This is a genomic window from Mammaliicoccus lentus (assembly GCF_002902755.1).
Lineage (GTDB): Bacteria > Bacillota > Bacilli > Staphylococcales > Staphylococcaceae > Mammaliicoccus > Mammaliicoccus lentus.
The window spans coordinates 57,672-115,342 of the sequence record NZ_PPRS01000037.1; the positions used below are offsets into that span (position 1 = coordinate 57,672).

Here is a 57,671-nt window from a genome sequence, read left to right on the forward strand (position 1 = left end):
ACTGGATTTATTAATTCCAAAGCTTCCTGTTTAGTATTTGAATTTGTTGTGATTCTTAGGGAAACTTCATGTGAACCAGCTAGTGGTGCAATTGTCGGATTAGTTTGGTTGTCAATTAAGTCCATACACTCTGTTTCAAGTCTTGATTCCCCGATACCAGCAAATTTTAATGATTCAGAATGAATAACACGTTCCTCATTTAAAAAATAAGGTACAAGATATTGTGTTACCATTGGCTTTAATTCTCTAGGTGGTCCAGGTAATAACACGATTTTTTTATCTTCATGTTCAACATACATACCTGGAGCCATACCAACATCATTTTTTAACACTTTGCTTCCTTCAATTACTAGCGCTTGCTGTTTATTATTTGGTGTCATCGGTCTATTTTCATTCTTAAAATATTGCTCAATAAATTCCATCGCTTCTTTGTTTGTTTCTAAACCTCTTCCTAACACATTAGCTACTGTTTGTTTCGTTAAGTCATCTTTAGTAGGACCTAAACCACCTGTTAAAATGACCACGTCATGTGCCGCCAATTCTTCTTGTATTGCACGCTCAAGCCTAGAAGGGTTATCTCCTACTGCTACGTGTCTCATTATACTAGCACCAAGTTCATTAAACGTTTTTGATATAAACTGAGCATTAGTATTTGCAATCTGACCTAATAAAATTTCTGTTCCTACACTAAGTATACTTACTTTCATTTTATTCCTCCTAAAGAAAGTGAAAGGGACATCAATTTCTTGTTCTCATAAGATTTCGTTGCCCCATCATAGCAAAGATAACAAGAATTAAATGAGTTTAGCATAAACAATCTTCAATTCAGTTAACTACTGCCAATATAACAAAAGAGCCTGAGACATTGAATATGTCCCGGACTCTTTACAAGATATAACTATTTTGAGCCTTTAAACACATCTCTACCATGGTAAAAGTATTCAATACCAGATAAGATTGTAAAGAATGTTCCTATGTACAATAACCATTGACCTAAATTAATTTGACATAACATAGAAAATGGTTCTTGTAATAAAATAAATACGAGTGCCACCATCGTAACGGCAGTTTTGATTTTACCTAATTGCCCAGCTGCACTTACAAATCCTTGTTCTATTTGTAAAAGTCTTAAACCAGTAACGGCAAATTCTCTTGCTATAATAATAATAGCTATAACTGAAGAAACTTTGTCTAATTCCACTAGCGCTATTAATGCACTTGCAACTAATAATTTGTCAGCTAATGGATCTAAAAATTTCCCCATATTAGTAACGAGTTGCCACTTTCTTGCCAAGTAACCATCAAACCAATCAGTAGCAGATGCTATTATAAAAATAATAGCGGCGATAAATTGTTCAATTCTCATTTCTTGTCCAAATAAGAAATCCATCTTACCCATATTAAAATCTACAAGTAAGAAAAGTACAAAAACAGGTATTAATATAACACGTAATACCGTTAATTGGTTAGGAATATTCATATGCTTTCTCCTTCTTTACTATCAATCCCATAATAATACTATTATAAATCAATCATACTGAGAATTAAACGATTATTATCAACAATATCCATAAGATAAGTAATAGGCCAAAAAATGTAACCATTTGAATGATTAATTTAGAAACCATATTATTTTCTGATATTTCTGATTGGCTTCTTTTTTCTTGTGTAAGCTGGCGAAATGCTTCTTTTGCAGATGGTGCTGATTTAGGTAATTCACTTTGATGTTTATCTATTAATTCTTTAGGACTCATATTAATAGATGAAGCATATTTTGTAATAAAGCCTCTCGTATAATCTGGATTTGGTAAATTTTCAAAATCATTTTTTTCTATCATGACTAGAAATTGACGTTGAATTTTGGTCTTTTCTTCTAATTCAACTAACGTCATACCAAGTTGCTCTCTTTTATTTCGTAAAATCTCGCCAATATTTTTCAAACTTTTTCCACCTCTACAAGATTATTCAAAGAATCCAAATCCATCACCAAATCCCATACTATCATTTGAAAATAAATCATTTTTATTTAATTGTTCATATGTAATTTCTTGATCTTCAGTTTCTCTCAACTCAATAATATAGTCAAAGTCTTCTAAACTATATTCAGAACGCTGTACAAATAGATCAGGGTGTTCTACGACTTTAATTGTCGGTAGACTCATCACTTCTCTCACGAGTTGTTTATGTTTTTCGTCGGTTTGTTTCGAAGTGACAGCACCATCAATAATATAAACGTTTTTATCGCTATATTCACCTTTAAGCAATGAACTTCTTACAGTTTGTTTGATTAAAGTAGAACTGATAAACAACCATTTTTTATGTGCACACACACTTGCTGCAACAACTGATTCTGTTTTACCAACACGTGGCATACCTCTTACACCAATTAATTTATGTCTATCTTCTTTAAATAACTCAGCCATAAAATCAACTAACAAACCTAAATCTTTTCTTTCAAAACGAAATGTTTTTTTATCATCTATATCACGTTTAATATATCGCCCATGCCTTACTGCTAATCTATCTCTTAAACCAGGAGTTCGTAATTTTTTTATTGTGATGTCATCAATTTCTTTTACGATGTTCTCAAAGCGTTTTACTTTATCCATATCATCTGTCTTTATAAGTAATCCACGCCTACCTTGATCTACACCATTAATAGTAATAATGTTAATGCCTAATATACCTAGTAAACTAGAAATATCACCTAACAACCCTGCTCTGTTTACTTGAATATCATATTCTAAATACCATTCTTTTTTAATGACTTCTCCCATAATATCCACCCCAATATCAAGTATACCATCCACCGTTAATACGAAGTACTTGTCCTGTCACACTTTGAGATAACGGGTCCAATAAATAAGCTACACATGAACTAATCTCTTTAGTAGTGATAAATCGATTTTGTGGTATATCTTCTTTTAATTGTATTTGTGTCATTTCATCTAGTTCATTTGTCATTTTACCATGAACGACACCTGGAGTTATAGCGTTAACTGTAATGGATGTTAAAGCTAATTCTTTTGCAAGAGATTTTACAAATCCAAGTTGCGCAGCTTTCATGGTAGAATAAATCGTTTCATAGCTAGCACCTGTTTCTCCCCAGATTGATGAGATGACTATGATGCGTCCATTATCACTTTGCCTTAAACGATCCACTAATGCTTGTACAACTTTTATTAAATTATAAACATTTATCAAATATTGTCCATCAATATCCTCGTCAGACATATCTTGAATGGCGCCAAATAATGATTGACCAGCAACATAAATTAAATGGTCAATATGATTAATTTCATCCAGTTCACGAAATGTTATTTTTTCTGTAAGATCTAATTTCAAAAATGAAACTGGTTGATGTTTATAGCGCGATTTTAATGTTTCTATATCTGCATTATTATAATGTAATATAACTTCATCGCCTCGTGCTAGGCATTCATCAACTATTGAAAGACCTATATCACCGCTTCCTCCAATAATTAATGATTTAGCCATTATCTTTCACCAAACGACTTTCTACGACATTATCAAAATTAATAAGCGATTTTAATGTATGGTGTACGCTATCAACTGTGATTGACTCTAAAATATCTATTAATCTAAAAAGTTCTACCCCTTCAAAATAAAATTTTGTATACTGATTAGCAATATATTCAGGTGAATTTAAACTCGATACAATTTCACCTAATGTTTGTTTTCTTAATCTATTTAATTCTGATACATCGAAACCATTTTCTATATAACTTTGTAATTCTTCAAATATTGCTGACTTAAATTGATCATGTTTGTCTGTAGAAACAGCTAATATCAAGTAACTATAAGTAGCTTCATTAGCAAATTGGTAACCGAAAGTATCATCAATCACATCTTGCTCAAGTAGTTTTTGATAAAAGTCTGTTTGTTCACCGAACATTAAATCTAAAGCGAGCATCATTTCAATATCATTTTTAACTCTTATTTCATCAGAAATACTGTTAGGTTTGAATTTAAATGCAACCATTGATTTTTCATGAACAATCTCCATTTTTGTTTCTACATACTCTTGGTGTACTGATTCTGGTTCGTTAAATGGTTGACGTTGTATAGGAGGCATTTCACTTAATTCTCTTGTTGCTTCATGTTCCCTTACTAATTCAATTGTTTCTTCAGGGTCTACATCACCCACAACAATTAATACCATATTAGCAGGATGGTAAAATGTTTCATAAGATAAATATAAATCATCTGCTGTTATTTTATATATACTTTCAACTGATCCAGCAATATCAATTTGAACCGGATGTTTATGGTACAAAGCGCCTAATGTTTGAAACATCAACTTATAATTTGGTTGTTCTTGGTACATTTTGATTTCTTCAGCAATAATACCTTTTTCTTTTTCTACAGTTTGTTCTGTAAAATATGGGCTTTCAATCATTTTTAGTAATCTAATAATATTGTCGTGAACATGGTCAGTAGCGCTAAATAAATAGCTTGTTCGATCAAATGTTGTAAATGCATTTACTTGTGCGTCGTTTTCAGCAAAACTTGTAAATACATCTCCTTCTTCCTTTTCAAATAATTTATGTTCTAGAAAATGGGCAACACCATCAGGAACCGTTGCATATTCTGTTTCTCCATGTGGTTTAAAAGTATGGTCTAACGAACCAAATTTAGTTGTATATGTAACAAAAGTTTTATAAAAACCTTTTTTAGGAATAACGACTACTTTTAATCCATTTTCTAAAGTTTCTTCAAATACTGTCTCATCTATTTGTTCATAGTATTTATTCGTCATCTTTTTCACCTTCAGTCAGTATATATATCGTATCTAATTGTCCTTGTTGTGAAATGTTCATAATAACTTTTTTAGTTATAGAATTTATTTCTTTAATCCATTCTTCATAATCATATACGGATTGATATCTTGCATGCATATGCAATAAATCAACCATTTGTCTTTGTTTATCGAACATTTCTTGTGCATTTGATATAAGAACTTTCTTGGCTAGTTCTAACTTGTTGTCTTCAAAGTGGCCTTCTTGTAAATCTTTATAAATATTTAATATCGTTTCTTTAGCCACTTGTACTTTATCTTTAGATATGCCACCAACTATATATAAGAAACCATTTCTCGCATCAATTTGTGAATGTATAGAATATGCTAAACTTTGTTTTTCTCTTACTTCACTAAACAATATAGAAGACGCATCGCCACCCAATAACATGTTTAATACTAAGAAAGAATAGTATTCTTTAGAATGGAATGTAATAGGGAAACGGTACCCCATGTTTAACTTCGCTTGATCAATTTCAGTATAATCAGTAATTTCTCTAACTTGATCAATATGTTTTATTGCAGATGTTTCAATTTCCATTTTATTATTATGTTCAAAAGTAAAATATTTTTTGCATAAAGATTTAACTTCTTCTAAGTCAACGTTCCCAATAATATAAGTTGAAATTGCGTTTTCTTCAAGCAAGTCTTGATATGTTTGTACTAAATTTTGTGCATTAATACTGTCTATATCTTCTAAATGGCCCGTTGCTAAAAATCTATATGGTTCATTTTCAAACATATGATTTAAAAATTGCAGGAATGCACGTTGAGATTTATTTTCTTCAATCGCAGTTAATTTTTTCTTTAGTAAAAATTTTTCTTGTTCTGTATATTTTTCATTAAATTGATTGCTTTCTATGTATGGATTAAATATAACTTCATGTAATAATTGTATAGCTTTTTCTAATAATGAAGACTCACTATTCAAATACTTTTCATTTACGATTTCTATACCTATCGTCATGATATGATTGTGCGCTTGTTTATTCACATAACTAAATAAATGTGCACCGTATAAATCTGCTAACAAGTTATTCATTTCTTTATCAGTTTGATATTTCTTCGTTACTCTAGTTAATAATTTACTTAATATAGACCTCGAAGTGATTGTTTCGCTATCTAGTGGCGCAACAAATTTAAAGACAATTGTTGTTGTTTTAAATTTCTTTGTTGGTATCACATAAACGTCGTTAGATGCTAATTGTATATGTTCAGTTGTTATCATTTTTGATACCTCTCTTTTTTTATGTATAGATATACAGAAACAAAGCAACAATTGTTACTTTGTTTCTGTGTAATATAATGATTATATCCTATTTCGTTTGATTCGAAACTTAACAAGACTACTTTTAAAGTAATTTAATGAATAAAGAACAGGTCTTTCTTGTTCATCGTAATGAATTTGAGTAAGTAACATCATAGCATCATCAGGATGAGAATTTAATATTTCGCTAATGTAAGGCTCATAGCTAATAGATTCTATCGATGTATCAGCACGAGTGATTTTATATTCTATTTTATTCTCTATTGCGGATAATAGAGATAAATTAGAATGATAGTCACTACATGGAAATAGAGCTGCAGAAATTTTATCTAAGCAATATACAACTGGTTCTCCATCAGCTGTCCTCAATCTTTCTATGACAGAAATGATAGCATTATCTTCTAAATTCAAAACTTCTTTTTCAGTTATAGTCGTTACTTCTTCATCAAGACTAATGAATTCTGTACCAGCTTTCTGGCCGTTTTTCTCTATCATATTGGTAATACTTACAAGTTCATCTAAAGGATAATAAAATGGTTGTCTTGGTTTTACTATCGTACCTTCTCCAGATTTTTGGGACAATATTTGCTCTGTTACAAGTTCATGAATAGCCTTTTCTATTTCTTCATATTCAATATCTAATGTTCTTTTTAACTCGAATTCCGTTGGTATAACTTCTCCCGGTTCTAGTTCACCTTTTTGAATTTTATCTAATAGCCAGTTTTTCACAAAATTAGTCGTTTCACTTGTAGACATAATATCCCCCTATTCATCTTGATAAATATCGACCAAAACTTGTCTAGGTTTACTACCTGATTGTGGCCCTATTACGCCATTTCCTTCTAAATCATCCATTAATCTAGATGCCCTATTGTAACCTATTCTAAATCGTCTTTGTAATAAACTAGCACTTGCTTTTTGTTCTTCAACAACAAATAAATAAGCTTCTTTATACAATTCATCTTCGCTTTCCATTTCCCCTGATTCACTAGGTTCGTCCGGTTCCATCTCTTTAACGTAGTTAGCTGTTTGCTCACCAATTACATGTTGAACAACATTTTCAACTTCTCCATCCGAGAGGAAAGCACCTTGAATTCTTGTCGGTTTAGAAGAATCTCTTGATAAGAATAGCATATCACCTTTACCAAGTAATTTTTCAGCACCACCACCATCTAAAATCGTTCTAGAATCTGTCGCTGAACTTACAGCAAATGCAATTCTAGATGGTATATTCGCCTTAATACTACCTGTTATTACATCAACAGAAGGTCTTTGTGTTGCAATAATTAAATGTATGCCTGCTGCCCTAGCAAGTTGTGCTAATCTCATGATTGATGACTCAACATCTTTACCTGCCACCATCATTAAGTCAGCTAATTCATCTACAATCACTACTATATAAGGTAGTTGTGCTTGTTTCTCTTCTAACTCCATGTTACTTCTTTCAATGTACTCGTTATAACCCTCTATATTTCTTGCTCCAACATGTTGGAATAAGTCATATCGTTTTTCCATTTCAGATACTACTTTTTGCAGAGCTTGGTTTGCCTTTTGAGGGTTGGTTACTACTGGCGTTAATAAATGAGGAGCACCATTATATACATTTAACTCAACCATCTTCGGATCAATTAGCATAAGTTTAACTTCATGTGGTTTAGCATTCATAAGAATACTCGTTATAATTCCGTTAATGCATACCGATTTACCACTACCTGTAGCACCTGCCACAAGTAAATGTGGAAGTTTATTAAGTTCAGCTGTAATAGGTTCACCAGAAATATCCCTACCCAATGCTACTTCTAATTTATTAGTTGTGGACTTCATCTCATTTAATACTTCTTTCAATGTAACCATAGAAATATGTTCATTTGGCACTTCTATTCCCACTGCTGATTTACCTGGAATAGGTGCTTCAATTCTAATATCTTTAGCTGCAAGATTAAGGGCAATATCATTGCTCAAGTTCACAATTTTATTTACTTTAACTCCTTGAGCAGGCTGCACTTCATATTGGGTAACAGCTGGACCAATTCTTATTTGTGTAACTTTAGCATCGACATTAAAGTTTCTTAATGTCGCTTCAAGTAATTTCCCTTTCTCTTGAACAGTTTTCTTAGACACTGTTTGAGATTTAGGTGGATCATTTAAAATACTAAGCGGAGGTAATTTATAATTTAAATTCTCTGTTTCGTCTATAGTAGATTCATTTGTTTCCTCAGCTGGTTCTTCTTGTTTAATTTCTGATTTAGGAACTGATTTTTTCTTAAGTTGCTGTTTTTCAGTTGATTCAAAAATTGGAATATCATCATAGGATGTTTCTTGATTTTTTGTTTCTTCTTTTGTTGTTTCTGGTGGATTATCCATTTTAATTTCTTTCATATCTGAAACATCTTTGATTTTTTCTTGTTTACGTTTTTCTTTTTCTTGTTTTTTAATTTGAGATTTTTCTTCTCTTTTACGTTCTAAGTTAACCATTTTTGATTTTGTTTTACTTTGTACATTTTCAAATAATGATTTTGTTATATCTCTATGTTTTTTGTTAAATATAAGAATCATACTTGATACTAAAATTAACAATGTAATTAAACCATAACCAAATACTGAAACGAGTTTACTTACCACATTAAATACGTGATAACCTATGAAACCACCACCATTAAAGTACATGGCATTACTTTCTAAAGCTGAGTATGTTTCACTTAATGACGTTTTAAATGAATCAAATGACTTATCTTTGAAATATAAAATCATTTGGAATAACAACAATAGTCCAATTTGAAATATGAATAAGCCAGTTAAACGTCTTGTAAACTTCACTTTATCATTTAATGTAACCAATAGTGAAACAATCACGATTAATATATATGTAAAATATTTGGAATAGCCGAATAAAAAGTGGAAGAAACTATCAACCATCAACCCGATAAAACCTAATTGAAAAGCGCCTAACACTATTAAAAACAGCACGAGTACTTCTATGACATACTTTAGCGTGTTATCTTTTTGCTTCTTTTTACCTCGCGTTGTTTTTCTTTTACGCGTTGTTGGCTTTTTCTTTTGTACCATTATACGAATAGCCTCCTTATCAATAATGCAAAAAATAAGCCCAATATTGGGCTTATTTGACTGTAAAATTCTTCAACAAAATATTAGATTTCAGAAATAATTGGAATAATCATCGGACGACGTTTCGTTTGTTCGTATAAATATTTGCCAAGTTTATCTCGCATATTTTGTTTCATTTCTGACCATTCAATTTTCTTTTGTTGTAAGCCTTCTTCTACAATTTCACGTACTTTATCTGAAGCCTCATTTAATAATTCTTCACTTTCTCTAACATAAACAAAACCTCTTGATTGGATTTCAGGTCCACCAACAATTTTTCTGTTTTTAGGGTCTAATGTTACAACAGCAATGAAAATACCATCTTCGGCTAATAAATGTCTGTCGCGTAAGACGATGTTACCTACATCACCTACACCAATACCATCAATTAATACGTTTCCAGCTGTTACTTTTTCATTAGCAATCATTTGCTTGCCATCAAAATTAACAACATCGCCTTTTTCTAGTAAGAAAATCTTCTCAGGATCCACACCAGTTTCAGCTGCTAATTTAGCGTGAGCAATTTGCATTTTAAATTCACCTTGAACTGGGACGAAATATTCTGGTTTCATCAAGTTCAGCATTAACTTTAATTCTTCCATGCAACCATGGCTTGATGCATGTGTCTTTTTGTTATTTGGCATAATGTTAGCGCCAGCTTTAACAAGTTCATTCATAGTTTGACCTATAATAACTTCCATATTAGCTGAAGCAGTTGTAGAGATATACACATTATCGCCTTCAAGTATGTTTAAAATAGGGTGTCTTTGTAAAGCCATTTGTCCTAATGCTTCGATTGGTTCACCTTGCATACCTGTTGCAATAATTATCATTTCATTTTTAGGATATTTACTTACATCATGAACTGGTACTAATAAGTTTTCTGGGATATTGAAATATCCTAATTTACGTGCAACATTAAAAGAACTTTCTAAAGAACGTCCTAAGAATGAAACTTTACGATTTAATTTGCTTGCTGCATTTAATACTTGTTGAATACGTATAAAGTTTGATGCATAACAAGACACAACAATTCTACCATTAGCTTTAGCAAATTCATCTACCATATGACTTTCGATTACATTTTCAGGAACATTATAACCGGGTTTTTCAGCTTCAGTTGAATCACTAATTAAAGCGAAAACACCGTTTTGACCAATTTCAGTCATTTTAGCGATATCAGGAGCGTAAGCACCTTGTAAACTTTGGTCGAATTTAAATTCACCTGTATAAACGATTGCACCATAAGAAGTATGTATACATACTCCTAGACTATCTGGAATAGAGTGCGTCGTATTAAAGAATGTAACGTTTACGTTTTTAAATCTCATGACTGAATCTCTATTTACTGTATAATAGCGTACTTTTTTGTTAATTCTTCTTGCTTTCATATGGTCTTTAACTAAAGCTATAGTCAATCTTGACCCATATACTGGCGCATCTAATTTTTCTAGGATATAGCTTACCGCACCAATTGAATCTTCATGGCCATGTGATAAGAAGATACCTTTTAATTTGTCTTTATTCTCTAATACATATTGTATATCGGGAATTACGACATCTACACCTAACATTTCATCTTCTGGAAACATTAAGCCAGCGTCTAACATAAACATTTCTTCGTCTACTTCAACGATATACATATTTTTTGCTATTTCTCCAACACCACCAAGTGGTATGATACGAATTTTATCATTTTTCTTTTTTATTAAACTCAAAATTGTTCCTCCTAAATGTAGTCCCGTCCATAATATATTTCTTTAATCATACCATTTATATTATCGTTTATACAAGCACCTATAATCGAGTTATAGATAAATAAAATATTGATTAAACGAATTCACAAACGATTGAGGAATCAATTTATAAATATGTTATTTCTCAGTTAAAATAAATTCTGAATAAGGTGACGCTAATAATGATTTAGTTGCCTCTTTTATATCTTCTATTTCAATCATATTAATGTTCTCTTCAAACTTTTCATTTGTTATCAATTCATTGTGGAACATTAACGATCTAGCATTTCTAGTCATTTTATTTTGATTGGATTCTGAAGCCATTAAAAAGCTCGTAATAATATGACTTTTAGCATCTTCTAATTCTTCTTGTGTAATGCTATCATCTAGCAGTTTTTTCAAAACATCTGTTATCAAATCGCTTGAAGCTTTCACATTTTCTTTATCTGTACCTGCATAAATCGTCAATATACCATTATCATGATAACTTTGGAAATCTGAGTAAACATTGTAACAGAGCCCATGCTCTTCTCTTAACACTTGGAACAACTTCGAACTCATTGTTTCTCCTAAAATAGTATTAAGAATGTTTGTCGCATAATAATACTTATTATTATAACTAGGGGCTTCATAACATCTCATGAAATGTGTTTGCTCTAACTCATTTTTATAGTATGTTTTCTTCTTTTCATAAAATTGAGTGTTTCTTTTTCCGTCTTTTATTTCTATTTGCTTATCATCTTTCAATGTATCAATTACAAGTTGTTTTAATTCTTCACTGAACGCTCCTGCAATAGATACAATTAATCGGTTACTTTGATAATATTTCTTATGAAAATCTTCTAAAATAGATTTGTTTATAGACTTAACACTATCAGGTTCACCTAAAATCATTCTTCCTAAAGATTGATTCTCAAAAACTTCTGATTCTAACGTGTCCATTAACCATTCTTCAGGAGTATCTTCTACCATTTTAATTTCTTCTAAAATAACTTTTTTCTCGCGCTCAATTTCCTCTTCAATAAATAAAGGATTTTTAACCATATCTAATAAAAGGTCTGTCGCTTTCCGTTCAAAACGTTTTAACGTTTTACAAAAATAACAGGTATATATTTTCGTAGTATAAGCGTTATTATATCCACCAATTTTATCAAATTCAGTCGATAGTTGTTGTCTTGTGTAATGTTTACTTCCCTTAAATAGCATATGTTCTACAAAGTGTGCGATACCTTCGGGATAATCTCCTTCATCTGCAGTCCCTGTCTTTATATATGCCCCAATACTCACAGTTTCACTGTTCGGTACCTCTTCAAAAATAATAACTGTTCCGTTATCTAAAGTTATTTGTTCTGTCATTTTTTCACCTCATAACAAAAACAGGGACAACGCATTGTCCCCATTCAATTACTTTGTATTTTATTTTTGCTCTTTATCTTCGTTCAATAATACTTTACGTGAAGCATTGACACGTCCTTGGCGGTCGATTTCAGTTACTTTTACTAAGAACTGATCTCCAATTTTAGCTACATCTTCAACTTTATTCACTCGATCATTTGAAAATTGAGAGATATGAACAAGCGCGTCTTTACCAGGGAATATTTCAACAAATGCGCCGAATTTTTCAATTCTCTTAACAGTTGCCATGTATATTGCGCCAACTTCTGCTTCTCTAGTAATATCTTCGATAATCTTGCGTGCTCTATCGATCATTTCTTGATCTTTAGAACCTATAAATACCGTTCCATCTTGCTCGATATCTAATTTAACACCCGTTTCATCGATGATTTCATTAATTTTCTTACCACCAGGTCCAATAACATCTCTTATTTTATCTGGTTTAATATGCATTATTTCAATCTTAGGTGCATACTCGCTTAAATCTTCACGAGGTTGACCTAATGTTTCTAACATATGATTTAAGATGTGTAATCTACCAATTCTAGCTTGTTCTAAAGCTTCTTTTAAGATTTGTTCACTTAATCCATCAATTTTAATGTCCATTTGTATCGCTGTAATACCTTTTTCAGTTCCAGCAACTTTAAAGTCCATATCGCCTAAAGCATCTTCCATACCTTGTATGTCAGAAAGAATAGTATAGTTATCATCTTTAGTGATTAATCCCATCGCTATACCAGCAACTGGCGCTTTAATTGGTACACCAGCATCCATAAGTGCAAGTGTAGAACCACAAATTGATGCTTGTGATGATGAACCATTAGATTCTAATACTTCAGATACAACTCTAATTGTATATGGGAATTCTTTTTCATCAGGAATCACTTGTAATAAAGCACGTTCACCTAGTGCACCATGACCAATTTCACGACGACCTGGCGCTCTTACTGGACCAGTTTCACCTACAGAGAAATTAGGGAAATTATAATGATGCATGTAACGTTTTTGATCTTCAGTACCTAATCCATCTATGATTTGATGTTCACCTAATGCACCTAATGTTGCTACAGAGAATGCTTGAGTTTGGCCACGTGTAAATAAACCTGAACCATGTGCTCTAGGTAATAAGCCAACTTCAGATGCTAACGGTCTAATCTCTTCAGGTTTACGTCCGTCTGGTCTTACTTTATCTTCAGTGATTAAACGACGTACTTCGTCTTTCACTAATGTATCAAGTATTTTACTAACATCTTTAAGAACTTCTTCGTTATCAGGCTCTTCTTCGTTAGTAAAGTGTACCAATACTTCATCTTTAACAGCAGTTATATTGATATCACGTTGTTGTTTTTCTTCTGTTCTAATTGCGCCGTTTAAATCTAATGCCTCGGCTTTTTGGATTACAGCTTCTTCAAGAGATTGCTCAACTTCAACAGGTTCAAATGGAGATTTCTCAGGTTGAATTTCATCAATTATAGCTTCTTGGAATTCTACTAATCTTTGAATTTCTTTATGACCAAATAAAATGCCTTCTAACATCGTTTCTTCAGATACTTCTTTCGCACCAGCTTCTACCATGTTAATAGCATCTTTATGACCTGCTACTTGTAAATCTAATAATGAAACTTCTTTAGCTTCTACGTCAGGGTTAATGACATATTCACCATCTACTAAACCAACATTAACACCTGCAATTGGTCTTTCAAATGGTATATCTGAAACAGATAATGCCATTGACGATCCGATCATTGCCGCCATTTCAGGTGAACAATTTGGGTCAACACTCATCACGATAGAAATAACTTGAACGTCATGTCTATAACCTTTTGGAAATAGTGGTCTAATTGGTCTATCAATTAAACGACTCGTTAAAGTTGCATCTTCCCCTGGTCTTCCTTCACGTTTGTTAAAACCGCCTGGTATTTTCCCAGCTGCATACATTTTTTCTTCATAATTCACCATTAATGGGAAGAAATCTACGTTTCTAGGCTCTCTAGAAGCTGTAGCAGTTGATAATACAACCGTATCCCCATATCTTACTAACACTGCACCGTTAGCTTGTTTCGCTAACTGACCTGTTTCTATTATTAATGGACTTCCTGCCCATTCTGTCTTAAAGACTTTTTTCTCTTGAGACATTTATGAATCTCCTCTCATTACAATTAATCAATTATATCATACCATTAATATGTACTCATTTTATAATTTTTTATAAAAAAATCGAAAGAAATCTGATCGATTCCCTTCGATTGGTGTTGCGATTAGCGACGTAATCCAAGTGATTTAATTAGATCACGGTAACGTTGAACGTCATTATCACGTAAGTATGTTAATAAGTGTTTACGACGACCAACCATTTTTAATAATCCACGACGTGAATGGTGATCCTTCGTGTGAGTACGTAAATGTTCGTTTAAAGCAGTGATTTCTGCTGTTAAAACTGCGATTTGTACTTCTGGAGAACCAGTATCAGTTTCATGTACGCGGTATTGTTCGATTAGTTCGTTTTTTCTTTCTTGTGAAATTGCCATTGTCAATTTCCCTCCTATTTTTGTATTCACCTTATACCTGAGCGAATCGTCGGAGTGTCGATCAGCCAAGGAATAGGCACTTTAACTATTATACATAAACCACTATTGTTTATCAAGTTCAAGTAATGATTTTGCTTTTTCTTTATCTTTAGATATTTGTTCTACAAGTGCATCAATGCCGTTAAATTTTTGTTCTGGTCTAATGAAATGATGCCAAAATACTTCCACTCTCTCCCCGTAAATACTTTCTTCAAAATCGAAAATATTTACTTCGATGCTAACTTGTGAAACAGATGGGTCATGAAAAGTTGGTTTAACCCCTACATTACAGACACCTTCATATACTTTGTTTCTAGACTTAATGAGTAATGTAACGGCATATACACCATTTCTTGGTAATACATATTCGTCACTTGGTTCGACATTAGCGGTTGGAAAGCCTATTGTTCTACCTCTTTTTTCTCCCTGAACAACCATGCCTTTTATAACATATGGACGACCTAAAGCTAAAGTACACGCTTCTACTTCACCTAATTCAAGTGAAGTTCTAATATTTGTAGTTGATATTTTAATATCTTCTTCTAAAGTTTGTTTAGAAACGACGTGTACACTAAAAGGATAATCATTCTCTTGTAAAGAAGCCATATTGCCTTTTCCGTATTTACCAAAGCTAAAATCATATCCCGCAATGACAGCTTTAACATGATTACGAATAAAATATTGTTCTACAAATTCATCTGCAGAAACATCTGCAAAGCTAGAAGAAAAGTTTACGACAAAACAATAATCCACTCCGAGCTTTTCTATTGCTTCGACTTTATCCGTTATCGGTGTTAAATATGTAGTTCTTTTCTTTTCTGGATTAAGTACTACAGAAGGATGAGGGTCAAAAGTCATAACAGCCTTTTTCAAATCGTTATGTTCTGCTACTTCAAGCATTTTTTTCAATACTTTTTGGTGGCCAATATGTATACCATCAAAAAAACCTATTGCTAATGCAATATTCTCATTTACAAATTGTGATGAATTAATTGGGTGTGAAATTTCTATAACTTCCATCAGAATACTCCTTTAAAGAAAAACTTTTTTTGGTTTATATAAATCATTATTTTTTTCATAAGGCTCCATAATCGCTATTGCATGTTCTTTATACCATAGGACAAATTCACCGTCTATATTAGTATTTAAATCGGTTTTCATAATCTTCTGTCCATTTTGTATCCTTTTAACAAGACCAGAATCTTCTACGATTATTTTTTGTAAGCCATTCAATCCATATTCTAATGGAAGAAGCACTTCCTGTAACCTATCTTGCTCAACTATTTCACGTAAGTTATCTAATGTAATAGACTGATTTAACGAAAATCCACCACTTTTCAATCTAACTAAATGAGACATATGTGCAGGATAACCAAGTAATTCTCCTATCTGAGTTGCTAATGTTCTTATATATGTCCCTTTTCCACACTCGACTTCTATTTCAAATTTACAAGTTTGGTTGTCATATGAAATGTCTGAAGTTAGCTCAATACTGTTAATGAAGACTTTACGAACAGGTCTTTCAACTTCAATATTTTGACGAGCGTATTCATATAATTTTTTTCCGTTTACTTTAACAGCTGAATACATCGGCGGAATTTGCTCAATTTCACCCACTAATTTATTTAAAGTTGAACGTATGTCATCAGTACACCAAATATTTTCAGTTACAGCTTTTTCTTCTACTATTTCTCCAGTTTGATCTTCAGTAGTCGTGCTCTTACCAATTGTTACTTCAGCAATATATGTCTTACCACTTTTCATAACATAATCACTGACACGAGTAGCTTTACCTACGCATATTGGTAAAACACCACTTACTTCTGGATCTAAAGTGCCAGTATGACCAACTTTTTTAGTTTTTAATATTTTTCGAAGTTTAAACACGACATCGTGACTCGTCATGCCTACTTCTTTATGAATTGCTAATATGCCATCCAAATTTACGACCTCCAAAACATGCTTCTATTCATTACAAGTTTACATTAAAACTCAAGTAAAAAGAAGAAATAACTAACAATCCATGTTAATCGTCATCGTATTCATCATCGTCGTAGTCATCGTCATCTTCATAGTAATATTGTTCTTTATTTTCATTACCCGCATTATAACTAGGTTGAGGTTGTTCAATATTAAACCATGATACTGAATTAACTTTTCCATTTAACGAATTAACTGAAACGACAGCACCTTCGTTATCATCAACATGTTGAGTAACAGTATATGTCATAGGCTTAGAGTCTTCATTTTTCTTAATATCTACAAAAGTACCTCCCACTTCATTCATAACTATTTGTTTTGCTCTTTTTTCAGTTATAAGCGTTTTTTTCTTGTCATCTTTTTTTGGTTTTTCTTTTGTCTTTGGTTTTTCTTTTTTAGTTTGTTTTTTAGGTGTTGTTTGTGACGTAACGTTTTTAATCGTTTCTTTTCTTCGATCAATTTCTAAACTGTATTTTTTATCTTTATCTTTGATTTTCACATAAAAAGTTCGATTATCTTTAGATTGAGTTAATTTAGTAATATCACCTTTATATCTTTCTGATATTAATGTTTTAGCTAAGTCTTTATCCATCAATTGTTCTGTTGACCTGATGTAAATAATGGAAATTAAAGCAATTAGAAGAATTGCCATAACCACTATAAGCAAAGGTTTAATCGCTTTTTTCATTTTTTCACACCTTTCTCACTTTCAATATAAATTCTGATCCAACACCTTCTTCACTTTTAACTTGTATGTCGATTTGATTTTTCGATGCAAGTTCTTTCGCAATTGATAAACCTAACCCAGATCCTCCAGACTGTCGAGATCTTGCTTTATCAACTCTATAAAACCTCGTAAATATTTTTTCAATATCCTCTTCAACAATCCCAGGTCCATAATCTTTAATTATGATTTCTATATATTGAACTTTATCTGTAAGCTCTAAATCAATTTCTGATTGACTATATTTATATGCATTATCAAGAAAAATAGTCATCAACTGATTAAAGCTATCTTTATTAATTTTTCCGACTAATGAATTTTCGGTTGTATATATATTGATTTTCCTTTGATAAACTTGTGAAAGTTTTTTAGTTAAACTCGAAACTTGTTCAATAATATCAACTTTTGACAATTCAATGTCATGAAAAGTACGTTCTATTTTAGCTAAGTCTAGCATTTGTTCAGTTAAATATTTTAATCTTTTAGCTTCTTCATTAATTGTATCAATACCTTCATCTAATAAATCAGGACGTGTTTTACCAAATCTTTTTAACATTTCACTGTATGAATTCATAACTGTTATCGGTGTTTTTAATTCATGTGATGCGTTGAGTATAAATGCTTGTTGTTTTTCATCATGATCTTTTAAATTGAGCATCATTTCATTAAATGTATTCGAAAGTTCTTTCAACTCTTTCGTATCGTTATCATTTATATCGATTTTACTGTAATGCTTTGTTTCTCTCGTTTTATTCATTTGTTCAATGAGCTCATTAATTGGCTTCAAAATAATTTGCGTAATGATTCTATTCAAAAGAAATATAACGATTAGAATAATGATAGTCGAAACAATTAATATCCATTTTAAAATAGAAAAAGTTTCATATTTAAAATCGATATTTTCAAATATTTGTAGATTGCTGACTTCACCATTTTTCCAAATAATCGGTAAGGATACCATAGCAAAATGATTGCCACTTTTTTCGACGACTTTTTTATATTGTTCATTTTTATATGATTCTGCTAAGTTTTTATACTTAACATCTGTTGAAATTTGAACGACACTTTTATTTTTTTGGTTAACTACTGTAATATATCCATCAGAAAGTAAATAAGATTGCAAAACAGCTTCGGTATTAACATCAGTATCTGAAGTATTTTGCAACTCTTTCATAATATTAATGCCTCGACTTTCTAGCTGAGTTACTTCCGAGTCGAGTGAAACTTTTTGATAAACAAAATAAACAAATAAATTTATACAAATAACAACAATGACAATCATTACCGTTGTATAGAGTTGAATTTTCGTCCCTAGTTTCATAGATTCATTCCTTTATCATATATCCAATACCTCTAACGCTAGATATCAAGGATATGTCATTTTGATCTAGTTTTTTTCTTAAATATCTGACATAAACATCAATAACATTCGTGTCGCCATAATATTCGTATCCCCACACCGCTTCAATAATTTGTTCTCTTGTTAAAGCTTGGTTTTTATTCTGAATAAAGTACAACAATAAATCATATTCTTTTTGAGTTAAATTAACGAGTGATTCATTTATATATACTTCTCGGCTTAATGGATGAATATTTAAATGTTTAAATTGAATTTCATTACGATTCTCTTCATTTGTTTCATTGTTTTGTTTTAAATGAACTCTAATTCTAGCGAGAAGTTCTTCTATTTCAAATGGTTTAGTCATATAATCATTTGCACCAGAATCTAAACCACTCACTTTATCCATCACTGCATCTCTAGCAGTTAACATAATAATTTTAATGTTACTATCCTCTTCCCTAATCCTTCTCAAAACCTCTAAACCATTTAATTCAGGAATCATGACATCCAATAAAACTAAATCAAAATGATTCGATTCAAACAGTTCTAAAGCCTGTCTTCCGGTATTCGCTATACTAATTTCATAATTTGCATACTCTAATTCCAATTGTATGACTCTAGCAATTTTCACTTCATCTTCAACAATTAAGATTTTTTCCATGTCTCTTCTCCTTACCTAAGCGATAATCCAGTATATTGCCACCAGAAATAATAACACGCAATCATTATTAACATGTAAATAGGCATCAATATACCACTTACTTTCGCTAAATCTATATTTTTAAATGGTTTTCGATCTTGTTCATAAAATAGCAGTAGCGCTTTTGAACTCACTGGAAAGGTAACGCAGTAATTTGTCCCTATCAAAGTCATGAAAACAACTGAAATGGGATTTAAATTGAACATATCACTAAATAATAAAAATAACGGAACAAAAACGACGGCTCGTGTAGTGTGACTTGTTACATATAAATGTGATGTTACCGTTATTATAACAATTATGAGTAATACAACTAGTTCATTGATATTTTCGAATTGAGATAAATAACCGTATAAATTTTTTTGTATATATTCTATAACCTTATATGATACAAGTAATTCACCAAGAGCGGTCGCACCTGCAACAAAAAATATTAAACTCCAAGAGATGCTTTTCAAACCTTGTTTCCATGAGATGACACCGATATTAGGTGCCATCATAACAACACTCATAGCAATCGTTATAAATGCAATATCAAACCCATGTAGAGATTCAGTTATCCATAAACTAATCGTTATAAATAAATATAACAATGTCTTTTTTTCTTTTGTACTTAATGGTTTATGTTTACTTTTCACTTCTTTAAAAGATGATTCTGAACCTGTATCGTTTTTAATAAAAAACAATTTCTTTATAATAAATAAACTGATAACACCCATTATGATACCAAATGGAAATCCCCATATAATAAAGTCTACATAAGAAATCGTTTCATTCGTCTGACCTTTTAACAAACCAATACCCACGATATGACTTCCAGCACCGATTAAAGTAAGATTTGCCCCCATTAAAATAAGCACTGGTATCAATAATGCAAAATATTTTTGATTTGATTGAAATCTAGAAGCAAAAGCTTTATAAATTGGAATCATTGAAGCAGCTCTCCCCGATGTGGAAGGTACTAATATAGAAATTATTTGAACGATTATAAATAAAAATATATTCATCTTATTTTCTGTATGACATTTATTATCTATCCAATGAATTAATCTATCTAGTAAACCACTTATTTCAACAGCTGCGCCTATAATAAACGCACCAATCATGAGCCAAACAACATGCTCATCCATTGATTCAAATAATATTTTTTCAGGAATACCTAACAGTATACCTATTGTTAATGCTATAAATGCAGATAAACCTGCAGGCATATTCGTTAATAAAAATAGACCTAATGATAATACAAAGATGATCAAACTAAGTTGACCTAAATAAGGTAAATCAATATATAAGAATACAACGATAGAAAATATAAAATATAAACACAGATAAACTATTTGCTTATTAGTCATTTAACAACATCTTTTGCAGCGACCATTTGATTGCCTAAATTAATGCCTATTGTAATATGTCTCAAGGCATTTTCAGAACAATTTTCTAGCCATTTATCTGCGTCTAAAATTGAATTTTCTAACGTCGTAGGTTCTGGAATGATGCTACTAAATGCATCAATACCACTTTGATAATTAATCTTTGCATTATGACCTATTGTACCAGCAAAAGCAATAACTGGTTTTTTATGCATTTTTGCAATCCTTGCAACTTCAGATGGAATTTTTCCATTTGGTGTTTGAAAATCTATACATCCTTCTGCAGTTATAACTAGATCTGCATTTTGAATTGCATCTGAAATCTCTATATACTTCATAATAATTTCAAATCTTGGATGTAGACGGGCATTAAGGAATCCATATAAACCTGCACCTAAACCACCTGATGCACCTCCACCATTCATTAAAGAAACATCCTCTTTTTTCAAACTTTTTATGAGTTTTGCAAGATGTTCTAGATTGTTAGACAATAGTTCGACATTTTCAGGAGATGCACCCTTTTGCGGTCCATATACTCTTGCTACCCCTTTTTGTCCACACAATAAATTTGTCCAATTAACTGCTACATCTATGTCTACTAAATGTACTCTAGCATCCATATAACTCATATCAACCCCATAAATCCGATTTATTTCGCCTCCACCGTTTATAAATACAGCTTCACCATTTTCATTTAAGAATTTTATACCTAACGCCTGAGCCATGCCTACTCCACCATCTGATGTTCCTGAATCACCACACCCAATCAGAATACGTTCTGCACCATTATCCAATGCCTTAATAATCGTTTCACCTACCCCAAAAGTTGTCGTGTTTAATGGATTTCTCATTTTTTGTGGTACATGTCTCAACCCTGCAATTGCCGCCATTTCTATTACAGCTGTCTTTATACCATTTTCCTCAAAAACACCAAAGAAAGATTTTATAGGCTTACCAACCGGACCCATCACTTGTGTTTTTACTTTTTTACCTTCTTTTAGTTTTGTAATCGTATCTACAAAACCTTCTCCACCATCTACCATAGGAATAGTAGTGACATCATGATAAGGATTCACTTTGTTTATTCCTCTCGAAATAGAATTTCCAACTTCTTCGGCACTTAAGCTTTCTTTAAACCCTGAAGGTACAACTACAATTTTCATTTTAATTTCCTCCTCTATTTGTACTTCGCTATCTTTAACTTATCTACAATGTACATTTACATAGTTCACAAACAATTAGAGGAAAATTAAAAATTGATTAAAAAGAAAAAACACCCAATAAATTCACGTTAAATGTGAAAATATCGGGTGTTTTTCTTTTAAATATTATAATGTTTTATTCGTTACGATTTAAATCTTGAATCATGCGTTCGATTTTATTACCGTAGTCAATTGATTCATCGTATTTAAAGTGTAACTCTGGTAAGATACGTAATTTCATACGGCTTCCAAGTTCGGATTTAATAAATCCTTTTGCTTTTTCTAAGCCTTCGAATGTTTCTTCTTTTTCTTTATCTGACCCCAATACTGTTAAATAAACAGTAGCATGTGATAAATCACCTGGTAGTTCAACATCAGTAATTGTTAAGAAACCAACTCTAGGGTCTTTAAGCTTGTTATTTATTATATCCATAAGTTCTTTTTTCATTTGTTCTCCAACACGTTCAGAACGAATACTCATTAAAATTCACCTCTTTATTAGTCATTACGACTATCTATACAATTATTTATTATAACACATGCCATAATGCTTAAAAAGATAATCGTTTGCACGTTTAAAAAGTTTATTAAAAATTATTAATTTTATTATAAATGATACTTCTAGCTTCTTTCCCTTCTTCAATTGGAAAGATTGGGAATACATGATTTTGGTTCACATATTCATGATAGGCAACTTCGTTTGAAAATTTTTGAAGTTTTTCTTTAAACAATCTAATATCCGGCAACAATATTTCTCTTGTGCCTACAAAAATAGTCATAGGAGGCAGTGATTGCAAATCTCCATATATAGGTGATAATAAATGATGATTTTTATTCGTATGGCCACACCATAAATCACCACAAAATTGTAAACTTTCAATATCAAGCATTGGATCGCTTTGTTGCAGTTCTTCTGTAATATCTTTGTTATCCATATTCATATCTATCCAAGGTGAAAGTAAAAATGCATGAAGCGGTTGCTTAATGTGTTGTTCTTTTAATAATTGCATAAGTCCTACAGCTAATCCGCCACCTGCAGAATCACCAATAATAACAACTTCCTCGTGTTCTTCAATCATGCGTCTATATAAATCAATGATTAACTCATATGATCTAATAAATATTTGATTCGGCGCTTTCGGATATATAGGTACTTCCACTTTTAAATTTACAGTTTTAGCAAGTTCGTCTATAAATTTATGATGATAAATGGTTGGTTGGTGTATATAAGCGCCACCATGCAAGTGTAAAATACCTACTTTTGAGTTTAAGTTAGAGTTATATGTTAATACTTGCATTTCGTCAATTTGATATTCATTTATTTTTGTTTTAGGTTTAAATAATTTTGGTAAGGTATATCGTTTTTCATTTTCCTCATATAATTCATTTACAAACTCAGATTTAGATTCATAACTTTCATATTTAGGAAATGTATTTTGCGCTACGATCATCCATTCAACGATTTGACTTTTCATACTTCTTTTAGATAATTTTTTAACAACATACTGACTAGCTACTAAGCTAGCACCAATAGTAATTACACCTTTTGCCCAGGTTTTCATGTACATCTACTCCATATTAATTGATATTAAATTTATTCCCTTAAATATACTTAAATATTCATAAAATAACAAATATTACCTATTAAAAAATAAGAGTAAGAATGTTTTTTAGTATAATTAAGGCAACGATGAAGATAACAATACTTGAAATTTTATTCAAATATATAATCCATTTACCTGTTTTATCAACTGTTCCAACGGTTTTACCTAAAATCGCTAATAAAATAAACCAAAGCCATGAAATCAAAATAGTGGATGCTGTGAAGATAAATTTATCTAATCCTTCATAAACTGAAGCACTTGTACCAATTACACCAATTGTATCCATGATAGCGTGGGGATTTAATAATGATACTGATATCGCAAACCCAACTTGTTTTTTAGCAGACATAGAAGGCTGATATTCCAAACTTTGAGGTTTTTCCTTCCATAATACAATCCCCATATAAATTAAAAATATAAATCCTATTATATATACAACAAGTTGTAATACCGGAAATGATAATAGAACAAGCGATACGCCTAATACTGCTAATAAAATTAAAAGCGTGTCACATAGACCTGCAGTAATAATTACAGGTATTGTTTTTCTAATTTGTTTATGATTAGCGCCTTGATTAAAAATAAACACATTTTGTGCACCTAAAGGTAAAATTAGACCAAGCGCTAATAATAAACCGTGTAAAAAAGCAGCCACTATTTTTTCCTCCTAAAATAAGAATCGTCTTTAAAAACATATGATTCTTATTTTACTATTCAGAAAACTTCTATGCTACTATAATTTTGATTTTGTATTGTTTTTATGATTACTGTTCCTGCTTTTTTCAGTTTATACTTTGAAGGAAGTATATCAATAAATGTGTCAGCCTATTTCTTATCCTTTATAAATACTTAACTTTAATCTATTCAAACCTTCTAATACTTTAGATTTTGGACAACCAATATTATATCTCAAGAATAGCTGTCCATTTCCTCCATAAGTTTTACCATCCATAATAGCGACATTACCTATCTTAATTAAACGCTCTTGCAATTCATCCATAGTCATATTCAACCCTGAAATATCTAACCAAAGTAGATAAGTTGATTCAGGATATACTAGTTTAATTTCTGGTAAATTTCTTTCCAAGTATTCTTGTACAAGCTTAATATTTTCATCAATGTAATTATTTAATTCTTCTACCCATTCACTACATTCATTATATGCGGTAATTGTTGCTTCCATTCCCATTATACTCGGAGATGATAAACCATCTCTTTGTTTTAGATACCGTAAGAATATATTACCATCTTCTAAATCTGGTATTAATACATAAGCAAAAAGTAATCCTGGAAAGTTAAAAGTTTTACTACCGCTAGTTACAATAGCAATATTTTCGATGCTTTTTTTAAATAAAGGTATATGATTGTATTCTTTACGAACAATATCCATATGAATTTCATCAGAAATAATGTAGACATCATGTTTTCGACATAACTCTATTAATGTCGTTAATTCATCAACACTCCAAACTCTACCAGTTGGATTATGAGGAGAACAAAGTAACAGTATTTTATTATTTGATTTTGATAATAGTTCTTCTAAATATATAAAATCTATTGAATAGTAACCATCTTTGTAAATCAAATCATTCTGTACAACCGTTCTATTATTTTCTTTTATGACATTAAAAAACGCATCATATGCTGGAGTTTGTATGATTACACCATCATTTTCATTCGATTTCATTTTGATTAATTGTGAAATTGCATATATAACAGTTGGAGTGTAATAAATCCAATCTTTTTCTATTTTGATATTAAATCTTTTCTGATACCATGTTTCAATAGAATTTTTAAATTCTTTATGATTCCATCTTGTATAGCCGAACACTGGATGACTCATTCTTTCATTCAACCGTTGAATTACTTGTTTGGGCAAAGCGAAATCAGTATCTGAAATAGTAAAAGGTAATAGACCACTTTGGCCAAATCGATCTTGTACATAGTCCCACTGAGTACAGTTTGTACCTTCTCTATTAATAACCTCATCAAAATTATACATATAACTATCCTTTCTAACACTAAATTATTGCATCAAGTTGCTTTCTAACTGTCGTAACTCTTGTTCCAATAATAATTTGTACATTTTGTTTATCTAAATGAACAACTCCTAATGCACCTAATTCTTTTAACTTTTCATCATCAACTTTTTCTGCATTTTCAAGCACTAACCTTAATCTCGTAATACAATTGTCTATGCTCAGTATATTTTCTGAACCACCTATTGCTAGTAACATATCACTTGCAACATTATCTCCATGGGCAGAGTTATCTGTTTCACTATTTGATTCATTTTTATCAACAGTACGTCCAGGAGTTTTTAAATCAAATTTAAGAATAACTGTTTTAAATACAAAGTAGTAAATAACAAACCATACTATACCTACTATAATAACTAGCCACCATTTCGTATAACTTCCTTGCATAACTCCAAATATTAAGAAATCAAGTACACCACCATCAGTGTTACCAATTGTAACACCAAGAACATTCATTACCATAAACCCTAAACCTGTCATAACAACATGGAATATCCATAGTAATGGGCTAATAAATAAAAATAGAAATTCGATAGGTTCAGTTATTCCTGTTACAAAAGCAGCAACAAAACCTGATATTAGTAAACCTTTTATTTTATGTCTATTTTCCTTAGGTGCTGCATGATAAATAGCTAATGCTGCTGCAGGTAATCCAAACATGAAGGTAGGCATTTTACCTTGAGATAAAAACGCAGTAACATTTGAAGATATAGGTATATTATTTTGCAATTGTGCATAAAATATATTTAAAGCTCCAAAAACATCTTTACCATCTACAACTAAATGTCCCCCTACTTCAGTGAACCTTACCATAGATACTAAAATATGATGTAAACCAAAAGGTAGTAATAACCTTTCTCCTGCTCCAAATAAGAATGGTCCGAATACACCAGAATGTTGGATAAGGGATCCCACACTACTTATAATCATTCCAAAGAATGGCCATATAATAGGAATAATTAGACCCACAACAGCTAGTACAAGCGAAGTTACAATTGGTACAAATCTTACTCCAGAAAAGAAAGCAAAACTATCAGGTAATTGTGTATAACTGAATTTATTATGTAATTTATATACAATTAATCCGGAAATAATACCTCCTAGTACTCCCATTTCTAAAGTCTGTATACCTAATACCATGCTTTGACCAGCTTGTTGTAGCTTATCAGAATCTGCTAATTGATTAGTTTCAATTAAGTAAAAATTAATTGATAAATTCATAATTGTATAACCAACAAATCCAGAGAAAGCAGCGACTCCTTTCTCGTGCTTAACAAGACCTATTGGTATAGCAATTGCAAATAACACAGGCAAATATGTAAAAGCAAACCCACCAATTGTTGCTAAAAATTTCAATACAAGTTGAATCATATTATTTTCCAAAATTGGAAATACATCAATCATTGATTCACTAGTAAAAGAACTTCCAATTCCTAAAATTAGACCCATAAAAGCTAATAATGCAACGGGTAACATAAAAGTCTTTCCCATATTTTGAAGAAAATCCCAGACACTACTTTGTTTTTTATTTCCCATCATTTTGCACACCCTTTTGTTCTTTTATTATTCATTAATATACAAGTGTATTATGGGTGTATCAATAGGAATAAAGAATTATGTTTGCGCTTACATATAATGAAAGTCGTTACATTATAATTGTTTCCCATACATCATAAGAATTAAATCAATGATAAATATAGTGGCGTGCCTTGAGCTTAAATCTACATTTCCAATATATATGTTATTTGTTTTAGCAATGAGAGCAACTGTTGATAACTGTGCTAACTGCGAATTACGATTACTTACAATCGAAACAATCGGTACATGATTACTTTTCAACTTCTTAGCATAATTAATCATATGTGAAGTTTCACCACTAGAACTTATACAAATCGCTAAACTATCAGCATTTAAATTATGAGTTATCGCATCTAACTCATCCCAATCAGTTCGTGCATGAGCAATTTTTCCAAGAAAAGTTAGTTTCCTACTTAAATCTAGCCCATTTACAAGACTTGCTCCAACACTTATTATTTCTATCACTTGAGCATTACTGATATATGAAACTGTTTTTTCTAAGTCATCTATATTTATGTCATCAATAGTACGTTGAAGATTATTTATATTTTCTATCATAAAATCATGAATCTCGGTACTAAAACTCTGTACAACATTATTACTTTCTAATTTAGATTGATTTTGTATTAAAGCATATTTTAATTCTCTATAGCCCTCATATCCTAATTTTTGAGAACATCTACTTACTGTCGCTGTAGATACAAATGATTTATTCGCTATATCATCTATACTCAAATTTGCTATTAATTCATAATCATTTAAAATAAAATCTAAAACTCGCTTTTCTAATTCACTAAGGTCATTTCTCTTTTTCTGTAATCTACCAATAAGTGCGTTTTGTTCCATATTATCCCTCTCTTAATGTTATCTACTTTACATTATAAATCACATTTATTAATACATATTTTATTTTTTAAGTATATTTTTGCGTTCTCGGTTCAATAATAAAGTTTCGTACCTTAAAAAACGGGAAGTATATCTCCTTATAAGGTATACTTCCCACTTTATTATCTTTATTCATTTTTTAACTGTTTGTTAATATATTCTTTTATGTTATTTGCTTCTTTAAAATCTAAATTAAAATCTAATAAATTTGAGATTTCTTGACTCAAGTCATAAAATTGTTCTATTAATTTATTTAGAACACATGTTATATCATTTATTTTGCCATTTGGGTATGATTTAGTTAATAGAATCCATTCCTCTTCTGTAATATATCTTTTTAATAATTTATGATTTTTACCTGTGGAGACTTTCCAATCATATTGATAACCCACTTTCCAATCCAACAAATTAAATAACATCTCACGCATAATATTTAGATGCTCTATAGCATAAAATATTTCTTCCCTTTTAATTCCTTTAATGACGTAAGTTGATATCCACCAAAACTCATTACAACATTCCCTAAAATCTTTCTCGGTAGGCTTTTTAATATGATATGTTTCATCACTAGGTTTACTAACATCTTTAAATTTTTCAGTTTTGTCTACTAGAACTTCTAATAATTGATCTTCTTTTTTGTAATCATCAAAATATTCAATAGGAATAAATCTAAAATCAATACGAATATAATTCTTAAATAATAACATATAAAATAATTGATCTTTAATGCCATTCCTTGAATAAACTCTATTACATTGAGAAATAATAGACTCACCAAATTCATGAATAAAAGACAACTTTTGAATAAAAATTTCATAATTTCCTACTAAAAACGCAATATCAAAATCTTGATAATTATCAGGCTCAATATTTTTATTCACTCTCGAGCCATTCATACATACTGCTTTAATATCATCATCAACCATCGCGATATTTAATACTTTCTCTAAAACCTCACGTTCTGAGTTCAAACAAAAACCCCCTTGACGTATTTGAGGTTTTTCCTCCTAAAATAAGAATCGTCTTTAAAAACATATGATTCTTATTTTACTATTCAGAAAACTTCTATGCTACTATAATTTTGATTTTGTATTGTTTTTATGATTACTGTTCCTGCTTTTTTAAAAGAATCTTTATCATAATCTTTATTATATTTTAACTCAAAAGAAATGGTTTCATTAGGTCGTATTTCAATTGTTTCTTCTTCATTAAAGCTATTAATACTTATCTCATTATATTTTTTAACATTGCTAATAATATTCAATAGCGATTGTGGGTCTTTATATAATGTTTTTATTTTAAAATATTTAACTGAATTTGTAGTGTTTTCAAGTTTTAAGCTAAAGTTCTTATGAGACGTTATTGGTAATTTCGGTTTAAATATATATTGTGATTTTTTTCTTGATACTTCTAAATCCAGTGAATAAATTAAATTTACTTCGCCTACTTCTATAGTTATATTTTGATTTAATTTGTCTATTGTTTCTATTTTTTTATTTAGATTTTTTGTTATAGATTGGAATACATTGTTTAACTTTTCATCATATATATCTGAATAATTTATTTTGTATAAATTATTGTGATTTTGCTGAGATAATATACTATTTTCTTCTACCATTGCCAAAATAGCTTTATTAGCACCTAAATAATCACTTAACTTCGATGGTAAATATGGGTGCGTGTTTTTATATTCTTTTGTTTTTGCATCTAATATTATTAATATATCCATTTTAGTTGTTAAGTTAAGACAATCTAAATACGACACAGTATCATTTAAATAAACATTTGAATAGTCATTGATACGTTCTAATTCGTCATGGCTAAGGTGCTTAATGTTCGTAAATATATGAAATTGAATTATTAAGTCAGTTTGGCTTAATAATTCATCTACCATGTCTAAAAATAAATTCAAACTTCTCGTCTCGTAAAAATTCCCAAAATAACCTATTTGTACAGCTTTTTCATTCATCGGATAATAGTAATCGGTTTTATAATATAAATCATTATTAGGTATAGGATACCTGTCTATTTTACTTTTGCTTTTAATAAAATTTTGAAGGTTATTAGAAAAGCGGCTCGTCATATATTCAAGTTGATATTCGTTTGTAAATAATAATTCGTCTGCAAAAGCAAAACCAATAAGCTCTGCTAAATTAAATAAACTCTCGTCGACATATGGCAAAAATGGTTGGAAATCTTCTTCTAACTTTAAAGATTCTAAAAGCATATTATATACTTCTATAGAACTATATCTTTCTTTTGATTTAATATCATATAATAAAGGATCTGAAAATTCAGCAATCCATTTAATATTAGGATTATTCAATTTAATAAATAACGATGAAAAATATGAAGATGGAAATAACACGCTACTGTACAGAGTTTCATATTTTTCTTTATTATTTAAATAAAAACTAAAAGCTTCATCTATAAATTGTGAGATCAGTTCAAAATCAGAAAAACTAACTGAGCTTTTTGAAACTTTATGTTGGTCTATTTTATCAATACATATACTTTTTAGCTTAAAATCTTTTTCTCTTTTTGATGTCATATCATTGCTGAATATATCTACAATTTTATCGTTGTTAGAAATCCTTTTTGCCATTAAAATACCACTATTATCAATGAATGGTGGGAAACAATATGCTATCACTAATTTTTTTGCCATACCTATATTTACAAAATATTCATTCAAATGATTATAATTTTTCATATTCAATAAGTTTACAACTTCGTTCTTATATTCAGGATATACTTTTAAAAATTTAGAAATAAACCCTGTTTGTGCATTATATTTTGTTGAAATAAATTTCTTAACTCTAGAATGTAAATTACTTTCTAATAATTTATCCAAATTATCTAATACATCTAACCTTTGAGCAATATTAAAATCATAAGAAAATTTGCCTCTTGAAACTGAATTTTCATTCAGTAGACGGTAATATACGACTTCTTTATCCAGATTGATAACTTCTATTTTCGGATTGAATTTTGCATATAAATAACAATAGAAAACAGTGTCTTCACCACTTAACAAAGCAGGATTAAAATATACTGCCTCTAAGTAATGACTAGGTATAAACTTACATGTTGTAATGCCTAAAATAGCGTGTATATTGAATAAACTATAACCTGTTTCTTTGTACTTTATTAAAGGTAAGTTCACTGGATTATTTTTAACAATTGATCCATCATTTAACATATCATGAATTTGAGTTACTAAAATTGTATCTTCTTTAAGTAATTGAAAACTTTCTTCTATATAATTCGAAGAAATAAAGTCATCAACGTCGAGAAAAGTTGTATGTGAATATTTTACGTATTGCATCCCTAAATTTCTTGCTTTAGAAGCTCCCGTTTCATCACTGATTAAAATTAAATGTTTAAAATTCATATGGTCAACATGATGAATTAAATATTGATAAATTTCTTCAAATACACCATTTAATACAAAAATCACTTCGAATTTTGCTTCTTTTACAATTAAATCATTTAAGTTTTTTATTAACTCCTCTATATAAGTCATGCCTTCGTGAATCGGAATAATAATAGAAATACCTTTATCAAATTTTATTGTTTCATTCATCACTTAACCAACTTTCTATTTAAAATTTAACGAAATTTAGTTTTTCTACTTATCATGTGAGGTATTCTTTCTAAAATTTGTTGATTAGTGGATTTTTGTACATTTAATAGTTCGATAGAATACAAATTAAATATTAGGTAACGACCTTCAATTTGTATATTTTTAATTAAAAATCCATCAACTGAAAGTTCATTTATATGTATGTTTTCATAAACATTTATAAGAATTTTTATTTTAAAATGTTTATTACTGTATCGTGAGAGTATATCAATTATATTTTGTAAATTAACGTCATAACAAAGTACTGTACAGTCAATCATGTCAATTTCTTCATGAATATTCCTCAATCTATTCAAATCTTCTAAAGTATTAATTGTTATTTTTTCTATTTTGTAATCTATTAAAGATAATTCTAAATTAGTCATTGTGTAACCCCCTCTTTTTATTTTGATTAACTCATATCGAATATCTTCTAATCAACTCTAATATATCTAAGTTTATTTATGATATATTCAAATTAATTTCCATAATAAATCCCCTTTATATCATCAAATCTATTTATAACCATTTATCAAAGATTATCATAACTTTATTAAGTATATGTTAATAATGTAAATTCAATTTATACTTTTCCAAAAATAGTAATATAGTCATTATCAATATAATTAGAAATAAGTATTGCAAAATAAAAGAAAAAGATATAAAATTAAATCGTAATAATTACGTTTTATTAAAAGGAGGATTCGATATGGCAGAAAAAACAGACATACAAACAGCTCGTCGTAATTTGAGAAGTCCAAACATCAAGACGCGTAAAAGAGCGTTGAAAATAATAAAAAACTTCAAACGCGCTGCTAGAATCAAAAACATTCAAAATAATGCCGCTTCATAATTTACGTATAAATTTAATCACGATCTAATTTCAATGAATTAAGTCATAAATGTCCTAAAGCTAAAAACCAAAATAACAAAAGTCAATCATTATGTATTTTGGTTGGCTTTTATTATTTTAAATTTTCTTCCACTTAATATATACATGTATCTATATAGATGATATTCTATATAATGTTAAGAAGGAGGATTTAATATGTCTTATAAAGAAATAGCATCATTATTAAAAGTTTTAGCTGATCCTAGTAGATTAGAAATTATCGATTTATTATCTTGTGGTGAGCTTTGTGCTTGTGACATTCTGGAACATTTTGAATTTTCTCAGCCTACGCTTAGTCATCATATGAAATCTTTAGTGGATCAGAATCTAGTTTTTACTAGAAAAGATGGTAATAAGCGGTTTTATAAATTAAATGATGAATTGTTAACAGAAATTAACTCTAATATTGAGCTTATTCATACATCTAATCATCAATGTATTTGTAAGGATATGAAGAAAGGTGAATGTAACTCATGACTATACTTGCAATCGCCATTTTTCTTATTACTTTAATTTTTGTAATTTGGCAACCTAAAGGACTAGATATTGGTATTACTGCTTTAGTTGGCGCTATTGTAGCTATCATTACTGGTGTTGTCAGTTTTTCTGATGTCTTTGAAGTTACGGGTATTGTTTGGAATGCTACTTTAACATTTGTAGCAGTTATTTTAATTTCTCTTATTCTAGATGAAATTGGTTTCTTTGAATGGTCTGCTATACATATGGTTAAAGCATCAAAAGGCAATGGTATTAAAATGTTTGTATACATTATGTTACTCGGTTCAATTGTAGCTGCGTTTTTCGCTAACGATGGAGCCGCTTTAATTTTAACACCTATAGTCTTAGCGATGGTTCGTCATTTAGGTTTCGACAAGAAAGTTATATTTCCATTTATTATAGCGAGTGGATTTATAGCAGATACAACTTCTTTACCTTTAATCGTAAGTAACTTAGTGAATATCGTATCCGCTGACTACTTCAATATAAGTTTCTTAGAATATTTAGGTCGAATGATTATCCCTAATATCTTTTCTTTAATCGCTAGTATAGTTGTATTGTGGTTATATTTTAGAACGTCTATACCTAAAACATTTGATGCTACTCATATAAAAGCACCACATGAAGCGATTAAAGATAAAAAATTATTTAATATTTCTTGGATTGTATTAATTGTACTTTTAGCTGGATATTTAGTGAGTGAATTTATCAATATACCTGTTTCAATTATAGCGGGTATAATAGCTATCATCTTCTTGATTCTTGCAAGAAGATCCCCTGCTGTTAATACTAGATCAGTTATTAAAGGTGCACCATGGAACATTGTTATTTTTTCTATTGGTATGTACTTAGTAGTCTTTGGATTAAAAAATGTAGGGATTACTACAATACTGGCTGATATATTAAACTATATTGCCGGTTATGGCTTATTTAGTAGTATTATGGGAATGGGCTTTATCGCAGCATTTCTTTCTTCTGTCATGAATAATATGCCAACAGTTTTGATAGATGCTATAGCAATTGATCAATCAAATACAATAGGCTTAATTAAAGAAAGCATGGTATACGCAAATGTTATAGGTTCCGACTTAGGACCAAAAATAACACCAATTGGTTCATTAGCAACATTATTGTGGTTACACGTTTTAACACAAAAAGGTGTCAAAATAAAATGGGGAACATACTTTAAAACAGGTATTATCATTACCATCCCTGTACTATTCATTACTTTATTAGGTCTGTATATTACAATGCTTATTTTTTAAAGTTTATAATTTAGAGGGATCTGATATATAAATATCCTAAAAATCCAAAGACAGTAGAAATTCATTATTAAAATTGAATTTCTACTGTTTTTCTTATATTTATTGCCATTAAGACAATTACTAATTCGCTTTTTACTTTGCATTTTCCTCGAGAAGATTTACGAAACTCCTTTATTTTTGGTTCAACTTTTGGGTTGCACTTTATAAAGGTGCATTTACTTGGATTAATGTGGTCGTAAATCCAATTAGAGGATGTATACTTGGATTATTGTCTTAATAAATCCAATAAGCGTGTGGTTACTTGGATTTTTGTCTTAGTAAATCCAATAAAGGTGTATTTAGTTGGATTTTTGTCTTAGTAAATCCAATAAGAGTATGGTTAGTTGTATTATTGTCTTAGTATATCCAATAAAAGTGTGCGTACTTGGATTATTGAAGTAGAAAATACAATAAAAGTGTGTCTACTTGGATTATTGAGGTAGAAAATACAATAAGAGCATGGTTAGTTGGATTATTGTTATAGAAAATCCAATAAGATTGCGGTTACTTGGATTATTATCTTAGTAAATCCAATAAAGGTGTATTTAGTTGGATTTTTGTCTTAGTAAATCCAATAAGAGTATGGTTAGTTGGATTATTGTCTTAGTATATCCAATAAAAGTGTGCGTACTTGGATTATTGAAGTAGAAAATACAATAAAAGTGTGTCTACTTGGATTATTGAGGTAGAAAATCCAATAAGGGCGCATATAATTGGATTTACGTAATTGTAAATCCAACTAAAATATCAACTCTTTATTTTGATCAAGCTCATCCAAAACGAGCTAGGTTTTATGTCCCTAGCTCGTTTGCTTATATTTATTTCTATTAAGGCAATTCCTAATTCACGATTTTGTAAAATGCTGACGCCCGAGGGAATAGTATGTGCGAGAGACTATAAGATCGAACCATACCCTAGGCAAGCATGCACGAACAAAATTGAAGATTGTATAAAAATATCATCTCATTTTTAACTAAAAAAAGCAGTGAAGAATCTATCTTTATAGATTCTTCACTGCTTTTATATTTATTATTTTCTTTCAATTTCAACCATCTTGAACGCTTCAAAAATGTCGCCTTCTTTAATGTCATTGAATTTTTCAATAGTGATACCACATTCATATCCAGTCGCAACTTCTTTAGCGTCATCTTTGTAACGTTTTAATGTATCTAATTCACCTTCAAAGATTACGATTCCGTCACGAATGATACGTACGCTTGCATCTCTAGTAATTTTACCATCTGTTACGTAACTACCTGCAATCGTACCAACTTTTGATACTTTGAACGTTTGACGTACTTCAGCTTGTCCAATTACTTGTTCTTCGTATTCAGGATCTAATAATCCTTTCATAGCTGATTCGATTTCTTCGATTACTTTATAGATAATGCGGTGTAATCTCATATCTACGTTTTCTTCTTCTGCTGCACGTTTAGCGCCTGCATCTGGTCTTACGTTAAATCCAATAATAATACCATTTGATGCTGCTGCCAATGTAACGTCAGATGCGTTAATTGCACCTACTGCTGTATGAATAATACGTACGTTTACACCGTCAACGTCAATTTTCATTAATGATGCTGCTAAAGCTTCTACTGAACCTTGTACATCACCTTTAATAATAATATTTAAGTCTTTCATTTCACCTTGTTTCATTTGTTCGAACAAGTTATCTAAAGAAACACTCTTACTATCTTGACGCTGTTTCAAGATATTTTCTTGTTGACGTTTTTCACCAATTTGACGAGCTTGTTTTTCGTTTTTGAATACTACAAATCTATCTCCAGCTTGTGGTACATCATGTAAACCTGTAATTTCAACAGGTGTAGATGGACCAGCTGTTTTGATACGCTTACCTAAGTCACTCACCATAGCACGTACACGTCCATATGTGTTACCAACTACAAGTGAATCTCCAACTTCTAATGTACCATTTTGTACTAATAAAGAAGCGGCAGGTCCGCGAGATTTATCTAATTCTGCTTCGATTACAGTACCAACTGCTGCACGGTCAGGATTAGCTTTTAATTCTTCAATTTCAGAAACCAGACCAATCATTTCTAACAATTCGTCTATTCCTTCACGTTGTATAGCAGATAAGTGAACGAATATTGTATCGCCACCCCAGTCTTCAGGGAATAATCCATGCTCACCAAGTTCTTGTTTTACTCTGTCTGGATTTGCTGTTGGTTTATCAACTTTGTTTACTGCAACAATAATAGGTACTTCTGCTGCTTTAGCATGGTTAATCGCTTCAATAGTTTGAGGCATTACACCATCATCAGCTGCTACTACTAATACAGTAATATCAGTTACTTGGGCACCACGTGCACGCATAGTTGTAAACGCAGCATGTCCTGGTGTATCTAAGAATGTGATTTTTTTGTCGTTGTTTTCGATTTGGTAAGCACCGATATGTTGAGTAATACCGCCCGCTTCACCAGCTGTAACACGAGTGTGACGAATTGAATCTAGTAATGTTGTTTTACCGTGGTCAACGTGTCCCATAATTGTTACAACTGCTGGACGTTCTACTAATCGAGCATCATCAGCTTCTTCATCTTCGAAATAATTTTCTAAATCCGTTGCATCAACATGTACTTCTAATTCAGCTTCAATATCATAGTCCGCACAAATCAATTCTACAGTTTCAGTGTCTAATGCTTGGTTAATGTTCGCAACAATACCAAGTAAGAATAATTTTTTAATAATTTCTGAAGCATCTTTATTAATTTTTTCAGATAGTTCACCAACTGTGATACCTTCTTCATAAGTAATTAATGAAGGTGTTTCTTGTACAACTTCTTTAGGCTGTTGTTGGTTACTTTGTTTATTATTCTTTTGATTTTTCTTTTGTTGTTTTTTATTTTTTGGCTTGTTGTTATTTTTATTGTTCTTGTTGTTTTGATTTGATTGATTATTGTTTGGTTTATTTGAATTTGAATTTGCGTGAGTACTTGTTTGTTCTTTTTTAGCTGTTTCTGGCTTAGTTGCCTCTTGTTTTTTAAACGCTTTATTTAATGTTTTAATGTCGTTCTCCTCTAGTGCTTGCATGTGATTTGATACTTCTACACCGTTTTTCTTTAATTCATCTATAATATCTTTACTCTTTAAGTTAACTTCTTTTGCATACTCATATATTCTTTTTTTACTCATATACTCACTCCTCATGAAAATCATGAATCATCGTTTTTAGCTTCTTGCTAAATCCAATGTCAGTTATGCCCAACACCACTCTGCTTTCTTTTCCAATTGCGTAGCCTAATTCAAAGCGTGTAGCAAATGTTAAAAGTGTTACATGATAAGTTGCACATTTATTTTTTATATTTTTTGTAACGTTTGCTGCAGCATCTTCTGAAAGTATGACAAGTTTTACATTTCCTCGTCTTATTTCGCTTATAACAATTTCTTCACCAGTCTTAATTTTTCTAGCTCTTGTCGCTAGTCCAAGAAGGTTTAAAATTTGATCTTTTTTACTTATATTCATTTAGGTATACGCTCTCGATAGATTAATCGAATGATTTCTTTATACACAGGTTCAAGTGTTGATTTATTGCTATCAAAATAGCGTTCCAACTTACCTTGTTCTTGTGCTTTTTCTACGATTTCTAAATCTTTTGAAACATATGCGCCACGTCCAGGTGCTTTACCTGTAGCGTCAGCTTTGATTTCGCCTTCTTTATTCTTTACTACACGAATCATATCATTTTTAGGTTTCATTTCATTTGAAAGTATACATTTGCGCATTGGTATTTTTTTCTTTTTCATGACAAAATCACCTCACTTTATGATTCTTCAGTTGAAATAATTCCAGCTTCTCTTGCGTCTGATTCTGATTTTATATCAATTTTCCAACCAGTTAATTTAGCAGCAAGACGTGCGTTTTGCCCTCTTTTACCAATAGCTAAAGATAATTGATAATCTGGTACAACAACTGTTGTAGATTGGTTCTCTTCATCAACTAAAACTTCGACAACTTGAGAAGGACTTAAAGCATTTCTTACGAACACTCTTGGATCTTCGTCCCATTCTACAATATCAATTTTTTCTCCACCTAATTCATTAACTACAGCTTCAACACGAACACCTTTAGCACCAACACATGCACCAACAGCATCAATATCACCATTATCTGATGTTACACTGATTTTAGAACGGTCACCAGCTTCTCTTGCTACTGATTTAACAATAACAGTACCATCATATATTTCTGGTACTTCTTGCTCAAATAGACGTTTTAAAAGCCCTGGATGAGTGCGTGATACAAAAATTTGTGGTCCTTTAGTAGTTTGTTCAACTTTGTTTACATAAACTTTTATGCGTTCATTCGGTAAATATTGTTCATTAGGACTTCTTTCAGCTTCTGAAAGTACAGCTTCTGTACGACCTAAATTAACATAAACATAACGGTGATCTACACGGTCAATTACACCTGTTACAATATCATCTTCTTTATCGATAAATTCATCATAAAGAATTCCTCTTTCAGCATCTCTTAAACGTTGCATAACAGCTTGTTTTGCTGCTTGTGCACCGACACGACCGAAATCTCTAGGTGTAACGTCTTCTTCGTATACATCTCCAATTTCATATGCTGGGTTAGATAATAAAGCTGTGTCTAAAGCTACTTGACCTTTATAGTCTTCAACGTCTTCAACAACATCTTTCCTAGAAATTACTTTGTAAGTACCTTCGTCTAAATTTAATTCAATTCTAACATTTTTGGCACTATCGTAATTTTTCTTATAAGCTGTAATTAAAGCCGCTTCTATTGCATCAATTAATACCTCTCGTGGTATTCTTTTTTCCTTTTCAAGGTATTCAATTGCAAGTAATAATTCATTACTTTTCACAATGTATCCTCCTTTATATTATAACATTACGGATCGACGTGCTTTTGCAATTTTTTTGCGAGGCAACGTGACATTTTTAGTTCTTGTTTTAATTTTCACTTCAAGTGTTATCGTTTCTTCAGTTACTTCTTTTAAAACGCCTAACCATTCTTTATCTCCTTCAACATGTTCGTATAAAGAGATAAATACAGGTTGCTCAATTGCATTTTGATAGTCTTTTTCTTTTTTCAACGGACGTTCCGCACCTGGAGAAGATACATCCATAAAATACGGCTCTTTAATAGGGTCTTCTTTATCCATAACTTCACTTATCTTTTCAGAGGCAATTGTGCAATCGTTTAAATCAACGCCACCGTCTTTATCAATTGCAATACGTAGATAGTAATCTTGCCCTTCTTTAACGTATTCTACATCTACTAATTCATAATTTAACGTTTCGAGTATTGGTTGAATAATTTCCTCAACTTGTGCTGCAACTTTACTCATAATGACCTCCCTCTTAATACAAACAGAAAAGAGCGGGAAAGGTCCCACTCTTTTAACGTCAGAGTATTATTTTAAGCAATAATAGTATATCACATAAATCAGGCATGCTCAAGGATATACGTTACAAATCAAAAATAGAAAGCTGAGCTTTATCAGGCATATTTGGCAGTGAACCTAACTCATCTAAATACTCAATAACTTTCTGAGAAACACCCGCTTTTTTATTTAAATCTTCTTTTGCTAAAAACGGTCCTTCTTCTCTTGTTTCGACGATTCTTTTCGCAACGTTTTCACCTAGACCTGGAACAGCGATGAATGGAGGAATTAAAGTATCTCCTTCAATCTTAAATTCAAATGAATCACTTTTCTCCAAGCTAACTGGTTGTATTCTAAATCCACGGTGTGCCATTTCGTTTGCGATTTCTAATACAGTCAATACATCTTTTTCTTTTTTAGCTAATTCATGGAATCGGCTATAGTATTCTTTTATTACTGTTTTAATTGACTCTTTATCCCTAGTCATAGTTTTTAAATCAAAATCTGTTGCACGTACAGTAAAGTAACTAGCGTAATAGTAAAGTGGGTAATGCACTTTAAAGTATGCAATTCTTAAAGCCATTAATACATATGCAGCAGCGTGGGCTTTAGGGAACATGTACTTAATTTTTTTACATGAGTCTAAATACCAATCAGGCACATTATTTTCTTTCATAGCTTCTTCGAATTCGTCTGTTAACCCTTTACCTTTACGCACTGCCTCCATTATTTTAAAGGCAAGCGACGGTTCTAGCCCATTATACATTAAATAAACCATAATATCGTCACGACAACCGATAACACTTGATAAATCACAAGTGCCAGCTTTAATTAAATCTTGTGCGTTACCTAACCAAACGTCCGTACCGTGAGATAATCCTGATATTTGTACAAGTTCAGAGAATGTCGTTGGTTTTGTATCTTCTAGCATTTGTCTAACAAAGCCTGTACCAAATTCAGGTACGCCAAATGTTCCAGTTTTACATAAAATATCTTCTTCAGTTACACCTAATGATTCAGGCGTACTGAAAATTCTCATTGTTTCTTTATCATCTACTGGAATGGTCTTAGGATCTATCCCAGATAAGTCTTGTAACATTCTAATCATTGTTGGATCATCGTGTCCAAGTATATCCAATTTAAGAATATTATCGTGAATAGAATGGAAGTCAAAGTGTGTTGTTTTCCACGCTGATTTTTGATCATCGGCTGGATATTGTATCGGTGTAAAATCATATATATCCATATAGTCAGGTACTACAATAATACCTCCTGGGTGCTGACCAGTTGTTCTCTTAACACCTGTACAACCTTTAACTAATCGGTCAACCTCTGCCCCTCTTTTATGAATACCTTGGTCGTTTAAATAACCTTTTACATATCCGAAAGCAGTCTTTTCGGCAACTGTACCTATTGTACCAGCTCTGAATACTTTATCTTCACCAAATAACTCTTTAGTATAATTATGTGCTTCAGGCTGATATTCACCACTAAAGTTTAAGTCAATATCCGGTACTTTGTCTCCTTTGAAACCTAAGAATGTTTCAAAAGGAATATCTTGTCCTTCTTTAATCATTTCTACATCGCATTTTTCACATTTTTTATCTGGTAAGTCGAATCCTGAACCTACAGAACCATCGTCAAAGAAGTGACTTTCTTTACATTTAGGGCATATATAATGTGGTGGCAATGGGTTAACTTCTGTAATTTCAGTCATAGTAGCTACAAAGCTAGATCCGACTGAACCACGTGACCCTACTAGGTATCCATCGTTTAATGACTTCTTAACCAATCTTTGTGATATTAAATAAATAACAGCAAATCCGTTACCAATAATACTTTCAAGTTCTTTCTCTAAACGGTCTATTACGATTTGTGGTAAATCTTCTCCGTATAAGGCTCTTGCATTATTGTAACTCATTTCTCGAATTTCTTCGTTGGCACCTTCCATATTCGGTGTATATAACTCATCTTTAATTGGTACAACAGTTTCTAAACGATCAGCTAAGTCATTACTATTCTTAACGACAATCTCATAAGCTTTCTCTTCACCTAAGAAATGAAACTCATCTAGCATTTCATCTGTAGTTCTAAAGTGTGCTTTAGGTAAAGTTTGACGATTTAATGGATTACCTGGCTGTGAGGCGATAAGTATTTTTCGAGCTATTGCATCTTGTTCATATAAATAATGCGCATTTCCTGTAGCAATAACTGGAATGTTTAATTTTTCGCCCACACTTAATATTCTATGATAAATTTCTTCCATTGTTTCGTTATCTTTTATAAGCTCTCTATCTAATAAACCTTGGTAAAGGCTTTTAGGTTGAACTTCAATATAATCATAATATTGGGCTACTTTTTCGACTTCATTTTGGTCTTTTTGCATAACTGTTGTAAATACTTCACCTTCGTCACACGCACTTCCAACAAGTATACCTTCTCGGTGCTCATTTAATAATGAACGCGGTATTCTCGGTGTACGATAAAAATAGTCTACTAACGAAGCACTTACAATTTTGAATAAGTTTTTAAGGCCAACTTGGTTTTGGACGATTAACGTAACATGAGATGGTCTAGCTCTCTTATACGCTTCGTCATTAGAAAGTCTGTCATTAATTTCATTATGATTATACACCTCTAAATCTTCGAGCTGTTTTAACATTTTTATAAAAATATGTGCTGTTGTTTCAGCATCGTAAATAGCTCTATGGTGTTGAGTTAACTCGACGCCATACTTTTTAGCTAAGAAGTTCAACCCGTGTTTACCATACTCTGTATTCACAGTTCTTGATAATTCTAATGTATCGATAACAGCATTTTTAGTTGCACCAAGACCTATTTTTTCAAAACCTGTATCAATAAAGCCCATATCAAACGAAGCGTTATGGGCGATATAAATTGCATCACCAACAAATTCGTGGAAATCTCTCAGAACTGTCTCTATATCCGGTTGTCCTTGAAGCATTTCATCTGTAATTCCAGTTAAGTTTTTAATCGTTTCTGATAAACGTTCACCAGGATCTGAAAATCGTTCAAATGTGTCTACTACTTCACCATTTCTCACTTTAACTGCTGCTAACTCAATAATTTGATCATATTGACTGGATAAACCCGTTGTCTCAACGTCAAATACTATATAAGTAGCTGTCTTTAAAGGAATATCTTGTGATTTATATGCAATTGGTACACCGTCATCGACAAGCATACCTTCCATGCCATAAATCATTTTTATATCATTTTTCAACGCAGCTGCGTGGGCATCTGGGTATCCTTGTACACCGTTGTGGTCAGTTATTGCGATTGCTTTATGACCCCATTTAGCAGCTTGTTCTACGTATTTACCGATGTGAGTAATACCATCCATTTGACTCATTGATGTATGTAAATGTAGTTCAACACGCTTATCTGGTGCTTTATCAAGTTTAGGTGCTTTTTTAATTTCATGTATATCTGTCATCATCATGACAAGATCTCTAATAAATTGATCTTGTTCAATTCTACCTTGAGCACGAACCCAAGTACCTACTTTTAACGCTTTGAAGTGCTCTAAATCATCTTTACCTTTGCGCGTAAACATTTTTAATATAAGTGAATCTGTGTAGTCTGTAATTTTTAACGTTACAATATGTCTACCACTCTTCAACTCTTTCATTTCTATATCAAATATCACACCTTCTAGTGCAACTTTGAATTCTTCTTCAATAATATCTTCAATTTTTCTAATACTATCTACAGTAATATCTTTACCTATTTGACATCTAGCAACAGCATTTTCATCTCCGCCAGATTCGGCTTTCTCTTTCTTCATTCTTTCCATTTTCTCAGATGCAATGCGTGCTGCTTCTTCATCTTCTTGTTGAATATGAGCTTCAAATGATTCCAACTCTCTTCTCATTTGTTCTTCATTATCCATCGTTTCAAATACAACACGACTGATGTTAAATCCGCATTTCTTCAGTGCTTGAACTAAAGAGCCATTCACTCTTTTTTCAAAATAATCACGTTCAACATCATTATTCACTTGCACTTTAACTACATCATCAGAGAAAATAATAGGCTTTTGTTTTAACTGATGTTTAACTTTATCACTAATACCCGTACCATCTATACAATGTGGCATATATTTTAAGATATGCTCATCTATTTGTTCCTTATTTTCCACTTCAATTGTCCAATCAACTTGTGCAATGCTTTGAAATACACTTTGCAGTTGATTTGTAAAAACTAGATACATTTCACTTGATAAATAGTATGGTAACTTTATATAAAAATGCCATAATCTTTTAGATTGAGAGACATTTATACGTGTTAATTCACCTTGTCCAACTATTTCTTTATCAAGTTCATCTGTTATGTTCAATTGTGTGAGTAACGTTTGGAATTTTTCTTTTCCTGTCATTGACAATTGCACGACCACCTTCATCAAAATGAAAAAGAGGCTATTTTTCATATTAGCCTCTTTAAATATCTTATATTATATCAGATTTTATACTTCTTATCAGTTTATTTCACTGCATCGTAATATGCTTTGATTACTTCTTCAATTTCATCAACATGTACTTCTTGGCTTTCCGTATTATCACGGCGTTTCACTTCTACTATACCTTCAGAAGCTTTTTTACCAACCATAATACGAACAGGTAATCCAATTAAATCAGCGTCGTTAAATTTAACGCCAGCACGTTCTTTACGATCATCATATAAAACATCAAATTTCTCTCTTAATTGTTCATATATTTGATCTGAAAGTTCTTTTTGTGCTTCCTGTTTAGGATTAATTGCGATTAAATGTAAATCATATGGTGAAATTGCTTTTGGCCATATAATACCATTATCATCATGGTGTTGTTCTATAACTGCTGATAAAGTTCTAGAAATACCTACACCGTAGCACCCCATAATTAATGGTTGTGCTCTTCCTTGCTCGTTAAGGAATGTAGCATTCATGCTTTCTGAATATTTTGTACCAAGTTTAAACACTTGTCCAACCTCTATACCTTCAGCGAATTTTGCATTCCCTAAGTTATTAGGCAAAGCTTCACCTTCAAGTATAAATCTAAAGTCACCATATGCTTCAACTTTAAAGTCTCTATCAACGTTAGCATTTAAATAATGATAGCCATCTTCGTTAGCACCTACTGCAAGGTTATTAATATCTTGTATAAATTGGTCAGCATAAATTTTTATTTTATCAACATTAACTGGACCTAAGCTACCTGGTTTTGCTCCCATAATATTTTCTATTTCTGTTTCAGTTGCTAACTCAATATTTTCAGTTTTAAAGAATGATTTTAACTTAACATCATTTAATTCATGATGACCTCTAATTAATATCATGACATACTCGTCATCAACTTTAATAATCATAGATTTAATGATTCTATCTAACGTTACATTTAAGAAGTCTGCTAACGCCTGTGCAGTTTTTACATCAGGTGTTTCTACTTTTTCTAATTCTTTAATTTCTGTATGTTCAGGGTTTGGTGTATACACGACTTCAGCTTTTTCAATATTTGCTGCAAAATCAGTTGAATCACTATAAACGATTGTATCTTCACCAATTTCAGCTAACGCCATAAATTCGTGTGTATGATCGCCACCAATTGCACCGGAATCTGCTAATACAGGTCTGAATTTCAGCCCAACTCTAGTAAATATATTATGATACGCATTATACATATCGTTATATGTTTCATCTAATGACTCTTCATCAGAATGGAAAGAATACGCATCCTTCATGATAAACTCTCTTCCACGTAATAAACCGAAACGTGGGCGTTTTTCATCTCTAAATTTAGATTGAATTTGGAATAATGTTATTGGTAAACGTTTATATGATTTCAATTCATCACGTACTAATGATGTAATAATTTCCTCATGTGTTGGTCCAAGAGCAAAGTCACGATTATTTCGGTCTTTTAATCTCATTAATTCTGAACCGTAAGCTTCCCATCTACCTGATTCTTCCCATAATTCTGAAGGTTGAAGTACAGGCATTAGAACTTCAACGCCATCAATTCTTTCCATTTCTTCTCGAACAATTCGTTCAATTTTATTTAATACACGTTTAGCAGTAGGTAAATAACTATATATACCTCTAGCATTTTGTTTGATCATACCAGATTTAAGTAGAAATTTATGACTGATTGATTCAGCTTCAGCTGGTTCTTCTCTCAGTGTAGGTATAAATACTTTTGATTGTTTCATTTTTTTCCTCCTGTTCGTTACATGAAGTACCGTTGAATATCATTCCACGTAACCATAATCATCACGAATATTAAAAATACAGCCCCAATAGATAACATTACCATTTCGGCCTTCTTGTTAATCGGCTTTCTAAATATCATTTCATATATAACAAACAGCAATCTACCACCATCCAAAGCTGGTATAGGTAGTAAATTCATTATACCTAAGTTAACACTTAGTAAAGCTGTAAAGCCCATTAATGTAACAAATCCTTGTTTAACAACTGTATCGACATTACTGTATATTCCGACTGGGCCATTCAACATGTCAAACGAGAAGTCACCTGTAAATATACTGCCTATCAAATTAGTTACTGCTAAGAAAATAACTTTACCTGCTACTACAGTTTTTTCAATACCTGCTAATAGTGGCCCAAATACAGTATGTTCAGTAGGTTGCGCTACACCAATCATATATTTTGTTTCGTACTCATCTTTCGCTACTTCTAATTTTCGTTTTTCAGCTGCAACTTTAAAAGATTTTTCCTGACCATCACGATCTACTTTTATTTCAACTGGATTTTCTTTCTTTTCTTTAAATATTGGTTGAATATCGGTAAACTTATCTATTTTCTTACCATCAACTGTCTTTATTTCATCGCCTTTTTTAATACCTGCTGTTTGTGCAGGACCACCTTTTTCTAAATCACCAAACACAGGGTCATTTGTAGGTACGCCACTCCAATAAGCTAAACCTATAAAAATAACTAGAGCTAAAATAAAGTTGAATAATGGCCCTGCAAACAATGTTAAAAATCTTTGGTAAGGCTTTTTACTCATTAATTGCCTATCTTTAGGTGCTATTTGAATTAAATCACCATTTTGAACAAAATATGCTTCTCTCGCAATTTTAAAATGATGTCTTTCTTCATCACTTGCAGTTATACCTTCAATATAAATATCCTTTTCAAAATCGCTATCTTTAATTTCTATATGCTCAATTTGTTGGAATTTATGTTGGTCGTCCATAATAACATGAGTAATTTCATTTTGATCATTCAATTTAATTGCGATGTGCATACCAGGTGTTAGTGGATTTTGTTCTAAGCCATCACCGGCCATTCTGACATAACCACCAACAGGTAATAGTCTAATCGTATACAACGTCTCATTTTTCTTATAAGAATATATTTTCGGGCCCATGCCTATAGCAAATTCAGGGCACATAATGCCCGCTCGCTTAGCAAAAAACATATGGCCATATTCATGTACTGTAACTAAGAGACCAAATACAAATATAAATGCTAATATTGTATAAATCACGCTTACACCCCGTAATCCTTAGATTTATATGCTGCATCAATTTTTAAAATAGTATCTAAATCTGGAGATGCTATTACTTGATGCTCTTTCATTTCTTTCTCTATCATTCGTTCTATATCTAAAAATGATATTTCCTTATTCAAAAACTTCCCTACTGCTACTTCATTCACAGCGTTTAACACTACTGGCATCGTACCACCTATACTAAGTGCTTTATAAGCCAATTTAATACATTTAAATCTATTAAAATCCATCTCTTTGAAATTTAGTTGACCTATTTGTGCTAAATTAAGCCTCTCTGCATCTCTAGGTGCTCTATCTGGATATGTAAAAGCATATTGGATAGGCGTTCTCATATCAGGGGTACCAAGCTGTGCTATAATGCTAGAATCATTAAATTCAACCATAGAATGTATAATACTCTCTTTATGGAGTATCGTTTCTATTTGATCGATATTTAAATCAAATAACCATTTAGCCTCAATGACTTCCAGACCTTTATTCATCATAGTTGCTGAATCAATTGTGATTTTTTGACCCATAGACCAATTAGGATGATTTAAAGCATCTTCTAACGTAACATCTTTCAACTCATCTCGAGTTAAATCTCTAAACGAACCACCACTTGCTGTAATGATAAGCTTATTAATATTTTGATTATTTTCACCGTGTAAACATTGGAATATAGCAGAATGCTCAGAATCGACAGGCAATATTTTAACGTTTTTTTCTTTCGCTTTGTTCATAACAAGTTCGCCAGCCACTACTAAAGTTTCTTTATTAGCTAAAGCAATATCAATTCCAGCTTCAATAGCAGCCATTGTCGACTTTAAACCTATACTACCTAGAATTGAATTCAATAACAAATCTGTTTTATGATATGTTGAAACTGCTAATAACCCTTTATCACCATAAACTATTTCTACATCTAAATGGCTAAGTTTTTCTATATCTTCTTCATATTGTACAGATACGATATCAGGTTTGAACTCGTTTATAATATTCTGTGCGTACGCGATATTTTTTCCAACAGAAAATGCAACTAAATTAAAATCAGTTGCATGCTCTCTTATAACATCTAACGCTTGTTGACCAATCGAGCCACTTGCTCCTAAAATAGCAATGTTTTTCACTTGATTCACCTCATCTTACATTTGAAATAGGAATAAGTTCAATAAAGGTAAGACAAAGATAAAGCTATCAAACCTATCAAGTATACCACCATGTCCTGGCATAACATTCCCTGAGTCTTTCACACCAAAATGACGCTTCAACCCTGATTCCACTAAATCGCCTAATTGTCCAAACATGCTTAATAACATCGTTAATGGAATAAGTAACCATAATGATACATGCATATCAAAAGATTGTCCAAAAATAACAGCAACAATTAAGCTAGAAATAATACCGCCAATAAAACCTTCAATAGTCTTATTTGGACTTATAAGAGGCCATAATTTATGTTTACCAAACAATCGACCAAATATATATGCACCTGTATCTGTTAACCATACGACTAATAATGCGAACAGTATGAAGTGTAAACCATGCTCTCTAGTTTCGTAAAAATACATAAAACCAATACCTATATAAACAACTGAGAGCGTACAAAAAGCGGCGTCCATAAAATTAAACCTGTTCTTAGACATAACAGTGTAGCTTAACATCAAGAAGCTCATAATAATCAACAATTGTAGTTGAAATTCTATATTATGTTGTATAAGCTCTTGCGGTAATAAAATAATACATAATGAAGCAACCGACAAAAAGCCCGGTATTGAAATAATCGTTAAATTATTCATATTTAGTATTTCTTTGAGCGCAATTAACGCAAGTAAATAAGCGAGTATTATGACAGGTACTCCCCCATAAATTACAACTGGGAGAAATACAGCCAACGCAACGATTGCGGATATTGTTCTTGTTTTCATTTTTTTCTCCTTTACAGCCCACCAAACCTACGTTGTCTTGACTGATAAATTTTTAAACAATCTATAAGTGATTGTTCATCGAAATCTGGCCATAGTGTTTTAGTAAATACAAATTCACTATATGATGATTGCCATATTAAGAAATTACTCAATCTTTCCTCTCCAGATGTACGTATTAATAATTCTGGATCAGGAATGTCTGAAGTAAATAAATTATCCTCTATATTTTTTTCTGTTAAATCATCTATAGACATACGACCCGCATCGATTTCTTGATATAGTTTTTTAACTGCATTTAAAATTTCTGCTCTTCCACCGTAATTTAAAGCAAAAATTAAATTTAATCCTGTATTATCTTTTGTTTTATTAATTGCCTCATTTATTGCTTTTTTAGTATGATTCGGCAATTGATCTGAAAAACCTATAGTCGATACTTTTACATTTTTTTCGATTAGTTCTGGTAAAAATGTTTTTAAGAAATCTACTGGCAATTTCATAATATAATTGACTTCGTCTTCGGGTCTACTCCAATTTTCAGTTGAAAAAGCATATAACGTTAAGTATTTCACACCTAAATCATTAGCTTTTCTCGTGATTTTTTTAACAGTTTGCATCCCTTCATAATGGCCTTTTATTCGGGGCATTTTTTTATTTTTAGCCCATCGTCCATTTCCATCCATTATGATTGCTATATGTTCTGGAATAGTTAAAATATTATCATTATTTATTTGTTGTTTTTGCTTTATAAACTTTTTTATCATAGCGTCCTCCATCAAACAAACGCGAATTTATATGTATTTGAATTAAACATATCGTAATACATTTTATCACAAAAAGAAGCATTCTGTGTATATAAAGAAAAAAACTGTACCAAAGTCTGATTTGGTACAGCCCATATCTTTAGATTTCTAGAATATCTTTTTCTTTTTCAGTAGTTAAGTCATCTATTTGCTTAATGAAGTCGTCTGTTACTTCTTGAACTTTGTCAGTTTGAGTTCTTAAGTCATCTTCTGAAATGTCGCCATTTTTTTCTTGTTTTTTCAAGTCTTCGTTTGAATCACGTCTTACATTACGGATTGCAACTTTAGCGTTTTCAGCTTCTTTTTTAGCTTCTTTAACTAATTCTTTTCTTCTTTCTTCAGTTAATGCAGGAACAGTGATTCTAATTACTGTACCATCACTTGTTGGGTTTACCCCAAGATTTGCTGCATTAATTGCTTTCAATACATCTTCAACAGAAGATTTATCATATGGTTGAACAACTAACAAACGAGCTTCTGGTACAGATATACCAGCTAATTGTTGAATTGGTGTTGGTACACCATAATACTCAACATTCACTCTGTCTAAAAGATTGGCATTTGCATGACCAGTTCTAATCCCAGCTAAATCTCTACTAAAGCTTTCTATTGTTTTATTCATTTTTGACTTTGTTTCTTTAATAACATCTGCCATGGAATTTACACCTCGTGTTTATTTTGTAATAATCGTACCGATTTCTTCACCTTGAACGGCACGTTTAATATTTCCTTCTTCCATTATCGAGAATACAACAAGTGGGATGTCGTTGTCCATACAAAACGATGATGCAGTTGAATCCATCACTTGTAATCCTTCTTGTAACATTTGAATATATGTCAATCTTTCGTATTTTTCTGCATTAGGATCTTTTTTAGGGTCAGCAGAATAAACACCATCTACATTATTTTTACCCATTAAGATAACATCAGCTTCAACTTCAGCAGCTCTTAATGCTGCAGTTGTATCAGTTGAGAAATACGGATTGCCGATACCTGCTGCAAATATAACGACTCTCTTTTTTTCTAAATGACGGATTGCACGTCTTCTAATATAAGGCTCTGCAACTTGTTTCATTTCTATTGATGTTAATACTCTTGTATCACAGTCCAATTGTTCTAAACTGTCTTGTAAAGCTAGAGCATTCATTACTGTCGCCAACATACCCATATAATCAGCTGTACCGCGATCCATCCCTAAATCGCTACCTGTTTTTCCTCTCCAAATGTTTCCGCCACCAACAATAACTGCAACTTCGCAGTCCATTTGAGCTACTTCTGAAACTTGTTGAGCAATACTTTTTATTACAACTGGGTTAATACCAAAACCTGAATCTCCGGCTAAGGCTTCTCCACTTAATTTAAGAACGACGCGTTTATATTTAGAATTTTTTGTCATCTCGATCCCTCTCTATGCTTATAATTAGGTCTTAATATAACGAAAGAAGACACAAGACGTGTCTTCTTTCAAAAGGTAACCTTAGTTACCTCCCATTTGTCCTTTTACTTCATCAGCAAAGTTATCAGAACGTTTTTCGATACCTTCCCCAACTTCGTAACGAACGAAATCTACAAGCACGCCGCCATCTGTTTTCAAGAATTCAGCAACAGTTTGATCTGGGTTTTTAACAAATGCTTGGTCTACAGCACAGATTTCTTCTAAATATTTACGCATTCTACCTTCTACCATTTTTTCAACGATATTTTCAGGTTTGCCTTCGTTTAATGCTTGTTGTTTAAGAATTTCTTTTTCGTGCTCTAATTCTTCTTCAGAAACTTGGTCACGAGAAACAAATTTAGGGTTTAAAGCTGCGATGTGCATAGCAACGTCTTTAGCAGCTTCAGCATTAGTAGAACCTTCAACAAGAGTTAACACACCGATACGTCCACCCATGTGTAGGTATTCGCCGAATGCATCGTTATCTGTTTTAGTTTTTATAGTGAATCTACGTAAAGTTAATTTTTCACCAATAGTTGAAATAGCTTCATTCATTTTTTCTTCTACAGTTTGTCCATTAGCTAATTTAGAAGCGTTTAATTCATCAACATCAGCTGGTTTAACTTCAAGAATATGATCAGCCATTTCTTTTACTAAGTTTTGGAAACCTTCGTTACGAGCAACAAAGTCAGTTTCAGAGTTTAATTCAAGGATAACAGCTTCGTTACCTTTAGAAGCAACATATGTTGTACCTTCTGCTGCTACACGGTCAGCTTTTTTAGCTGCTTTAGCAATTCCTTTTTCACGTAAAAAGTCTACCGCTTTATCGATGTCACCATCTGTTTCTGTTAAAGCTTTTTTACAGTCCATCATACCTGCGCCAGTTTTTTCACGTAATTCTTTGACAAGTTTAGCTGATATAGCCATATTAAATTCCTCCATTTATATAAATAATCAATTATAAAAAATTTAGTAATTCTTTCTAAAAAAAGGTGATAAGTTATAGAACCTTATCACCTTTTTGAAATTATGCTTCAGTAGTTTCAGTTGATTCTTCTTTAGGTGCTTGTTCAGTTTCGTTTAAGTCGATGTTTTGCTCTTCAGCAACATCTTCATTTGAAACGCCTTGTTGACCTTCAATAATAGCATCTGCCATTTTACCAGTTAACAATTTAACAGCACGGATAGCATCATCGTTCGCAGGGATAACATAGTCGATTTCATCTGGATCACAGTTTGTATCAACAATACCAACGATTGGAATGTTTAATTTGTGTGCTTCAGCAATTGCGTTACGCTCTTTACGAGGGTCAACTACGAATAATGCTTGAGGCATTGATTTCATATCACGAATACCGCCTAAGAATTTGATTAAACGGTCGTATTCTTTTTTAATTTCTACAACTTCTTTTTTAGGTAGTACATCAAATGTACCGTCTTCTTCCATTTTTTCAATTTCAGAAATACGTTTTACACGTTTAGAAATTGTTTTATAGTTAGTTAAGATACCACCTAACCATCTTTGGTTAACGTAGTAGTGACCAGCACGTTCAGCTTCTTCTTTAACTGACTCTTGTGCTTGTTTTTTAGTACCTACGAATAATACTTTACCGCCTTCTTCTGAAACAGATTTAATAAAGTTGTATGCTTCATCAACTTTTTTAACTGTTTTTTGTAGGTCGATAATGTAGATACCGTTTCTTTCAGTAAAGATATACTTTTTCATTTTTGGGTTCCAACGGCGTGTTTGGTGACCGAAGTGAACTCCTGCTTCTAGCAATTGTTTCATTGAGATAACTGCCATAATAAATTCCTCCTAATTGGTTTTATTCCGCCATAATCACATATTATAGTAACAACAATCAAAATGTTGCACCAAACTATAATTTACGTGAATATGTGTGAATTTGGCTTTTTCAGCCGTTGTTAAATATATCATATTTAGCTTAACTCATCAAGTATTTTTATTTAGTTATTCCTAACTCATCTAAGAAACGTTCTTTTTTAATTCTTATGAACGTACCCTTCATACCTAACGAGCGTGATTCAATAACGCCAGCACTTTCAAGTTTTCTTAAAGCATTTACAATAACTGATCTAGTTATACCAACACGGTCAGCTACTTTAGATGCAACTAGTAATCCTTCTGGAGCACCTAATTCTTCAAAGATATGTTCAATTGCTTCTCTTTCAGAATAAGATAAAGAGTTGATAGCCATATTAATAGCAGCTTTATCTCGAGCTTCTTGTTCAATTTCGTTATGCTTTTCTCTTAATATTTCCATACCGATAACAGTCGCTGCATATTCACCTAAAACTAAATCGTTATCGTTAAAGTCTTGAGTAACACGTCCAACAACCAATGTACCTAAGCGTTCACCGCCACCTAAAATTGGGAAAATAGTTGTTTGGCTATCTTCAAATAATTCTTTGTTTTCTGGTGGGAAAACAGTTAACACATCATCAATTCCAATGTTTTCTTTAGTTTGGCTTACGTGCATTAATTGGTCAGTGTATTCTTTTGGTATATGTCTATCTTCTAACATTTGTATAATTCTATCATTGCTTAATAATTCATTTAAACTTGAACCTAAAATTTTACCTCTTCTTGAAACGATAAAAACATTTGTTACTGTTACATCACTTATTGTTTTAGCCATGTCTTTAAAATCTACAGCTATCCCTTTATGTTTTTGTAGTAATGTATTTAATTCTCTTGTCTTTGATAATAAACTCATTTAATTTTTGCTCCTTTTTTTATAATATAAATGCACTTAAATCTTTATTCGTTGCGATTGATTCTAATTTTTGATTTACATATTCAGGTGTAATATCTACTACTGCATTTGGCATATTAGAAGCTTCAAAAGATAAGTCTTCTAACATTTTTTCTAATATCGTGTGTAATCTTCGAGCACCAATATTATCTGTTTCTTGATTAACTTGGAATGCAATCTCAGCTAATCTGTTAATTGCATCATCTGTAAAGTTTATAGTAACCATTTCAGTTTCAAGTAATGCTTTATATTGTTCAAGAAGAGATTGTTTTGGTTCTTTTAATATTTTCACAAAATCTTCTGTAGTTAAACTTTCTAACTCAACACGAATTGGGAATCTCCCTTGTAATTCTGGGATTAAATCGCTTGGTTTCGACATGTGGAAGGCACCTGCGCCAATAAATAAAATATGTTCAGTATTCACAGAACCATATTTAGTTTGGATTACACTACCTTCAACAATTGGTAAAATATCTCTTTGTACACCTTGTCGTGAAACATCTTGTCCACCACTGTTGTTACTTACAGCAATTTTATCAATTTCATCTATAAAGACCATGCCCATTTGTTCAGTAAGCTGAATTGCTTCTTCGTTCACTGATTCTTGATCGATTAATTCATTCGCAATTTCGTCGATTAAGATTTTTCTAGCAGATTTAACAGGCAAGTTTCTTTCTATTTTTTTCTTCGGCATCATTTGAGAAAGCATGTCTTGCATTTGCGGATTATTTTCCATACCCATCATGCCTAATGATTGTTGTTCTTGTTCTACTTTAATTTTTACTATTTCCTCTTCTAATTCTCCATTAAGAAGTTGTTTCTTTATATCTTCACGTTTTGTTTTGATTTCTTCTGTTGGTGCTTCTTCCTCTTCTTGTTGTTGATTAAAGTTTGGAAATTGACCGCCGAATAAAGATTCTAATGGATTACCTGTATTAGTTTGAGCTTTTTTCTTCATGCTCGGAACGAGTAGTTTCACTAAACGTTCATTCGCTTTTTTCTTTGCATCCTCTAATACGCCTTTTTTCTTTTCTTCTTTAACGATACGTCGACCAACTTCAACTAAATCACGTATCATACTTTCCACATCACGTCCGACATATCCGACTTCTGTGAATTTTGTTGCTTCAACTTTTACAAATGGTGCACCTACAAGTCTAGCCATTCTTCTAGCAATTTCTGTTTTACCAACACCTGTTGGTCCAATCATCAATATATTTTTAGGGATGATTTCATTTCTTAACTGTTCTTCTAATAAACTTCTTCTATATCTGTTTCTTAATGCAATTGCAACTTTTCGTTTTGCATCTTGTTGACCAATGATGTGATCATTTAAACGATCAACAATATCATGTGGTGTCATTTTTAATTGATTTTGTGACAACCTGGAACCCTCCATTTAAATTTCTTCTACTCTGATTTCATGGTTAGTAAATACACAAATATCTGCTGCAGTATTCAATGAAGCTTCAGCAATTTCTCTAGCTGATAAATTAGGGGCATATGATTTCAATGCCCGACCAGCGCTTAGCGCATAGTTCCCACCAGATCCGATGGCGATTATGCCATCATCAGGTTCTATCACTTCGCCAGTACCACTTACTACAAGTAGATCCGTTTCATTCATAACGATTAACATTGCCTCTAACTGACGCAACATTTTGTCGCCTCTCCACTCTTGGGCAAGCTCTACAGCAGCTCTCGTTAAATTACCACTATATTCTTGTAACTTAACTTCAAATTTTTCAAATAATGTAAACGCATCGGCAACACTACCAGCAAAACCAGCAACAACTTTATCATGATAAAGTCTACGCACTTTTCTAGCAGTTTGTTTCATGATAACTTGTTCGCCTAATGTCACTTGTCCATCTCCTGCCATTGCAGAATGTCCATTGTGTCTAATTGCAAATATTGTTGTAGCATGTAATGTTGAACTCATTTTAATTCTCCTTTATGCACGGGGATGTGCAGATAAATATACTTTTCTTAATTGATCTTTTGTAACATGTGTATATTGACTCGTTGTAGACAAACTTTCATGACCTAATAAACTTTGAACTGTTCTCATATCTGCACCTTGATTTAATAAATGTGTCGCGAATGTATGGCGCAATTTATGGGGGTGGATATGATAAACGCCTTGAGTACGTTTAACAATTTCATTCAAAGCATATCTTATGCCACGCTCAGTAATAGCTTGTCCACGCATATTAACAATTAAATAATCATGGTCTATTTTTAACTGACTTCTAAAATTATCAATATAATCTATTATTGCACTTTGACAATATTCACCAAAAGGAACAACTCTTTCTTTATTACCTTTTCCTAATACTTTCACAAAAGAATAATCCAAATCTATATCATCTAATTGAATATGAACTAATTCTGAAACACGAATTCCTGTTGCATATAATAATTCCAATATGACTTTGTCTCTAATATTTGTTCTTTTTCCATCATTTAATGTTTCAAATAGTTTTTCCATTTCTTCTTCATAGAAGAAACTTGGTAAATGATGTTCTTTTTTAGGATGAACAAGTTGAATAAACGGGTTTTGTATATCACTGTCTACACTCATCCAATATTGGTATAAAGATCTCAGTGTTGAGATTTTACGTGATACACTTGTACGTTTATGCTCTTTATCATACAAAAATGCAAGGTATCTCCTTGCATCCTTATATTCAAATTCTTTTAATGACAAATGTTCCGTCTTCAAGAAATTGTTAAATTCAATTAAATCAAGTTCATAAGCATTCAATGTATGCGTAGAAAAGTGTTTTTCATACATTAACATATTTAAGAATTGTTGTTCTATAGCATGCATTTATACTCACTCCTCAATTTATCTGAATTGTATCACAATTATTATAAATCTTAAAATAATTTACTATAACATTACTTTAAATGAATCTAAGTGTTTCAATGCACGATTTGCTAGCTTTTCATAACGTTCTTTTTTATCTTTTATACGTTTTTCTAATGTAGGTAAGAGACCAAAGTTAGCATTCATCGGTTGGAAGTTTTTATTATTATTTGCATGTGTAATATAGTAAGCCATACTACCGATAATTGTTTCTCTTGGGAATACTATTGGTTCCAAATTCGATACTAATTTACTCGCATTAATACCTGCAATTAAACCACTCGCTGCACTTTCTACGTATCCTTCAACTCCAGTCATTTGACCAGCGAAGAATAAGT

General features: G+C 31.5%; 52 protein-coding genes (2 of these 52 cut by a window edge). 3 read left to right on the forward strand and 49 right to left on the reverse strand.

The window, feature by feature from the left end; translation table 11 throughout:
* The 29 genes from CD135_RS10310 to CD135_RS10450 form a co-directional block, all read right to left on the reverse strand.
* Nucleotides 1-707 carry the 5' portion of a CinA family nicotinamide mononucleotide deamidase-related protein gene (locus CD135_RS10310; RefSeq protein ID WP_016998656.1) on the reverse strand. The gene continues 451 nt to the left of window position 1, outside the view, so 707 of the gene's 1,158 nt are visible here — the first part of the coding sequence; its start codon is at nucleotides 705-707; its stop codon lies off the left edge, out of view.
* Nucleotides 708-898: 191 nt separating this feature from the next.
* A complete protein-coding gene (gene pgsA / locus CD135_RS10315; RefSeq protein ID WP_016998655.1) occupies nucleotides 899-1,480 on the reverse strand; it encodes a CDP-diacylglycerol--glycerol-3-phosphate 3-phosphatidyltransferase in 582 nt (193 codons plus the stop codon).
* Nucleotides 1,481-1,544: 64 nt separating this feature from the next.
* Nucleotides 1,545-1,940, reverse strand: coding sequence for a helix-turn-helix domain-containing protein (locus CD135_RS10320; protein WP_016998654.1), 396 nt, complete (start codon nucleotides 1,938-1,940; stop codon nucleotides 1,545-1,547).
* A gap of 21 nt (nucleotides 1,941-1,961) precedes the next feature.
* Nucleotides 1,962-2,777 (reverse strand): YmfK family protein, encoded by an 816-nt coding sequence (locus tag CD135_RS10325; protein ID WP_016998653.1) that lies wholly within the window; start codon nucleotides 2,775-2,777, stop codon nucleotides 1,962-1,964.
* Nucleotides 2,778-2,793: 16 nt separating this feature from the next.
* Nucleotides 2,794-3,498 (reverse strand): elongation factor P 5-aminopentanone reductase, encoded by a 705-nt coding sequence (ymfI, locus tag CD135_RS10330; protein WP_064210922.1) that lies wholly within the window; start codon nucleotides 3,496-3,498, stop codon nucleotides 2,794-2,796.
* Nucleotides 3,491-4,780, reverse strand: a complete 1,290-nt coding sequence (gene yfmH / locus CD135_RS10335; RefSeq protein WP_103269432.1) for an EF-P 5-aminopentanol modification-associated protein YfmH — start codon at nucleotides 4,778-4,780, stop codon at nucleotides 3,491-3,493. The genes ymfI and yfmH overlap by 8 nt, the downstream gene beginning before the upstream one ends.
* Nucleotides 4,770-6,047 (reverse strand): EF-P 5-aminopentanol modification-associated protein YfmF, encoded by a 1,278-nt coding sequence (yfmF, locus tag CD135_RS10340; protein WP_103269433.1) that lies wholly within the window; start codon nucleotides 6,045-6,047, stop codon nucleotides 4,770-4,772. Before yfmF ends, yfmH begins: the two co-directional genes overlap by 11 nt.
* An 81-nt stretch (nucleotides 6,048-6,128) precedes the next feature.
* Nucleotides 6,129-6,842: a GntR family transcriptional regulator gene (locus CD135_RS10345; RefSeq protein WP_070045097.1), complete on the reverse strand. Its 714-nt coding sequence runs from the start codon at nucleotides 6,840-6,842 to the stop codon at nucleotides 6,129-6,131.
* A 9-nt stretch (nucleotides 6,843-6,851) separates the two neighbouring features.
* Complete coding sequence (locus tag CD135_RS10350) at nucleotides 6,852-9,152, reverse strand: DNA translocase FtsK (RefSeq protein ID WP_070045098.1); 2,301 nt, start codon at nucleotides 9,150-9,152, stop codon at nucleotides 6,852-6,854.
* Nucleotides 9,153-9,235: 83 nt separating this feature from the next.
* Entirely contained in the window at nucleotides 9,236-10,909 is a 1,674-nt protein-coding gene (rnjB, locus tag CD135_RS10355; RefSeq protein ID WP_016998647.1) for a ribonuclease J2, read from the reverse strand.
* Nucleotides 10,910-11,065: 156 nt separating this feature from the next.
* Nucleotides 11,066-12,283, reverse strand: a complete 1,218-nt coding sequence (locus tag CD135_RS10360; RefSeq protein ID WP_103269434.1) for a M16 family metallopeptidase — start codon at nucleotides 12,281-12,283, stop codon at nucleotides 11,066-11,068.
* Nucleotides 12,284-12,343: 60 nt separating this feature from the next.
* The gene (pnp, locus tag CD135_RS10365) at nucleotides 12,344-14,458 is read right to left on the reverse strand and encodes a polyribonucleotide nucleotidyltransferase (protein ID WP_103269435.1); all 2,115 of its coding nucleotides are present in this window, start codon (nucleotides 14,456-14,458) and stop codon (nucleotides 12,344-12,346) included.
* Between the two features lie 122 nt (nucleotides 14,459-14,580).
* Entirely contained in the window at nucleotides 14,581-14,850 is a 270-nt protein-coding gene (gene rpsO, locus CD135_RS10370; protein ID WP_016998644.1) for a 30S ribosomal protein S15, read from the reverse strand.
* Nucleotides 14,851-14,952: 102 nt separating this feature from the next.
* Nucleotides 14,953-15,909, reverse strand: a complete 957-nt coding sequence (locus CD135_RS10375; protein WP_070045101.1) for a bifunctional riboflavin kinase/FAD synthetase — start codon at nucleotides 15,907-15,909, stop codon at nucleotides 14,953-14,955.
* A gap of 12 nt (nucleotides 15,910-15,921) precedes the next feature.
* On the reverse strand, nucleotides 15,922-16,830 hold the full coding sequence (gene truB, locus CD135_RS10380) for a tRNA pseudouridine(55) synthase TruB (RefSeq protein ID WP_084819063.1): 909 nt from the start codon (nucleotides 16,828-16,830) through the stop codon (nucleotides 15,922-15,924).
* 85 nt (nucleotides 16,831-16,915) lie between these two features.
* On the reverse strand, nucleotides 16,916-17,557 hold the full coding sequence (locus CD135_RS10385; protein WP_070045102.1) for a hypothetical protein: 642 nt from the start codon (nucleotides 17,555-17,557) through the stop codon (nucleotides 16,916-16,918).
* A 4-nt stretch (nucleotides 17,558-17,561) separates the two neighbouring features.
* Nucleotides 17,562-18,914 (reverse strand): sensor histidine kinase, encoded by a 1,353-nt coding sequence (locus tag CD135_RS10390; protein WP_016998639.1) that lies wholly within the window; start codon nucleotides 18,912-18,914, stop codon nucleotides 17,562-17,564.
* A gap of 4 nt (nucleotides 18,915-18,918) precedes the next feature.
* A complete protein-coding gene (locus CD135_RS10395; RefSeq protein WP_016998638.1) occupies nucleotides 18,919-19,596 on the reverse strand; it encodes a response regulator transcription factor in 678 nt (225 codons plus the stop codon).
* A gap of 11 nt (nucleotides 19,597-19,607) precedes the next feature.
* Nucleotides 19,608-20,987 carry an SLC13 family permease gene (locus tag CD135_RS10400; RefSeq protein WP_016998637.1) on the reverse strand — a complete coding sequence of 460 codons (1,380 nt, stop codon included), beginning with the start codon at nucleotides 20,985-20,987 and terminating at the stop codon, nucleotides 19,608-19,610.
* Entirely contained in the window at nucleotides 20,984-22,168 is a 1,185-nt protein-coding gene (locus CD135_RS10405) for a glycerate kinase family protein (RefSeq protein ID WP_016998636.1), read from the reverse strand. The genes CD135_RS10400 and CD135_RS10405 overlap by 4 nt, the downstream gene beginning before the upstream one ends.
* Before the next feature lie 175 nt (nucleotides 22,169-22,343).
* Nucleotides 22,344-22,688 carry a 30S ribosome-binding factor RbfA gene (gene rbfA, locus CD135_RS10410; protein WP_016998635.1) on the reverse strand — a complete coding sequence of 115 codons (345 nt, stop codon included), beginning with the start codon at nucleotides 22,686-22,688 and terminating at the stop codon, nucleotides 22,344-22,346.
* A gap of 106 nt (nucleotides 22,689-22,794) precedes the next feature.
* Nucleotides 22,795-23,769 (reverse strand): alpha/beta hydrolase fold domain-containing protein, encoded by a 975-nt coding sequence (locus CD135_RS10415; RefSeq protein WP_103269436.1) that lies wholly within the window; start codon nucleotides 23,767-23,769, stop codon nucleotides 22,795-22,797.
* Between the two features lie 82 nt (nucleotides 23,770-23,851).
* Nucleotides 23,852-24,469, reverse strand: coding sequence for a LysE/ArgO family amino acid transporter (locus CD135_RS10420; protein ID WP_026023590.1), 618 nt, complete (start codon nucleotides 24,467-24,469; stop codon nucleotides 23,852-23,854).
* A gap of 174 nt (nucleotides 24,470-24,643) precedes the next feature.
* Complete coding sequence (locus CD135_RS10425; RefSeq protein WP_016998632.1) at nucleotides 24,644-25,813, reverse strand: MalY/PatB family protein; 1,170 nt, start codon at nucleotides 25,811-25,813, stop codon at nucleotides 24,644-24,646.
* A gap of 19 nt (nucleotides 25,814-25,832) precedes the next feature.
* Nucleotides 25,833-27,389, reverse strand: coding sequence for a maltose/glucose-specific PTS transporter subunit IIBC (malX, locus tag CD135_RS10430; RefSeq protein ID WP_026023589.1), 1,557 nt, complete (start codon nucleotides 27,387-27,389; stop codon nucleotides 25,833-25,835).
* A gap of 111 nt (nucleotides 27,390-27,500) precedes the next feature.
* Complete coding sequence (locus CD135_RS10435) at nucleotides 27,501-28,274, reverse strand: MurR/RpiR family transcriptional regulator (RefSeq protein ID WP_016998630.1); 774 nt, start codon at nucleotides 28,272-28,274, stop codon at nucleotides 27,501-27,503.
* 167 nt (nucleotides 28,275-28,441) lie between these two features.
* A complete protein-coding gene (locus tag CD135_RS10440; protein ID WP_070045104.1) occupies nucleotides 28,442-29,284 on the reverse strand; it encodes an aminoglycoside 6-adenylyltransferase in 843 nt (280 codons plus the stop codon).
* An 83-nt stretch (nucleotides 29,285-29,367) separates the two neighbouring features.
* Nucleotides 29,368-31,899, reverse strand: coding sequence for a glycosyltransferase (locus CD135_RS10445; protein WP_103269437.1), 2,532 nt, complete (start codon nucleotides 31,897-31,899; stop codon nucleotides 29,368-29,370).
* 26 nt (nucleotides 31,900-31,925) lie between these two features.
* The gene (locus tag CD135_RS10450; RefSeq protein WP_070045106.1) at nucleotides 31,926-32,324 is read right to left on the reverse strand and encodes a hypothetical protein; all 399 of its coding nucleotides are present in this window, start codon (nucleotides 32,322-32,324) and stop codon (nucleotides 31,926-31,928) included.
* Nucleotides 32,325-32,647: 323 nt separating this feature from the next.
* Here CD135_RS10450 and CD135_RS13040 point away from each other — a divergent pair, with 323 nt between their 5' ends.
* The 3 genes from CD135_RS13040 (at nucleotide 32,648) to arsB (ending at nucleotide 34,593) form a co-directional block, all read left to right on the forward strand.
* Nucleotides 32,648-32,791: a putative metal homeostasis protein gene (locus CD135_RS13040; RefSeq protein ID WP_016998626.1), complete on the forward strand. Its 144-nt coding sequence runs from the start codon at nucleotides 32,648-32,650 to the stop codon at nucleotides 32,789-32,791.
* Nucleotides 32,792-32,986: 195 nt separating this feature from the next.
* A complete protein-coding gene (locus CD135_RS10455; RefSeq protein WP_016998625.1) occupies nucleotides 32,987-33,307 on the forward strand; it encodes an ArsR/SmtB family transcription factor in 321 nt (106 codons plus the stop codon).
* Nucleotides 33,304-34,593, forward strand: coding sequence for an arsenite efflux transporter membrane subunit ArsB (gene arsB, locus CD135_RS10460; RefSeq protein ID WP_016998624.1), 1,290 nt, complete (start codon nucleotides 33,304-33,306; stop codon nucleotides 34,591-34,593). The genes CD135_RS10455 and arsB overlap by 4 nt, the downstream gene beginning before the upstream one ends.
* 1,068 nt (nucleotides 34,594-35,661) lie before the next feature.
* Here arsB and infB read toward each other — a convergent pair.
* The 20 genes from infB to trmFO all read right to left on the reverse strand — a co-directional run.
* A complete protein-coding gene (gene infB, locus CD135_RS10465; RefSeq protein WP_064211581.1) occupies nucleotides 35,662-37,788 on the reverse strand; it encodes a translation initiation factor IF-2 in 2,127 nt (708 codons plus the stop codon).
* Between the two features lie 4 nt (nucleotides 37,789-37,792).
* Nucleotides 37,793-38,119, reverse strand: a complete 327-nt coding sequence (locus tag CD135_RS10470) for a ribosomal L7Ae/L30e/S12e/Gadd45 family protein (protein ID WP_016998622.1) — start codon at nucleotides 38,117-38,119, stop codon at nucleotides 37,793-37,795.
* Nucleotides 38,116-38,400, reverse strand: coding sequence for an RNase P modulator RnpM (gene rnpM / locus CD135_RS10475; RefSeq protein ID WP_064204026.1), 285 nt, complete (start codon nucleotides 38,398-38,400; stop codon nucleotides 38,116-38,118). Before rnpM ends, CD135_RS10470 begins: the two co-directional genes overlap by 4 nt.
* 17 nt (nucleotides 38,401-38,417) lie before the next feature.
* Complete coding sequence (nusA, locus tag CD135_RS10480; RefSeq protein ID WP_016998620.1) at nucleotides 38,418-39,485, reverse strand: transcription termination factor NusA; 1,068 nt, start codon at nucleotides 39,483-39,485, stop codon at nucleotides 38,418-38,420.
* Between the two features lie 18 nt (nucleotides 39,486-39,503).
* Nucleotides 39,504-39,971 (reverse strand): ribosome maturation factor RimP, encoded by a 468-nt coding sequence (rimP, locus tag CD135_RS10485; protein ID WP_016998619.1) that lies wholly within the window; start codon nucleotides 39,969-39,971, stop codon nucleotides 39,504-39,506.
* A 121-nt stretch (nucleotides 39,972-40,092) separates the two neighbouring features.
* Nucleotides 40,093-44,412: a PolC-type DNA polymerase III gene (locus tag CD135_RS10490; RefSeq protein ID WP_103269438.1), complete on the reverse strand. Its 4,320-nt coding sequence runs from the start codon at nucleotides 44,410-44,412 to the stop codon at nucleotides 40,093-40,095.
* A gap of 98 nt (nucleotides 44,413-44,510) precedes the next feature.
* Nucleotides 44,511-46,214, reverse strand: coding sequence for a proline--tRNA ligase (locus tag CD135_RS10495; protein WP_064211583.1), 1,704 nt, complete (start codon nucleotides 46,212-46,214; stop codon nucleotides 44,511-44,513).
* Nucleotides 46,215-46,231: 17 nt separating this feature from the next.
* On the reverse strand, nucleotides 46,232-47,518 hold the full coding sequence (rseP, locus tag CD135_RS10500; RefSeq protein WP_016998616.1) for an RIP metalloprotease RseP: 1,287 nt from the start codon (nucleotides 47,516-47,518) through the stop codon (nucleotides 46,232-46,234).
* A 2-nt stretch (nucleotides 47,519-47,520) separates the two neighbouring features.
* Nucleotides 47,521-48,651, reverse strand: coding sequence for a 1-deoxy-D-xylulose-5-phosphate reductoisomerase (gene dxr / locus CD135_RS10505; RefSeq protein ID WP_103269439.1), 1,131 nt, complete (start codon nucleotides 48,649-48,651; stop codon nucleotides 47,521-47,523).
* Nucleotides 48,652-48,666: 15 nt separating this feature from the next.
* Complete coding sequence (locus CD135_RS10510) at nucleotides 48,667-49,449, reverse strand: phosphatidate cytidylyltransferase (RefSeq protein ID WP_064204030.1); 783 nt, start codon at nucleotides 49,447-49,449, stop codon at nucleotides 48,667-48,669.
* 11 nt (nucleotides 49,450-49,460) lie between these two features.
* Nucleotides 49,461-50,210 (reverse strand): isoprenyl transferase, encoded by a 750-nt coding sequence (locus CD135_RS10515; protein ID WP_016998613.1) that lies wholly within the window; start codon nucleotides 50,208-50,210, stop codon nucleotides 49,461-49,463.
* Nucleotides 50,211-50,349: 139 nt separating this feature from the next.
* Entirely contained in the window at nucleotides 50,350-50,904 is a 555-nt protein-coding gene (gene frr, locus CD135_RS10520; RefSeq protein ID WP_016998612.1) for a ribosome recycling factor, read from the reverse strand.
* An 18-nt stretch (nucleotides 50,905-50,922) separates the two neighbouring features.
* Nucleotides 50,923-51,645, reverse strand: a complete 723-nt coding sequence (gene pyrH, locus CD135_RS10525) for a UMP kinase (RefSeq protein ID WP_016998611.1) — start codon at nucleotides 51,643-51,645, stop codon at nucleotides 50,923-50,925.
* Nucleotides 51,646-51,726: 81 nt separating this feature from the next.
* Nucleotides 51,727-52,611, reverse strand: a complete 885-nt coding sequence (gene tsf / locus CD135_RS10530) for a translation elongation factor Ts (protein ID WP_016998610.1) — start codon at nucleotides 52,609-52,611, stop codon at nucleotides 51,727-51,729.
* 100 nt (nucleotides 52,612-52,711) lie between these two features.
* Entirely contained in the window at nucleotides 52,712-53,488 is a 777-nt protein-coding gene (gene rpsB / locus CD135_RS10535; RefSeq protein WP_016998609.1) for a 30S ribosomal protein S2, read from the reverse strand.
* 160 nt (nucleotides 53,489-53,648) lie between these two features.
* Complete coding sequence (gene codY, locus CD135_RS10540) at nucleotides 53,649-54,422, reverse strand: GTP-sensing pleiotropic transcriptional regulator CodY (protein WP_016998608.1); 774 nt, start codon at nucleotides 54,420-54,422, stop codon at nucleotides 53,649-53,651.
* A gap of 19 nt (nucleotides 54,423-54,441) precedes the next feature.
* Nucleotides 54,442-55,824, reverse strand: coding sequence for an ATP-dependent protease ATPase subunit HslU (hslU, locus tag CD135_RS10545; protein WP_369964561.1), 1,383 nt, complete (start codon nucleotides 55,822-55,824; stop codon nucleotides 54,442-54,444).
* A gap of 36 nt (nucleotides 55,825-55,860) precedes the next feature.
* Nucleotides 55,861-56,403 (reverse strand): ATP-dependent protease subunit HslV, encoded by a 543-nt coding sequence (gene hslV, locus CD135_RS10550; RefSeq protein ID WP_016998606.1) that lies wholly within the window; start codon nucleotides 56,401-56,403, stop codon nucleotides 55,861-55,863.
* A gap of 12 nt (nucleotides 56,404-56,415) precedes the next feature.
* Nucleotides 56,416-57,294: a tyrosine recombinase XerC gene (xerC, locus tag CD135_RS10555; protein ID WP_016998605.1), complete on the reverse strand. Its 879-nt coding sequence runs from the start codon at nucleotides 57,292-57,294 to the stop codon at nucleotides 56,416-56,418.
* A 63-nt stretch (nucleotides 57,295-57,357) separates the two neighbouring features.
* On the reverse strand, nucleotides 57,358-57,671 hold the 3' portion of the coding sequence (trmFO, locus tag CD135_RS10560; RefSeq protein WP_016998604.1) for an FADH(2)-oxidizing methylenetetrahydrofolate--tRNA-(uracil(54)-C(5))-methyltransferase TrmFO. 991 nt of this gene lie beyond the right edge of the window; the window shows 314 of its 1,305 coding nt (coding positions 992-1,305); its start codon lies beyond the right edge, outside the window; the stop codon is at nucleotides 57,358-57,360.

What these genes read in the sequence shown, in the direction of transcription:
- pgsA (WP_016998655.1), bottom strand. Translation starts at nt 1,480, where the DNA reads ATGAATATTCCTAACCAATTAACGGTATTACGTGTTATATTAATACCT.
- CD135_RS10325 (WP_016998653.1), bottom strand. Translation starts at nt 2,777, where the DNA reads ATGGGAGAAGTCATTAAAAAAGAATGGTATTTAGAATATGATATTCAA.
- ymfI (WP_064210922.1), bottom strand. Translation starts at nt 3,498, where the DNA reads ATGGCTAAATCATTAATTATTGGAGGAAGCGGTGATATAGGTCTTTCA.
- yfmH (WP_103269432.1), bottom strand. Translation starts at nt 4,780, where the DNA reads ATGACGAATAAATACTATGAACAAATAGATGAGACAGTATTTGAAGAA.
- yfmF (WP_103269433.1), bottom strand. Translation starts at nt 6,047, where the DNA reads ATGATAACAACTGAACATATACAATTAGCATCTAACGACGTTTATGTG.
- CD135_RS10345 (WP_070045097.1), bottom strand. Translation starts at nt 6,842, where the DNA reads ATGTCTACAAGTGAAACGACTAATTTTGTGAAAAACTGGCTATTAGAT.
- CD135_RS10350 (WP_070045098.1), bottom strand. Translation starts at nt 9,152, where the DNA reads ATGGTACAAAAGAAAAAGCCAACAACGCGTAAAAGAAAAACAACGCGA.
- CD135_RS10360 (WP_103269434.1), bottom strand. Translation starts at nt 12,283, where the DNA reads ATGACAGAACAAATAACTTTAGATAACGGAACAGTTATTATTTTTGAA.
- pnp (WP_103269435.1), bottom strand. Translation starts at nt 14,458, where the DNA reads ATGTCTCAAGAGAAAAAAGTCTTTAAGACAGAATGGGCAGGAAGTCCA.
- rpsO (WP_016998644.1), bottom strand. Translation starts at nt 14,850, where the DNA reads ATGGCAATTTCACAAGAAAGAAAAAACGAACTAATCGAACAATACCGC.
- CD135_RS10375 (WP_070045101.1), bottom strand. Translation starts at nt 15,909, where the DNA reads ATGGAAGTTATAGAAATTTCACACCCAATTAATTCATCACAATTTGTA.
- CD135_RS10385 (WP_070045102.1), bottom strand. Translation starts at nt 17,557, where the DNA reads ATGAAAAAAGCGATTAAACCTTTGCTTATAGTGGTTATGGCAATTCTT.
- CD135_RS10390 (WP_016998639.1), bottom strand. Translation starts at nt 18,914, where the DNA reads ATGAAACTAGGGACGAAAATTCAACTCTATACAACGGTAATGATTGTC.
- CD135_RS10395 (WP_016998638.1), bottom strand. Translation starts at nt 19,596, where the DNA reads ATGGAAAAAATCTTAATTGTTGAAGATGAAGTGAAAATTGCTAGAGTC.
- CD135_RS10400 (WP_016998637.1), bottom strand. Translation starts at nt 20,987, where the DNA reads ATGACTAATAAGCAAATAGTTTATCTGTGTTTATATTTTATATTTTCT.
- CD135_RS10405 (WP_016998636.1), bottom strand. Translation starts at nt 22,168, where the DNA reads ATGAAAATTGTAGTTGTACCTTCAGGGTTTAAAGAAAGCTTAAGTGCC.
- rbfA (WP_016998635.1), bottom strand. Translation starts at nt 22,688, where the DNA reads ATGAGTATTCGTTCTGAACGTGTTGGAGAACAAATGAAAAAAGAACTT.
- CD135_RS10415 (WP_103269436.1), bottom strand. Translation starts at nt 23,769, where the DNA reads ATGAAAACCTGGGCAAAAGGTGTAATTACTATTGGTGCTAGCTTAGTA.
- CD135_RS10425 (WP_016998632.1), bottom strand. Translation starts at nt 25,813, where the DNA reads ATGTATAATTTTGATGAGGTTATTAATAGAGAAGGTACAAACTGTACT.
- malX (WP_026023589.1), bottom strand. Translation starts at nt 27,389, where the DNA reads ATGATGGGAAATAAAAAACAAAGTAGTGTCTGGGATTTTCTTCAAAAT.
- CD135_RS10435 (WP_016998630.1), bottom strand. Translation starts at nt 28,274, where the DNA reads ATGGAACAAAACGCACTTATTGGTAGATTACAGAAAAAGAGAAATGAC.
- CD135_RS10445 (WP_103269437.1), bottom strand. Translation starts at nt 31,899, where the DNA reads ATGAATGAAACAATAAAATTTGATAAAGGTATTTCTATTATTATTCCG.
- CD135_RS10450 (WP_070045106.1), bottom strand. Translation starts at nt 32,324, where the DNA reads ATGACTAATTTAGAATTATCTTTAATAGATTACAAAATAGAAAAAATA.
- CD135_RS13040 (WP_016998626.1), top strand. Translation starts at nt 32,648, where the DNA reads ATGGCAGAAAAAACAGACATACAAACAGCTCGTCGTAATTTGAGAAGT.
- CD135_RS10455 (WP_016998625.1), top strand. Translation starts at nt 32,987, where the DNA reads ATGTCTTATAAAGAAATAGCATCATTATTAAAAGTTTTAGCTGATCCT.
- arsB (WP_016998624.1), top strand. Translation starts at nt 33,304, where the DNA reads ATGACTATACTTGCAATCGCCATTTTTCTTATTACTTTAATTTTTGTA.
- infB (WP_064211581.1), bottom strand. Translation starts at nt 37,788, where the DNA reads ATGAGTAAAAAAAGAATATATGAGTATGCAAAAGAAGTTAACTTAAAG.
- CD135_RS10470 (WP_016998622.1), bottom strand. Translation starts at nt 38,119, where the DNA reads ATGAATATAAGTAAAAAAGATCAAATTTTAAACCTTCTTGGACTAGCG.
- rnpM (WP_064204026.1), bottom strand. Translation starts at nt 38,400, where the DNA reads ATGAAAAAGAAAAAAATACCAATGCGCAAATGTATACTTTCAAATGAA.
- rimP (WP_016998619.1), bottom strand. Translation starts at nt 39,971, where the DNA reads ATGAGTAAAGTTGCAGCACAAGTTGAGGAAATTATTCAACCAATACTC.
- CD135_RS10495 (WP_064211583.1), bottom strand. Translation starts at nt 46,214, where the DNA reads ATGAAACAATCAAAAGTATTTATACCTACACTGAGAGAAGAACCAGCT.
- CD135_RS10510 (WP_064204030.1), bottom strand. Translation starts at nt 49,449, where the DNA reads ATGAAAACAAGAACAATATCCGCAATCGTTGCGTTGGCTGTATTTCTC.
- CD135_RS10515 (WP_016998613.1), bottom strand. Translation starts at nt 50,210, where the DNA reads ATGATAAAAAAGTTTATAAAGCAAAAACAACAAATAAATAATGATAAT.
- frr (WP_016998612.1), bottom strand. Translation starts at nt 50,904, where the DNA reads ATGGCAGATGTTATTAAAGAAACAAAGTCAAAAATGAATAAAACAATA.
- pyrH (WP_016998611.1), bottom strand. Translation starts at nt 51,645, where the DNA reads ATGACAAAAAATTCTAAATATAAACGCGTCGTTCTTAAATTAAGTGGA.
- tsf (WP_016998610.1), bottom strand. Translation starts at nt 52,611, where the DNA reads ATGGCTATATCAGCTAAACTTGTCAAAGAATTACGTGAAAAAACTGGC.
- rpsB (WP_016998609.1), bottom strand. Translation starts at nt 53,488, where the DNA reads ATGGCAGTTATCTCAATGAAACAATTGCTAGAAGCAGGAGTTCACTTC.
- codY (WP_016998608.1), bottom strand. Translation starts at nt 54,422, where the DNA reads ATGAGTTTATTATCAAAGACAAGAGAATTAAATACATTACTACAAAAA.
- hslU (WP_369964561.1), bottom strand. Translation starts at nt 55,824, where the DNA reads ATGACACCACATGATATTGTTGATCGTTTAAATGATCACATCATTGGT.
- hslV (WP_016998606.1), bottom strand. Translation starts at nt 56,403, where the DNA reads ATGAGTTCAACATTACATGCTACAACAATATTTGCAATTAGACACAAT.
- xerC (WP_016998605.1), bottom strand. Translation starts at nt 57,294, where the DNA reads ATGCATGCTATAGAACAACAATTCTTAAATATGTTAATGTATGAAAAA.